Annotated in this window: 40 protein-coding genes; 17 read left to right on the forward strand and 23 right to left on the reverse strand. The window is 64.3% G+C overall.

Annotation, left to right across the window (positions count from 1 at the left end):
* Positions 1-115 precede the first annotated feature (115 nt).
* Positions 116-1312 carry a bifunctional 2-C-methyl-D-erythritol 4-phosphate cytidylyltransferase/2-C-methyl-D-erythritol 2,4-cyclodiphosphate synthase gene (locus A3840_RS14335; protein WP_067458173.1) on the forward strand — a complete coding sequence of 399 codons (1197 nt, stop codon included), beginning with the start codon at positions 116-118 and terminating at the stop codon, positions 1310-1312.
* Entirely contained in the window at positions 1313-1816 is a 504-nt protein-coding gene (locus A3840_RS14340; RefSeq protein WP_067458177.1) for a CinA family protein, read from the forward strand. It begins immediately after the preceding gene.
* On the opposite strand, the gene A3840_RS14345 is transcribed toward A3840_RS14340, so the two are convergent.
* The 14 genes from A3840_RS14345 to aspS all read right to left on the reverse strand — a co-directional run bounded on the left by A3840_RS14345 (position 1794) and on the right by aspS (position 17807).
* The gene (locus A3840_RS14345; protein WP_067458180.1) at positions 1794-2084 is read right to left on the reverse strand and encodes a putative quinol monooxygenase; all 291 of its coding nucleotides are present in this window, start codon (positions 2082-2084) and stop codon (positions 1794-1796) included. The genes A3840_RS14340 and A3840_RS14345 overlap by 23 nt on opposite strands.
* Before the next feature lie 2 nt (positions 2085-2086).
* Positions 2087-2530: a type II toxin-antitoxin system RatA family toxin gene (locus tag A3840_RS14350; RefSeq protein WP_067458182.1), complete on the reverse strand. Its 444-nt coding sequence runs from the start codon at positions 2528-2530 to the stop codon at positions 2087-2089.
* Entirely contained in the window at positions 2531-3481 is a 951-nt protein-coding gene (gene lipA / locus A3840_RS14355) for a lipoyl synthase (RefSeq protein ID WP_067458186.1), read from the reverse strand.
* A 96-nt stretch (positions 3482-3577) separates the two neighbouring features.
* On the reverse strand, positions 3578-4618 hold the full coding sequence (locus tag A3840_RS14360; RefSeq protein WP_067458189.1) for a Gfo/Idh/MocA family protein: 1041 nt from the start codon (positions 4616-4618) through the stop codon (positions 3578-3580).
* A 168-nt stretch (positions 4619-4786) separates the two neighbouring features.
* Positions 4787-6226, reverse strand: a complete 1440-nt coding sequence (gene lpdA, locus A3840_RS14365) for a dihydrolipoyl dehydrogenase (RefSeq protein ID WP_067458192.1) — start codon at positions 6224-6226, stop codon at positions 4787-4789.
* A gap of 23 nt (positions 6227-6249) precedes the next feature.
* On the reverse strand, positions 6250-6897 hold the full coding sequence (locus A3840_RS14370) for an SGNH/GDSL hydrolase family protein (RefSeq protein ID WP_067458195.1): 648 nt from the start codon (positions 6895-6897) through the stop codon (positions 6250-6252).
* 11 nt (positions 6898-6908) lie between these two features.
* On the reverse strand, positions 6909-8258 hold the full coding sequence (locus A3840_RS14375; protein WP_067458200.1) for a pyruvate dehydrogenase complex dihydrolipoamide acetyltransferase: 1350 nt from the start codon (positions 8256-8258) through the stop codon (positions 6909-6911).
* A gap of 11 nt (positions 8259-8269) precedes the next feature.
* On the reverse strand, positions 8270-9661 hold the full coding sequence (locus tag A3840_RS14380; RefSeq protein WP_067458203.1) for a pyruvate dehydrogenase complex E1 component subunit beta: 1392 nt from the start codon (positions 9659-9661) through the stop codon (positions 8270-8272).
* A gap of 91 nt (positions 9662-9752) precedes the next feature.
* Positions 9753-10772, reverse strand: coding sequence for a pyruvate dehydrogenase (acetyl-transferring) E1 component subunit alpha (gene pdhA / locus A3840_RS14385; protein WP_067458206.1), 1020 nt, complete (start codon positions 10770-10772; stop codon positions 9753-9755).
* Positions 10773-10885: 113 nt separating this feature from the next.
* On the reverse strand, positions 10886-11284 hold the full coding sequence (locus A3840_RS14390; protein WP_067458209.1) for an FtsB family cell division protein: 399 nt from the start codon (positions 11282-11284) through the stop codon (positions 10886-10888).
* Between the two features lie 315 nt (positions 11285-11599).
* Positions 11600-11890, reverse strand: a complete 291-nt coding sequence (locus A3840_RS14395) for a Dabb family protein (protein WP_067458212.1) — start codon at positions 11888-11890, stop codon at positions 11600-11602.
* Positions 11887-14172: an NADP-dependent malic enzyme gene (locus A3840_RS14400; RefSeq protein ID WP_067458215.1), complete on the reverse strand. Its 2286-nt coding sequence runs from the start codon at positions 14170-14172 to the stop codon at positions 11887-11889. Before A3840_RS14400 ends, A3840_RS14395 begins: the two co-directional genes overlap by 4 nt.
* A gap of 103 nt (positions 14173-14275) precedes the next feature.
* Entirely contained in the window at positions 14276-15877 is a 1602-nt protein-coding gene (locus A3840_RS14405; protein ID WP_067458218.1) for an EAL domain-containing protein, read from the reverse strand.
* Positions 15878-16016: 139 nt separating this feature from the next.
* Positions 16017-17807, reverse strand: coding sequence for an aspartate--tRNA ligase (gene aspS, locus A3840_RS14410; RefSeq protein ID WP_067458279.1), 1791 nt, complete (start codon positions 17805-17807; stop codon positions 16017-16019).
* 185 nt (positions 17808-17992) lie between these two features.
* Here aspS and rnd point away from each other — a divergent pair, with 185 nt between their 5' ends.
* Positions 17993-19162 carry a ribonuclease D gene (gene rnd / locus A3840_RS14415; protein ID WP_067458221.1) on the forward strand — a complete coding sequence of 390 codons (1170 nt, stop codon included), beginning with the start codon at positions 17993-17995 and terminating at the stop codon, positions 19160-19162.
* Positions 19163-19341: 179 nt separating this feature from the next.
* Here the strand turns inward: rnd and A3840_RS14420 are convergent, their stop codons facing one another.
* The 4 genes from A3840_RS14420 to A3840_RS14435 are packed head-to-tail and all read right to left on the reverse strand — an operon-like array spanning position 19342 to position 24844.
* Positions 19342-20877: a Ppx/GppA phosphatase family protein gene (locus A3840_RS14420; RefSeq protein ID WP_067458282.1), complete on the reverse strand. Its 1536-nt coding sequence runs from the start codon at positions 20875-20877 to the stop codon at positions 19342-19344.
* Positions 20878-20879: 2 nt separating this feature from the next.
* Positions 20880-23045, reverse strand: a complete 2166-nt coding sequence (locus A3840_RS14425; RefSeq protein WP_067458224.1) for an RNA degradosome polyphosphate kinase — start codon at positions 23043-23045, stop codon at positions 20880-20882.
* Positions 23038-23769 carry a P-loop NTPase family protein gene (locus A3840_RS14430; RefSeq protein WP_067458227.1) on the reverse strand — a complete coding sequence of 244 codons (732 nt, stop codon included), beginning with the start codon at positions 23767-23769 and terminating at the stop codon, positions 23038-23040. Before A3840_RS14430 ends, A3840_RS14425 begins: the two co-directional genes overlap by 8 nt.
* The gene (locus A3840_RS14435) at positions 23753-24844 is read right to left on the reverse strand and encodes an AI-2E family transporter (RefSeq protein WP_067458230.1); all 1092 of its coding nucleotides are present in this window, start codon (positions 24842-24844) and stop codon (positions 23753-23755) included. The genes A3840_RS14430 and A3840_RS14435 overlap by 17 nt, the downstream gene beginning before the upstream one ends.
* Before the next feature lie 135 nt (positions 24845-24979).
* Between A3840_RS14435 and purM the strand changes: the two genes are divergently transcribed.
* Both purM and purN read left to right on the forward strand, forming a co-directional pair.
* Positions 24980-26056, forward strand: coding sequence for a phosphoribosylformylglycinamidine cyclo-ligase (purM, locus tag A3840_RS14440; protein WP_067458232.1), 1077 nt, complete (start codon positions 24980-24982; stop codon positions 26054-26056).
* Positions 26053-26643: a phosphoribosylglycinamide formyltransferase gene (gene purN / locus A3840_RS14445; protein WP_082903915.1), complete on the forward strand. Its 591-nt coding sequence runs from the start codon at positions 26053-26055 to the stop codon at positions 26641-26643. The genes purM and purN overlap by 4 nt, the downstream gene beginning before the upstream one ends.
* Positions 26644-26898: 255 nt before the next feature.
* Here the strand turns inward: purN and A3840_RS14450 are convergent, their stop codons facing one another.
* A complete protein-coding gene (locus A3840_RS14450; protein WP_109442334.1) occupies positions 26899-27507 on the reverse strand; it encodes a nucleotidyltransferase family protein in 609 nt (202 codons plus the stop codon).
* Positions 27508-27682: 175 nt separating this feature from the next.
* Between A3840_RS14450 and A3840_RS14455 the strand changes: the two genes are divergently transcribed.
* The 3 genes from A3840_RS14455 to A3840_RS14465 are packed head-to-tail and all read left to right on the forward strand — an operon-like array spanning position 27683 to position 29024.
* Complete coding sequence (locus A3840_RS14455) at positions 27683-28573, forward strand: DMT family transporter (RefSeq protein ID WP_067458234.1); 891 nt, start codon at positions 27683-27685, stop codon at positions 28571-28573.
* Between the two features lie 51 nt (positions 28574-28624).
* Positions 28625-28834, forward strand: coding sequence for a hypothetical protein (locus tag A3840_RS14460; RefSeq protein WP_067458237.1), 210 nt, complete (start codon positions 28625-28627; stop codon positions 28832-28834).
* A gap of 1 nt (position 28835) precedes the next feature.
* The gene (locus A3840_RS14465) at positions 28836-29024 is read left to right on the forward strand and encodes a hypothetical protein (protein WP_067458240.1); all 189 of its coding nucleotides are present in this window, start codon (positions 28836-28838) and stop codon (positions 29022-29024) included.
* A 26-nt stretch (positions 29025-29050) separates the two neighbouring features.
* Here A3840_RS14465 and gatB read toward each other — a convergent pair whose 3' ends face one another.
* The 4 genes from gatB to tpiA all read right to left on the reverse strand — a co-directional run bounded on the left by gatB (position 29051) and on the right by tpiA (position 33942).
* A complete protein-coding gene (gene gatB, locus A3840_RS14470) occupies positions 29051-30550 on the reverse strand; it encodes an Asp-tRNA(Asn)/Glu-tRNA(Gln) amidotransferase subunit GatB (RefSeq protein WP_067458243.1) in 1500 nt (499 codons plus the stop codon).
* Positions 30551-30795: 245 nt separating this feature from the next.
* Positions 30796-32424: a CTP synthase gene (locus tag A3840_RS14475; protein ID WP_067458246.1), complete on the reverse strand. Its 1629-nt coding sequence runs from the start codon at positions 32422-32424 to the stop codon at positions 30796-30798.
* 112 nt (positions 32425-32536) lie between these two features.
* Positions 32537-33040 carry a preprotein translocase subunit SecG gene (gene secG / locus A3840_RS14480; RefSeq protein WP_067458249.1) on the reverse strand — a complete coding sequence of 168 codons (504 nt, stop codon included), beginning with the start codon at positions 33038-33040 and terminating at the stop codon, positions 32537-32539.
* Positions 33041-33186: 146 nt separating this feature from the next.
* Positions 33187-33942, reverse strand: coding sequence for a triose-phosphate isomerase (gene tpiA / locus A3840_RS14485; protein WP_082903916.1), 756 nt, complete (start codon positions 33940-33942; stop codon positions 33187-33189).
* A 122-nt stretch (positions 33943-34064) separates the two neighbouring features.
* Here tpiA and A3840_RS14490 point away from each other — a divergent pair, with 122 nt between their 5' ends.
* The 9 genes from A3840_RS14490 to A3840_RS14530 all read left to right on the forward strand — a co-directional run bounded on the left by A3840_RS14490 (position 34065) and on the right by A3840_RS14530 (position 42999).
* The gene (locus A3840_RS14490; RefSeq protein WP_067458255.1) at positions 34065-35939 is read left to right on the forward strand and encodes a peptidylprolyl isomerase; all 1875 of its coding nucleotides are present in this window, start codon (positions 34065-34067) and stop codon (positions 35937-35939) included.
* A gap of 29 nt (positions 35940-35968) precedes the next feature.
* On the forward strand, positions 35969-37477 hold the full coding sequence (gene trpE, locus A3840_RS14495) for an anthranilate synthase component I (protein ID WP_067458258.1): 1509 nt from the start codon (positions 35969-35971) through the stop codon (positions 37475-37477).
* Between the two features lie 175 nt (positions 37478-37652).
* Positions 37653-38252 (forward strand): anthranilate synthase component II, encoded by a 600-nt coding sequence (locus tag A3840_RS14500; protein ID WP_067458261.1) that lies wholly within the window; start codon positions 37653-37655, stop codon positions 38250-38252.
* On the forward strand, positions 38249-39271 hold the full coding sequence (gene trpD, locus A3840_RS14505; RefSeq protein WP_067458264.1) for an anthranilate phosphoribosyltransferase: 1023 nt from the start codon (positions 38249-38251) through the stop codon (positions 39269-39271). Before A3840_RS14500 ends, trpD begins: the two co-directional genes overlap by 4 nt.
* A complete protein-coding gene (gene trpC, locus A3840_RS14510; RefSeq protein WP_067458267.1) occupies positions 39268-40080 on the forward strand; it encodes an indole-3-glycerol phosphate synthase TrpC in 813 nt (270 codons plus the stop codon). The genes trpD and trpC overlap by 4 nt, the downstream gene beginning before the upstream one ends.
* Positions 40080-40559 (forward strand): cyclic pyranopterin monophosphate synthase MoaC, encoded by a 480-nt coding sequence (gene moaC, locus A3840_RS14515; protein ID WP_067458270.1) that lies wholly within the window; start codon positions 40080-40082, stop codon positions 40557-40559. The genes trpC and moaC overlap by 1 nt, the downstream gene beginning before the upstream one ends.
* A complete protein-coding gene (locus A3840_RS14520; protein WP_067458273.1) occupies positions 40556-41758 on the forward strand; it encodes a molybdopterin molybdotransferase MoeA in 1203 nt (400 codons plus the stop codon). The genes moaC and A3840_RS14520 overlap by 4 nt, the downstream gene beginning before the upstream one ends.
* A 142-nt stretch (positions 41759-41900) precedes the next feature.
* Complete coding sequence (lexA, locus tag A3840_RS14525; RefSeq protein ID WP_067458276.1) at positions 41901-42620, forward strand: transcriptional repressor LexA; 720 nt, start codon at positions 41901-41903, stop codon at positions 42618-42620.
* A gap of 1 nt (position 42621) precedes the next feature.
* Positions 42622-42999 carry a YybH family protein gene (locus A3840_RS14530; protein ID WP_245676630.1) on the forward strand — a complete coding sequence of 126 codons (378 nt, stop codon included), beginning with the start codon at positions 42622-42624 and terminating at the stop codon, positions 42997-42999.
* The last annotated feature ends 469 nt before the right edge of the window (positions 43000-43468 follow it).

The following is a 43468-nucleotide window of genomic DNA, read 5'->3' on the forward strand; positions in this document are numbered from 1 at the left end:
GGGGCGCAACCGCCTCTGCCGCTTGCAGGCATGGAAAGCAGCCCTGCTCTTGCCGCATGGCGGGGCGGAGGCTAGACCGGTAGGCCAGTGACGGTTCCGGTGTCGAAGTGCCTATATGTCCATGCCTGCAAAATCCATAGCCGTCATCATCGTTGCCGCGGGAAAGGGCGAGCGGGCCGGGCTGGACGGCGATGCGGCGCCCAAGCAATACCGGCTGCTGGCGGGCATTCCGGTGCTCTCGCGGACCATCGCGGCCTTTCTTGACCATCCACAGATCAGCCATGTGCTGCCGGTGATCAATGCCGGGCATGGTGAGCGCTATGCGGCGCTTGGCCTCGCCGATCCGCGCCTGCTTGCGCCGGTCGCGGGGGGAGCCAGCCGGCAGGCATCGGTGCTGGAAGGGCTCAAGGCGCTGGCGCCGTTGCGGCCCGACCTGGTGCTGATCCAGGATGCGGCGCGGCCCTTCGCCACGCCCGAACTGATCGGCGACGTCATCGCGGCGTTGCAGCACCATGACGGCGCCCTGCCTGCCTTGCCGCTGACCGACACGATCAAGCGCTCGCTGGACGGGCGGGAAGTGTCGGGCACCGAGGACCGGCGGCAGCTTTCGGCCGCGCAGACGCCGCAGGGCTTCCGGTTCGGGCAAATCTTCTCGGCGCATATGCGCGCGGGCAATGTCCGGCGGGATTTCACAGACGATGCGGAAATCGCCGAATGGGCGGGCTTGCGCGTGGCCATGGTCATGGGCGATGCGGCCAATATCAAGATCACGCATCCGGACGACTTCACCCGCGCCGAACACATTCTTCTGGGAGACGAGCGCATGGAAACCCGTATCGGCACCGGCTATGACGTGCATTCCTTCGAGCCGGGCGACGCGGTCTGGCTGGGCGGGGTCAAAATCCCGCACCATGCCAGGCTCAACGGGCATTCCGACGCCGACGTGGCGCTGCATGCCTTGACCGACGCCATTCTGGGGGCCATCGGCGAGGGCGATATCGGGGTGCATTTTCCGCCCAGCGACATGCAGTGGAAAGGCGCGGCTTCCACCATCTTCCTGCGCCATGCGGGGGACCTCGTGGCAAAGCGGGGTGGCCGCATCGTCAATTGCGACGTGACAATCGTCGCCGAAGCGCCGAGGATCGCCACGCACGCCCCCGCCATGTGCGCGGTCATCGCCGAAACACTGGGGATTTCGGCGAGCCGGGTGGCGGTCAAGGCGACAACCAATGAGAAGCTCGGATTCATCGGGCGGGAGGAAGGGATCGTGGCCATGGCAAGTGCAAGCGTGGAAGTGCCGAGGGGGGACTGAATGGCGGCCAAGGCAAAGCCCGATATCGGCAAGCAGATCATCGACATTCTCGCGGAACGCAAACAGACCATCGTGACGGCGGAGAGCTGCACGGGCGGGCTGATCGCGGCGGCGCTCACCGACATTCCGGGGGCCTCGGCGGCGCTTTACGGTGGCTATGTCACCTATGCCAATGAAGCCAAGTCGAAGATGATCCACGTGCAGGCGCGGCTGATCCGCGATTATGGCGCGGTCAGCAACCAGGTGGCCCGGGCCATGGCGGATGGGGCGCGCAACACGGCCCATGTCGATTATGCCGTGGCGGTGACCGGCATTGCCGGCCCCGATGGCGGCAGCGAGAAGAAGCCGGTGGGGCTGGTCTATGTGGCCGTGTCCTCGGACCTGGCCACTGTGGTCATCGAGCATCGCTTCGGCGATCTCGGCCGCGACGCGATCCGCAAGGCGACGGTGGATGCCGCGCTCGATCTGGTGCTGCAGGTGCTTACGAGCGATCCGCCGCAATGATCCGGTAGTCGCGCCGGATCATTGCCGTCTCTCTTGCCCATGCGGAGTCCTTGGTGCGCGCTTGATGCGCGTCGAAGGCCGGTTGGTCGACGAAGCGCTCTTCGACGCTCCAGATGAGCGGATTCTCGGTCTCTATGACCTCGAACGAGATGCAGCCGGGTTCGGCGCGGGTCAGCCGGATATGCTCGGGCAGATATTGGCGAACGATGGCGCATTCCGCGTCGGTGGCGCAGATCAGGCGACCGGTCAGCCTGACGTTACCGGCCATGCCTATTCCCCGAACCGGCGGTCGGCCTCGTCGCAGAAGGCGCGCATGATTTCTTCCTGCTTGGCGGCGAAGGCCGGTTCGGCCACGGCGGCGATCAGCGGGTTGGAAATCTTGAAGTCGATCTCGAAGCGCACGCGGGTGCCCTGCCCTTCGGGCTCGAAACTCCAGACGCTGTCGAGAAAGGCGAAGGGACCGTCGACGGCCTTGGCGCGGATGGTCTTCGCCACCCGATCGAGGGTCACCCGGCTGGTATAGGATTGGGTGATCGGGCCGAAGGCGATGGTCATTTTCGCCAGCCGGACATTGCCGTCCTTCGTCCCGGGATCGGGCCGGACCTGCATGGCGCTGCAATTGGGAATGAAGCGCGGATAATCCTCGAGATCGGCCACGATGTCGAACATCCGCTCCGGCAGGTGCGGGACGTGCCGTTCATAGAAGCGCTTCATTCAGTGGCCGAGCCTTGCCATGCGGTTGGCCTTGAGACGGGCGAAATCCTCGCCGGCATGGTGCGAAGAGCGGGTCAGCGGGCTGGACGAGACCAGGAGGAACCCCTTGGACGTGGCCACAGTGGCATAGGACTTGAACTCTTCGGGCGTGACGAAGCGCTGCAAGGGATAATGCTTCTTGGTGGGCTGGAGGTATTGCCCGATGGTGAGGAAATCGACCTCGGCCGAGCGCAGATCGTCCATGAGCTGGAGCACTTCGTTCCGCTCCTCGCCGAGCCCCACCATGATGCCGGACTTGGTGAAGATGGTGGGGTCCAGTTCCTTGACCCGCTGCAAGAGCCGGATGGAATGGAAATAGCGCGCGCCGGGCCGGACCTTGAGATATTTCGACGGCACGGTTTCCAGATTGTGGTTGAAGACGTCGGGCCGGGCGGCGACGACGATTTCCAGGGCCCCTTCCTTGCGCAGGAAATCGGGGGTGAGGATTTCGATCGTGGTCTTCGGATTGCGGGCGCGGATGGCCAGGATGACATCGGCGAAATGCTGCGCGCCGCCATCGGCCAGGTCGTCGCGGTCCACCGAGGTGATGACGACGTGTTCGAGGCCGAGCTTTTCGACCGCGATGGCGACGTTTTCCGGCTCGTTGGGATCGAGCGGGCCCGGCAGGCCGGTGCGCACGTTGCAGAAGGCGCAGGCGCGGGTGCAAATCTCGCCCATGATCATCATGGTCGCATGCTTCTTGCTCCAGCACTCCCCGATATTGGGGCAGCCGGCCTCCTCGCAGACGGTGACGAGATTGTTCTCGCGCACGATCTGCTGGGTTTCCTTGTAGACCGGGGAGCCGGGCGCCTTGACGCGGATCCAGTCCGGCTTGCGCAGCACGATGCTGTCGGGCCGATTGGCCTTTTCGGGGTGACGCGGGCGGGCCGCATTATCGATGAGCGTGACCATGTCAGTCCTGACTGGGCGAGATGCCCGTTATATCGCTCCCTTGGGCGGCCGGTTCAACCCGGCCTTGTGAATGGGTGGCAGCCATGCATTGCCGCCTTAGCCCATGACCTCGGCGATCTTGACCCAATCGCCGCCGCGCGAGGCCGATAGGATAGCCGCCTGCACCAGCGCGAGCGAACCCAGATTGTCTTCGCCCGAGCTGAAACCGCGTGGCGTTACCCCGCTTTCGATAGTGCCGGCAATGGCCGCCAGGGTGCCGGTGCGGTCCGGAAAGGCGATGGCGCCGAGCTTGACCGGCTCGGGCTTGCCGTCGAGCTGGCTCAGGGTCAGCACGTCGGGGCCGGCCTTGCCACGGAAATGATCGCGGGAGGACCAGGCGATCTGCCCTTCGGCGCCGTCCATGACCCATTCGCCCGCCCAGGGAGTGACGGGCCCCGAATTCATCCAGCTGGCGCGATAGGACACGATGGTGCCCTTGGAAAATTCGATGATGGCGACGCCGCTGGGATCGTAGCGGAATGGACTGCCGGGCGGATTCCAGGTGCGGCAGGAGAGTCGGACCGGCTCATCGCCGAGCACGAAGCGCATCAGATCGAAATGATGGATCGACATATCGGCCAGGAGCGGATCGGGCATGTCCCAATAGCGATAATCCTGGCTGGGGCCGTGGCGGCGGAAATCGATGGAGACCATGTTGAGGGCACCGAACTTGCCCTCGGCGATCAGGTCGGCAACCGCGATGGGCGCCGGTTGGTGGCGATAGTTCTGGCTGACCATCAGCAGCTTGCCCTGCGCCTTGGCCAGGGCCACCAATTCCTTGCCCTGGGCAATGGTGGTGGTGAAGGGCTTTTCCACGATCACGTGGTAGCCGAGCTCCAGGCAGCGCTTGACCACAGGATAATGGGCCTCGGTGCGCAGGGTGCAGATGGCCAGGACCGCATCGGTGCGGTGGGCGGCATCTTCCAGGCTGGAGAAGCAGAGCTTGGGATCGATGCCCAGCTCCTGCTGCACGCGCTGCGTCGCCTCGGGATTGGTGTCCACATAGCCCACCATGTCGATAGTGGGAACTTTGGGGATAACGTCGCGCGACCAGCTGAAACCCCAATGCCCCAGACCGATCTGGATTGCCTTGACCATGTGGATAAGTCCTCCTGGTTGTACGTTCCTGAGCGCCGGGCGGCACCTTTATTGTGTTGGTGTCATTGCCGGGCTTGTCCCGGCAATCCATTCGGCGGAGGCATAGACCACCGGGACAAATCCGGCGGTGACGACCTGGGTTAGATTTCAGAGAAATCGAACCCCTAACTAGATATTCAGCGCGCGCCCATAGGCGTCGAGCACACTTTCCTTCATCGTCTCGCTGAGGGTGGGGTGCGGGAAGATGGTGTGGATCAGCTCTTCTTCGGTGGTTTCGAGATTCATGGCGACGACGAAGCCCTGGATGAGCTCGGTCACCTCGGCACCAATCATGTGCGCCCCGAGAAGTTCCCCGGTCCTGGCGTCGAAAATGGTCTTCACCAGCCCGTCCGGCTCGCCCAGCGCGATGGCCTTGCCATTGCCGACAAAGGGGAAACGGCCGACCTTGATCTCGCGGCTCTGCTCCTTGGCCTTGGCCTCGGTGAGGCCCACGGAGGCCACCTGCGGCTCGCAATAGGTGCAGCCCGGCACCTTGGCCTTGTCGAGGCCATGGACCTTGAGGCCGGCGATCTTTTCCACGGTGATGACGGCTTCATGCTCGGCCTTGTGGGCCAGCATGGGCGGGCCGGCAACGTCGCCGATGGCCCAGATTCCGTCTACATTGGTCTTGCCATAGGCGTCGATGACGATGGCGCCGCGCTCGGTCTTGACGCCGACGGTTTCGAGGCCGAGGCCCTCGATATTGCATTGCACTCCGACCGCCGAGATCAGCTTGTCGCCGGCGACCTGCTGGGTCTTGCCATCCTTGGTCTCGACATGGGCAACCACGCCGTTACCGGTCTTCTCGACCTTGGTGACCTTGGCTTCGGTGATGATCTTGATGCCGCGCTTTTCGAAGCGCTTGCGGGCGAGGGCCGAAATCTCGGCATCCTCCACCGGCAGGATTTGCGGCAAGAGCTCGATGACCGTCACTTCGGCGCCCAGCGAGCGGTAGAAGGAAGCGAATTCGATGCCGATGGCACCCGAGCCCATGACCACGAGGCTCTTGGGCATTTCGGCGGGCTTGAGGGCCTCGAAATAGGTCCAAATCTTGTCGCCATCAGGCTCGATGCCGGGCAGGACGCGCGGACGGGCGCCGGTGGCGATGATGATGTTCCTGGCCTTGTAGGTGCCCTCGCCCAGGGCGTTCTTGGGCACCGGGCCCTGGGGCTGGACGATGGGCTTCTTGGACGCGGCGACCTTGATCTCACCCGGCTTGGTGATCGTGGCTTCGCCCCAGATGATGTCGATCTTGTTCTTCTTCATCAGGAACTGCACGCCATTGTTCATCTGCGCCGCAATGGCACGCGAACGCTTGACGATGCCGTCGAGATCGAAGCCGAATTTTTCCGCCGTGAGGCCGTAATCCTTGGCATGGCCCATATGGCCGTAAATCTCGGCCGAGCGCAGCAAAGCCTTGGTCGGGATACAGCCCCAATTGGAGCAGATGCCTGCCATGTGCTCGCGCTCGACAATGGCCACTTTCATGCCCAGTTGTGCACCGCGAATGGCGGCGACATAGCCGCCAGGGCCGGCGCCGATGACGAGAAGATCGTATTGGTCAGCCATAAGGGCCTCCAGAGATGTTCGGGTCAGAGACCCAGAATTTTGCTGACGAGCGGCACGAGGCCCTCGCCGATAGCGCTTGTATTGGCCGGGTCGAGATGGACGCCATCGCGCGGATCGGCCTTGGCGATTGTCGCCGCATCGAAGAAGTGAACGCCGGCCTCCTCGGCATGGCGGCGATAATGGCGGGCGAAATCCCGCGATTCGCGCAGCAGGTGCTCGAGGCCGCCAAAATTGCTCAGCATGTTCTCGTTGGTGGTTTCCACCACATGGGGCGGGGAGACGAGAAGGATCTGCGGCACCGGCTCGCCGACAGCGGCGAAATGGCCGCGGGTGACCTCGATGAGCCGCCGGGCGCCGCGGGCGGCATAGGCGGCCGAACCGGCGACGAAGGGCTTGAGGTCATTGGTGCCGAGGAAGATGATGACCAGGTCCAGCGGCGCATGGCTGGCGAGCAGGGTCGGCAGGATGCGGGCGCCATTGCGGTCGGCGGCAGCGGTCCAGTCGTCATAGGCCGTGGCGCGGCCGCCGAGACCTTCGGCGATCACGCGGGCCTGCCCGCCCAGCCCCTTTTCCAGCACGCTGGGCCAGCGATGCTCATAGGCATGGCGGGGGCCGCCGCCGGGATCGGCGCCATAGGTGAGGCTGTCGCCATAGGCGAGGATGGTTTTCATCGCCCTGCCCCTTAAGCCAGCATCATCACCGGGTTTTCGATCAGGCCCTTGAAGACGCCCAGCACCTCGGCCCCGAGCGCGCCATCGACTGAGCGGTGGTCGCAGGACAGGGTGCAGGTCATGAACTGGCCGATCTTGATCTCGCCCTTGTCGGGATAGACCCGCTCCTCGCCGACGCCGACCGCCAGGATCGTGCCGTGCGGCGGGTTGATGACGGCAGCAAAGTCCTTGATGCCGAACATGCCCAGATTGGACACTGAAGAGGAGCCGCCCTGATATTCATGCGGCGCCAGCTTCTTGTTGCGGGCGCGGGTGGCGAGATCCTTCACGTCCTCGGAAATCTGGCGCAGGCTCTTGGTATCGCAGCTCTTGACCACCGGGGTGAAGAGACCGCCCGGGATGGCCACGGCCACGGCGACGTCGCTGCGCTTGTGGTAGAGGATCGAATCCCCGGCCCAGGTGGCGTTGGCCGCCGGGACGCGCTGCAGCGCGATGGCCCAGGCCTTCATGACGAAGTCGTTGACCGAAAGCTTGAACTCGGGCTTGCCGTCCTTGGACTTGGGGGCAGCAGCGTTGATCTGCTCGCGTGCGGCCAGCAACGCGTCGATGCGGCAATCCACCGTCAGGTAGAAATGCGGCACGGTCTGCTTGGATTCGGTGAGGCGCGCGGCGATGGTCTTGCGCATGCCGTCATTGGGGACGACCTCGTAGGTGCCTTCCTCATACAGCGCCATGACCTGGTTCTTGCTCATGCCGGTCGCGGGGGCGGCAGCGGCAGGAGCCGAGGCGGCAGCCTTTAGCGGGGCCTTGCCCGACTTGGCCGCTTCCACGTCCGCCTTGATCACGCGGCCTTTGGGGCCGGTGCCGGAAATGGCGGCGATCTCGATGCCGGCTTCCTTGGCAAGGCGCTTGGCCAGCGGCGAAGCGAAGACGCGCCCGCCTTCGGCCCTGGCCGGGGCGCTGGTGCCCTTGTTGCTATTGGCGACAGGTGCGGGCGCGGCGGCCGGCGCCTCGGCCTTTGCCGGCGGAGCCTCGGTCGCGGGCGTCGCCTTGGGCGCCTCGGCCTTCGGTGCCTCGGCGGGCTTGCCGGCCCCTGCCCCGATGGCGCTGGCGTCTTCACCTTCCTGCAAGAGCACGGCAATGACGGCGTTGACCTTCACATTGTCGGTGCCTTCGGCGACCATGATCTTGCCGATCTTGCCCTCGTCCACGGCCTCGACTTCCATCGTGGCCTTGTCGGTTTCGATCTCGGCGATCACGTCACCGGAGGAGACGCTGTCGCCTTCCTTGACGTGCCATTTGGCGAGCTTGCCCTCTTCCATCGTCGGAGAGAGCGCCGGCATGGTGATATCGATTGGCATCCCGGTTCTCCTTACGAGCGATAGGTCACGGCGTTGACCGCCGCGATCACTTCATCAACGTTGGGCAAAGCCAGTTTTTCGAGATTGGCGGCATAGGGCATGGGCACGTCCTTGCCGGTGACGCGCAGGACCGGCGCGTCGAGATAGTCGAAGGCCTGCTCCATGACGCGGGCCGAGAGTTCGGCGCCGATGCCGCCCTGCGGCCAGCCTTCCTCGACGGTCACCAGGCGGCCGGTCTTCTTGACCGATTCGATGACCGTGTCGCTATCGAGCGGGCGCAGCGTGCGCAGGTCGATCAGTTCGACATCGACGCCGGCAGCGACCAGCTTTTCGGTGGCCTGGGTCGCGTAGCGCATGCCCATCGAGAAGGAGACGATGGTGACATCGGCGCCCTTGCGGGCAATGCGGGCCTTGCCGATCGGCAGCACGAAATCGTCGACCTTGGGGACCAGGCCGGTGGAGCCGTAGAGGATTTCGTTTTCGAGGAAGACCACCGGATTGGGCGAGCGAATGGCGGCCTTGAGCAGGCCCTTGGCGTCGGCCGCGCTATAGGGCGCGATGACGGTGAGGCCGGGAACGTGGCTGTACCAAGCCGAATAATCCTGGCTGTGCTGCGCGGCGACGCGGGCGGCGACGCCGTTGGGACCACGGAACACCATGGGCGCCTTGACCTGGCCGCCGGACATGTAGAGCTGCTTGGCGGCCGAATTGATGATCTGGTCGATGGCCTGCATGGCAAAGTTCCAGGTCATGAATTCCACGACCGGCTTCAGCCCCGCAAAGGCCGCGCCCACGGCGAGGCCGGCGAAGCCATGCTCGGTGATGGGCGTATCGATAACGCGCTCGGGGCCGAATTCCTGGAGCAGGCCCTGGGTCACCTTATAGGCGCCCTGATATTCGGCGACTTCCTCACCCATGATGAAGACGTCCTTGTCGCGGCGCAGCTCTTCGGCCATGGCCTCGTTGAGCGCCTGGCGGACGGTCATCTCCACCATTTCGACATCGGCCGGCAGGTCCGGATCGGCCTGGGGTTCGAATTTCGGCGCGGCAGCAACAGGGGCAGCGGCGGCCGGCGCGGGCGCCGGCGTTTCGGCCTGGACCATGCTCGGCGCGGGCTCTTCGGCAGCGGCAGGCGCCGCAGGGGGCGCTTCGCCGGCCTGTTCGCCTTCGGCCAGAACCAGGGCAATCGGTGTATTCACCTTCACGCCCTCGGTACCCTCGGCCACGAGAATTTCGCTGACCGTGCCTTCATCCACCGATTCGACTTCCATGGTCGCCTTGTCGGTTTCGATCTCGGCCAGAACGTCGCCGGACTTTACAACGTCGCCGACCTTGACCAGCCACTTGGCGAGCTTGCCCTCTTCCATGGTGGGCGACAGAGCAGGCATCAGGATTTGGGGCATATCAGCTCTCCAGCAATTCGGCGCCGGGCTCAGCGGCCGCACGGCGAAACTCAACAGAACGGGTCGGGCAGCGGCCTTTGGCCGGCACGCCTCAGGCCTCGATGGTGATGTCGGTCCAGAGTTCGGACGGATCGGGCTCGGGATCGTTGGTGGCGAAATCGGCGGCCTCGGTGACGATGGCGCGGATATCGGTCTCGATCTTCTTGAGATCTTCTTCCGTCACTGTGCCTGCTTCCAGGAGGCGGGCGCGGACCTGCTCGATCGGGTCGCGCTCCTGGCGATACTTGGTCACCTCGTCCTTGGTGCGATACTTGGCCGGGTCCGACATGGAATGGCCGCGATAGCGATAGGTGAGCATTTCGAGAATGTAGGGCCCCTTGCCGGAGCGGGCATGTTCGATGGCGCGCTTGGCGGCGTCGAACACCATGCGGACATCCATACCGTCGACCTGCTCGCCCGGGATGTTGAACGAGGCGCCGCGCATGGAGAAATCGGTGGTGGCCGCGGCACGCTCGATCGAGGTGCCCATGGCATATTTGTTGTTCTCGATGATGTAGACGACCGGCAGGTTCCAGAGCTTGGCCATGTTGAAGCTCTCGTAGACCTGGCCCTGATTGGCCGCGCCGTCACCGAAATAGGTGATCGAGACGGAGCCGTCGCCGGTATATTTGCTGGCAAAGGCCAGGCCCGTGCCGAGCGAAGCCTGGGCGCCGACAATGCCGTTGCCACCATAGAAGCGATGTTCGTTGGAGAACATGTGCATCGAGCCGCCCTTGCCTTTCGACAGGCCGCCCTGGCGCCCGGTGAGCTCAGCCATCACACCCTTGGGGTCGAGGCCCATGACCAGCATGTGGCCGTGATCGCGATAGCCGGTGATCTGGGCGTCCTTGCCCTTTTCCGACGCCATGGTGATGCCGGTGACCACGGCTTCCTGGCCGATATAGAGGTGACAGAAACCACCGATCAGACCCATGCCGTACATCTGGCCGGCCTTTTCCTCGAAGCGCCGGATCAGCAGCATTTCGCGGAAGGCTTCGAGCTCCTGCTCATTGGTGAACTGGGGGACGTTGGCTTGAGTCTTGGCCTTGGTGGCCGTCGCCTTGCGCGCCATGCTACACTCCGCTTGGGTCGGGGGTTTGCCGCTGGGCCGATGTGGCCACGGCGCGCACTATATCGCAAGGCCTCAAGCAATAACATTGCCCGACCAGCATTACATTTCGATAGTTAGAGCGTTGAATCCGCTTGGATAATCGAGATTAACTCATCATCGATTAATTCTACGAATTGACCGGAAATCGGTTTACCGTTTTCCGGATTGATCATGATGAGAATATCGTCCGCATTGGCCATGTTCAGCAGCGCGCGGGCCCGTTCGGTGATCAGGTCCGGGTCAAGATGGCGCGGATTCATCAAGGAAATCCGATGCTTGTACGCATCCAGCTCGGCCTGCAGGGCGGCGCTGCGATCTTCGAGAATCTCGATCTCGGCCTTGATCTGCTCGCGGCTCTCGATCCCGAACTGGCCGGAAATCGCCGAATAGCCCAGATAGAACTGAAAGGCGAGCAGACTCGCCGTGAAGCCGAGCGGGCGCCAGAATGGAGGACGTTTGAGGCGGGTGGGCATGAGCGGACCGATCTAGACGCCCGATTATGCCCAACGAGGGATTAATGCGGGGTTTAGAGTTGATTGGTCCGGTGACGGAACCGCGACGTTCCCCACCCTCGGAGTCATCCCGGCGCAGGCCGGGATCCATCTCCAAATCTCACGATGGACCCCGGCCTTCGCCGGGGTGACAATCGCGTGTTGGGGGCAATTCCGGTTGCTGAAAGCGGCTTTGCGCGAAAGGAACAGAGGTTCCCGCTTTCGCGGGAATGACACCGCGGGCGCTTTACCGCAGTAGACCTCACCATGAGGTCTCCACGGAGGCCCCTGCCCGGCTCACAGCGCCACGTAGTCGATTTCCTGGAAGCGCGCGACTTCAGGCACCCAGCGGTCGCGTACGAAGGCGGTGTGATCGGGGTGCTCGTTATAGAGGTCATAGGCCGCCTGGTCGGCGAATTCCATGGAGAAGCCGAAGGCGTAATCGGCCTTGGGGCTCACCTGGCGCAGCCGCTCGAAGCGGCTGACGCCTGGGATTTTCTCGAGGACCAGCGCCGCATCGAGGAACGGCTTTTCCTCCACCGAACCCATTGCATGGTTGAGCGAAAAGACGACGGTATGCCGGATCATGCCTCCATCCCCACGGCCTCGTTTGCGGCGATGGCGGCCATGTTGACGATGCCGCGGCTGGTGACCGAGGGGGCGAGAATGTGCGCGGGCGATTTCGTTCCCATCAGGATCGGTCCGACCGCCAGGGCATTGTTCATTTCCTTGAGCAGGGTCATGGACAAATTGGCCGCATCGAGATCGGGGAAGATCAGCAGATTGGCTTCACCGCGCAGGGCAGCCCCGGGAATGTAGCGGTCGCGCAGCGCTTCGTTGAGCGCCAGATCGCCCTGCATTTCGCCCTCGACGATGAAATCGGGGGCGATGGCCTGCAGCTTGGCATAGGCCTCGCGCATCTTGTAGGCGCTGTCACCATCGCGCGAGCCGAAATTGGAATAGCTGAGCAGGGCCGCCCGCGCCTCGATGTTGAAGCGCTTGAGATGGGCGCGCGCCTGCAGCGCGATGGCGACGATCTCGTCGGCGCTGGGGTTCTGGTTCACATAGGTGTCGGTGAGGAAGAAGGCGCCGCGCGGCATGATCAGCATGGAGAGCGCGGAAACGTCGCTCACCCCGTCCTGCAGGCCGATGATCGAGCGGATGTCGCGCACGTGCTTGATATAGCGGCCCTGGAGACCGCAGAGCAGCGCATCGGCCTCACCACGCTTTACCGCCAGGGCGGCGATGACCGTGGTATTGGTGCGCACGATGGTGCGCGCGGTATCCGGGGTCACGCCGCTGCGGCCGGTCAGGGAATGGAACAGCGTCACGTAGTCGCGATAGCGCGGATCGTCCTCGGGATTGATGACTTCGAAATCCACGCCCGGCTTGATGCTGAGGCCGAAGCGCTCGATGCGCGCTTCCAGCACGGCAGGGCGGCCGATCAGGATCGGGCGGGCGATGCGCTCCTCCAGCAGCACCTGGGCGGCGCGCAGCACGCGCTCGTCCTCGCCATCGGCAAAGGCGATGCGCTTGCCCTGCCCCTGCGCCCGATCGATGATCGGCTTCATGACGAGGCCCGAGCGGAAGACGAAACGATTGAGGCTGTCGAGATAGGCGTCCCAATTCTCGATGGGCTTCTTGGCCACGCCCGATTCCATGGCGGCCCGCGCCACGGCCGGCGCAATGCGCAGCATCAGCCGCTGGTCGAAGGGATTGGGAATGATGTGCTCGGGGCCATAGACGGCCGGCGCGCCCGAGGGCGACACTTCCAGCCCCGGTTCATGAGCCAGCCGCGCGATGGCGCGAACCGCCGCCAGCTTCATTTCCTCGTTGATCGTGGTCGCGTGCACGTCGAGCGCCCCGCGGAAAATGAAGGGGAAGCAGAGGACGTTATTGACCTGGTTGGGATAGTCCGAGCGCCCGGTGCAGACCATGGCGTCGGGCCGGGTCTCTTTGGCCAGTTCCGGCATGATTTCCGGATTGGGATTGGCCAAGGCCAGGATCAGCGGCTTGGGCGCCATCTTCGCCAGCATTTCCGGCTTCAATGCGCCGGCGGCCGAAAGGCCCAGGAACACGTCGGCGCCCTCGATCACCTCGGACAGGCTGGTGGCGTCGCTGGTGCGGCGGAATTGGCCGCGCCACTTGTCGTTGACGTCATTGCGCTTGTGGGTGACCAGGCCATCCTTGTCGGCGACCCAGATATTTTCGTATTTGGCGCCGAGCGCCACCAGCACGTTGAGGCAGGCAATGGCCGCCGCCCCTGCCCCGGACGTGCAAATCTTGACGTCCTCGATCTTCTTGCCGGCCAGTTCCAGCCCGTTGAGCACGGCGGCGCCGACGATGATCGCGGTGCCGTGCTGGTCGTCGTGAAAGACCGGAATCGGCATGCGCTCGCGCAGCGTCTCCTCGATCTCGAAGCAATCGGGGGCGCGGATATCCTCGAGATTGATGCCGCCGAAGGTGGGCCAGAGCGGGGCCACAGCGTCGATGAATTTTTTGGGGTCGATCTCGTCGATCTCGAGGTCGAAGACGTCGATGCCGGCGAATTTCTTGAACAGGACGGCCTTGCCTTCCATTACCGGCTTGGAGGCCAGGGCGCCGATATTGCCCAGGCCGAGCACGGCGGTGCCATTGGAGATGACGGCGACCAGATTTTGCCGGGAGGTATAGCGGGCGACCGCTTCGGGCTCCTGGGCGATCTCCTCGCAGGGGGCGGCCACGCCGGGCGAATAGGCCAGCGCCAGATCGCGCTGGTTTCCGAGCGGCTTGAGCGGCTGGATTTCGAGCTTTCCCGGCTTGGGAAATTCATGAAAATGCAGCGCCGCGTCCCGAAGTGCCTTGCGCTGTTCGTTGATGTCGGTCGACACGTAAAAATCTCCCCACCGGCTTGCGCCGCGTTGGTGCCATCAATCGCCCGGATTGAAAAGAGGCGAAACGCCCATGCTTGCGCTTGCGGGCAAAATTGCGGCGTCAGGCTGCCGAGGCAATGGCGCCGGCATTGCCGGCCGGCATCGGCGCCGGCCTGCCCAATGCCGTTGCCAGTTCGCGAAACGCGCCGATCTTGAGCGCCGGCGCGAAGATATAGCCCTGGGCATGCAATACCCCCCGAGCCCGCAGATACAGCGCCTGCTCCTCGGTTTCCACGCCCTCGGCGACGATTTCGCAATCGAGATCCTTGGCCATGGCGATCAAACCGTCAAGCACCGGAACCTGGCTGATTCCCGGCTTGATCATGTCCACGAAAATCCGGTCGATCTTGATGACGTCCACGCCCAGCGTGGCCAGATAGGCCAGGTTGGAATGGCCGGTGCCCGCGTCGTCCATGGCCAGACGGCAGCCCAGGGCGTGCAGGCCAGCGATGACGCTGGTGGTGGCGATGGAATTGTTCAGCGGCCGCCGCTCGGTGATCTCGAACACCAATTGACGGAAACTGATGGGCGATTGCCCGAAAATGGCCTGAACGTCCTCCACGATGCCGACATCGCGGAAATGGCCCTCGAAGAGATTGATCGAAATCTTCATCTCCGGCAGCGACCGGCACAGATCGCCCAGATCATTGCGCACCTGCTGCATCAGCGAGAGGGTCATGGGTATGGCCAGGCCCGTCACCTCGGCATAATCGATGAAGGCGCCGGGCATGATCACCTGGCCATTGCGCTTTTCCCAACGGCACAGGACCTCGCAACCCACAAGCTCGCCCGTCCGCAGGTTGATGACCGGCTGGTAATAGGGCTTGATTTCATTGCGCTCGATGGCGCGCTCCAGATCGAAGGCCGGAACCCTGGAGCGACGGACATAGCTGAGGCTGAATAGCAGGAAAATGGCGCTGGCAATGCAGGCCAGCACCGTGAAGACCGCGTCGAGATCGCCGTAATTGGCGCGCACCATGGCGAAGGGCACGGCCAGCTCCACCTTGATGGGAAATTGGCCGGCAAAGAAATGGGCGCTGATATATTCGGTATTCGCGCGGCGCCGGTCGAAGCCCGACGGGTCGCCGATGGTGACGATGGGCAGGCCATTGGTCAGCGTCACGCGCAGCATGGCCGCGTCCCACAGCGTCGCGGACAGGGCCGCCTCGGACTGGCCCAGCAGCGGCACGAAGACGGAGACCTGCCTTGTCTCCCCGAAATTCTGGCTGATCTTGAGCGCCGGCATTGCCATGTCGGCGAATTTCACCACGGTGACGGTTTCCGTCAGCCCCGGCACCGGCAGGGCCTGGGACAGCGGCGAATAGGCCACCTCGCGCCCATAGGCGTCGCAATATTGAACGCCATCGCGGTTTTCGACGAGGAATTGCTTGATGTTGAGGCTGGCTTCGATGGCGGCCTGTACATTGGAGACAAAGGTGGGCGTGCACAGGGACGGGCTTTCCGCGATCACCTTGCGCAGGGCCGCGACGCCATCCATCACTCCTGCATTGATGTGCGAACTCGTCGCTTCAACATATTCCTGCGCAAGGCTTTTCTCCTTGTACCGGACATAGGTGTCGAGCAGGTAATCCACGGCCATGATCGGCACGAACGCCAGAATGGCGCCGGTCAGCATCAGCACATGGGAAAAATTCGACTTCACGCCGCGAATCCGCTCCGGGGAGAATGTGGCCCAGCGGTAGCAATGAAGGCTTTAACGCATCATTAACGCTGATTAACCAGCGCTAACCAGAAAAAGGGCGGCCTTGGCGGCCGCCCCCCTATTCCGCTTTGCGAAGCGATCAGCTCTGCACGTTGAGGCGAATGCTCAGCTCGCGCAATTGCTTATTGTCGGCGGGACTCGGCGCGCCCATCAGCAGGTCTTCGGCCTGCTGGTTCATCGGGAAGGCCGTGATCTCGCGCAGGTTCTGCACGCCGCAGAGCAGCATGACGATGCGGTCGATGCCGAAGGCGGCGCCGCCATGCGGCGGAGCGCCGTATTGGAAAGCCCGGTAGAGGCCACCGAACTGCGCCTCGACCTCTTCACGCGACTTGCCGGTCAATTCGAAGGCCTTGACCATGGTTTCCGGCTCCTGGTTACGGATCGACCCGGAGGCGATTTCGTAGCCGTTGCAGACGGCGTCGTATTGGTAGGCCTTGAGCGAGAGCGGATCGGGTCCGTTCAGCCCCTCGATGCCGCCCTGCGGCATGGAGAAAGGGTTATGCGCGAAGTCGATGCGCTTTTCTTCCTCGCTCCATTCGTAGAACGGGAAATCGACGATCCAGCACAGCGCGAATTGTTCGGTATCGACCACGCCCAGATCGGTACCCACCTTGGTGCGGGCTTCGCCGGCGAACTTGTAGAATTTCTCCGGGCGGCCGGCGACGAAGAACACGGCATCGCCGTCCTCGAGGCCGAACTGCGCCTTGATCGCGGCGGTGCGTTCCTCGCCGATATTCTTGGCGATCGGACCCGAGCCCTGGCCTTCCTTGAAGAAGATATAGCCGAGGCCCGGCTGACCCTCGCCCTGGGCCCAGGCATTCATACGGTCGCAGAAGGCGCGGCCGATCGGCTCGGCGCCGGCCTTGTTCTTGGCCGGAATGGCCCAGACTTCCACCTTCGGATCGGCCTCGATCTGGTTGGCAAAGACCTTGAAGCCGGAGCCGGCGAAATGTTCGGTGACGGCCTCGATTTCGATGGGGTTGCGCAGGTCGGGCTTGTCCGAGCCATATTTGCGGATCGCCGTGTCATAGGGAATGCGCGGCCAATTCTTGGTGACCCGCTTGCCGTCGGCGAACTTCTCGAACACGTCCGTCATCACCGGCTCGACCGTGTTCCAGACGTCTTCCTGGGTGACGAAGCTCATCTCCAGGTCGAGCTGGTAGAATTCGCCCGGCAGGCGGTCGGCACGCGGGTCTTCGTCGCGGAAGCAGGGCGCGACCTGGAAATAACGGTCGAAGCCGGCCACCATCAGGAGCTGCTTATATTGCTGGGGCGCCTGCGGCAGCGCAAAAAACTTTCCGGGATGGATGCGACTGGGCACCAGGAAGTCGCGCGCGCCTTCCGGGGAGGACGCGGTGAGGATCGGGGTCGAGAATTCGGTGAACCCTGCCCCGCCCATGCCAGCGCGCATCGACGCAATGATCTGGGTGCGCTTGACGATATTGGCGTGCAGCTTTTCCCGGCGCAGGTCGAGGAAGCGATAGCGCAGGCGGATGTCCTCGGGATATTCGGCATCGCCGAATACCGGCAAGGGCAATTCCTTAGCCGCGGACAGCACCTCGATTTCGCGGATGAAGATTTCGATGGCACCGGTCGGGATATTGGGGTTCACGGCGGCATCGTCGCGCCGCTTCACTTCGCCGTCGATGCGCAGCACCCATTCGGAGCGCACCTTTTCCGCCTGCGCGAAGGCGGCGGAATCGGGATCGATGACGCATTGGGTGATTCCGTAATGGTCGCGCAGGTCGATGAACAACAAACCGCCGTGATCGCGGACGCGATGCACCCAACCGCTCAGGCGGACATTATTGCCAGCATCACCGGCCGTCAGAGCGCCACAGGTGTGGGTGCGGTAGCGATGTATGGTCATGTCGAAGCTCGGATTTGCTAAGGAAAAGGCCGGAATCTCGGGCGGGAAAAGCGCATGGCAGCCCACCCTTGTCAAGCTGCGGGGCATAGCGGGATTTCCGCCTTTACCGCAAGGGAAATCGACGGTGGAGCTAACGGGCGACACCTGCTAGGAAGAATAATGACTTTTTTAGGACGGTTCCCGGGATGGACTTGATCGTTTCCACAGATGCGCTTGCCTCATTCTGCGAGCGCGCTGCACAATTCGAATTCGTTACGGTCGATACCGAATTTCTGCGCGAAACCACCTATTGGCCCCGGCTCTGCCTCATCCAGGTGGCGACGGACGACGAAGCGGTGCTGATCGATCCGCTGGCGCCCGATATCAGGCTCACGCCGTTCTTCGCCCTGCTCGCCAATCCCAGTGTCACCAAGGTCTTCCATGCCGCCCGGCAGGATATCGAAATCTTCGTGAAGCTGACCGGCGCGGTGCCACACAATATTTTCGATACGCAGGTCGCCGCCAGCGTCTGCGGCTTCGGCGACAGCGCCTCCTATGACAGCCTGGTGCGCGCCATCTGCAAGGTGGAGCTGGATAAATCGTCCCGCTTCACTGACTGGTCGGCCCGGCCGCTGTCGGAAAAGCAGCTGTCCTATGCCCTGGCCGATGTGACCTGGCTGCGTGACATCTACCGCGAATTGCGCCAGCAGGTGGAGGCCACGCGGCGCTGGGACTGGGTCGAGGACGAATTGGCCACCCTGCGCAGCATCGACACCTATGTGGTCAAGCCCGAGCAGGCCTGGGAACGGCTGAAGATGAAATTCAACCGACCCCGCGACCTGGCGGCGCTCAAGGTGCTGGCGCAATGGCGCGAGCGTCGGGCGCAAGAGACCGACCAGCCCCGCAGCCGCGTGCTCAAGGACGACGTGATCGCCGAGCTCGCCACCCAGCGCCCGCTGACCGCCGAAGCGTTCGAAAAGCTGCGGGCCGTGCCGCGCGGCTTCGGACGCAGCAGCGCCGCCGCCGAAATCATCGCCCTGCTGAAGGATGTCGAAGCGCTGCCCAAGGCCGCCCTGCCCGCCCTGCCGGAGCGCTATCGCGGCCCGTCGCCCAAGGGCGCGGTGGGCGATCTCGTCCGCGTGCTGCTCAAGGCCGTGGCCGAGCAGCACGGCGTCGCCGCCCGCATCATCGCCACCTCGGACGATATCGACGCATTGGTGCTGGACGACGAGGCTGACGTGCCCGCGCTCAAGGGCTGGCGGCGCAAGCTGTTCGGCGAAAAGGCGCTGGCCATCAAACACGGCCGGATCGGCCTGGCGGCGACACGCAAAGGCGTGATCGAATTCCCGGTCAATCGGGCCGAGGCAGCCGAATAGGCTTTCTGGGCGCGCTTTACGTCGAGGCGGCACCAGTGGACCTCATCCTGAGGAAGCGCGTGGCGCCGTCTCGGAGGGCGTGGTCGTCGCACGCCAGCCCTAGCCTGCCCGACCTTGTGGTTCGACAGGCTCACCATGAGCTCTTCCGGAAACCTTATCCGCACCGAAACCGGTAGTCCTTATCCCACCACGATCCGCGACTCCGCATGGCCGGCGATGTCGGCGAATTGGCGCAGGCGGTTGCGCAGGTGATCGCCGTTGAGAAAGGCGAAATCGGCCGGCAGGTGCAGGATCAGCGTCTCGCCGTCGATGGAAAAGCGCGTGCGCGGCAGGATGCCGGGCATGGCCGCGGTCATCGGATAGGCGACGCGGAACAGTGCCCCGATCAGCCGTGCCCGGGCCGTCATATCCGGCGTACCCAGCGGCAGGAGGCTCTGCGCCGCCTTGCTCTTGAGCCCGTCATAGCGGATCGCCACGGTCTGGGCCAGGAAGGAGCGGCCGGGGTGATCGACGCCGGTCAGCGAACCATAGGCAACCGCATCGACGCTTTGCGGGCCGCGATAATCGGGATGCGAGCGCCAGCCGATATCGGCCAGCAGGCATACGACATGCCGCAGGCGCAGTTCCGAGGGCGTCTCCAATATCCCGGCAATGCCCAGATATTGCCCGGTGAATTCGATCAGGTCGTTGGCATGGGCCGGCGAGCGCGAGCGCAGGACCGACAATTCCTCCGCGCCCTGGATCAGCGGATCGATGGCGCGTTCGCGCTGGTCCAGCTTGCCGTAGAGATAGCCTTCGCGCACGCCCAGCGCCGAAAACACCACGCTGTCGAACTGCCCGGCGCGCAAGACTTCGGCCAGGACGGCGGCGCCGATGGGCACCAGATCGCGGCGCGAGGAGCTGACACTGCCCGAGCCGGGGTAATTCTTGATCGAATCGGCGGCGACGATCTCGTCGCAGAAAGCGATCATGTCGGCGGCCGGCACCACATAGTCCTGCACCATGTGCAGCGCGTAATCGGTGCGGGATTGATGCAGCTTGGCCAGCGAACGCCAGGTGCCGCCGATGGCGGCGAAACGCCCGCCGGCACAGGCGCTGCCGAGCAGGCTTTCGGCCAGGCGGGCACGGACGATTTCGGCTGCCTTCACGGGCGAGCCATCGGCATCGTCCTGCAGGCGGATGACGCCGAGTTCGAAGCTCTGACCGTTGGTGTCGGCGCCATTGGCGATGGCGGAAAGTTCCAGACTCCCCCCGCCCAGGTCGCCGACAATGCCGGCAAAGCCGGGTATGCCGGCCACGACGCCCAGGGCGGCGTAGTGCGCTTCTTCCTCGCCGCTCAGCACGCGCACCGGATTGTCCATCACCGCCTCGACCGCCGCGACGAATTCGGCGCGGTTGGCCGCTTCGCGCACGGCCGAGGTCGCCAGGACATGCACCTTGCCGACCCGCATCATCCGCGCCACCAGCGCGAAGCGCCGGATGGCGTCGATGGCCGTGGCCATGCTGGCGTCGGACAGGCGCCCGCTCCTGGCGATGCCCCGCCCCAGGGCGCAGGCGGACTTCTCGTTATAGAGCGGCGTCAGCGCGCGCGCATGACGCTCGTAGACGACCAGGCGCACCGAGTTGGAGCCGATATCCAGAACCGCCACCGGACGGGCGCCCTTGATGCGCCCCTGCGCGGTCGGATCGGCATCGACGCCCCAGAATTGAGTCACGTTCAACCTTCGTCGGTCTCCACCATGCCGGCACTGCCGCGACCCGACAGCGAGGGATTGGTCATGAAATAATTGTGGGCGTTGAAGGGCTCCTCGCCCTCCGCCATGCGGATCCTGTGCGAGCTTCCGTCGGGCAGCACTTCCCAACTTTGCTGGTTGTCCTTGAGATAGGCAACCATGATCTGGTCGAGAATCTGCTTGTGCACGGTCTTGTTGAGGATCGGCACCATGACTTCGACGCGCCCGTCGAGATTGCGGCCCATGAGGTCGGCGGAGGAAATGTAGACCTTGGCGCGGGCCGAGGGCATGGATTCGCCATTGCCGAAACAATAGATGCGGCTGTGTTCGAGGAAGCGCCCCACGACTGATTTCACGCGGATATTGTCCGAGAAACCGGGAATGCCGGGCCGGAGGCAGCAGATGCCGCGCACGATCAGCTCCACCTTCACCCCGGCCTGGCTCGCATCGTAGAGTGCGTCGATGACCTGGGGGTCCACCAGCGCATTCATCTTGAGCAGGACATGGGCCGGCTGGCCATTCTGGGCCAGTTCGATTTCCCGCGCGATATTGTCGAGCAAGGTCTGGCGCAGGTTGACCGGCGAGACGGCGAGCGTTTCCAGCTCGGTCGGCCGCGCATAGCCGGTGATGAAATTGAAGACGCGGGCCACGTCCCGGGTAATGGCCGGATCGATGGTGAAATAGCTCAGGTCGGTATAAATCTTGGCGGTGATGGGGTGATAATTGCCGGTGCCGATATGGCAATAGCTCACCAGCTTGCCCTTTTCGCGCCGCACCACCTGGCTCAGCTTGGCGTGGGTCTTGAGCTCGATGAAGCCGAACACGACCTGCGCGCCGGCCCGTTCGAGGTCGCGGGCCCAGCGGATATTGGCCTCTTCGTCGAACCGCGCCTTGAGCTCGACCAGGCAGGTCACCGACTTGCCGGCCTCGGCCGCCATGACCAGCGCCTTGACGATGGGGCTGTCCGAGGAGGTCCGATAGAGCGTCTGCTTGATGGCGACCACGTCCGGATCGCGGGCCGCCTGCATCAGGAATTGCGCCACCACGTCGAAACTCTCGAAGGGGTGGTGGACGAGAATATCCTTGGCGCGGATGGCGGCGAAGCTGTCGCCGTTATAATCGCGGATGCGCTCGGGGAAGCGCGCAAGATAGGGCGTGAACTTGAGATCGGGGCGGTCGATGTCGCAAATCTTGCGGGCATCGGCGAGGCCAAGGAAGCCCTGGACCTCGAAGACATCGGCTTCCTTGACGCCCAATTGTTCGCCGATCTGGCGCTTGAGGGCGCGCGGCATGGAGCGCTCGATTTCCAGCCGGATCACCTGGCCGCGCCGGCGCTGGCGCAGGGCGGATTCGAATTCCACCACCAGGTCCGCCGCCTCGTCATCGATTTCGATTTCGCTGTCGCGGATGATGCGGAAGGCGCCCGAGCCGACCACTTCGTGGCCAGGAAACATCTTGTGGAAGAAGAGTTTGACCAAGGTATCGATGGTCACAACCTCGCTGCGCCCATCGGCGGCCAGCCCGGAAGGCAGGTTGATGAAGCGATCCAGATTGCCGGGAATGCGCACCAGGGCGGTCAGGTTCTGGTCGCTATTGGGGCGCTTCAGTTCGAAGGCCAGTGCCAGGCCCAGATTGGGAATGAACGGGAAAGGATGCGCCGGATCGACCGCGATGGGGGTAAGGACCGGGAAGATTTCCTCGCGGAACAGCTTTTGCAGGTAATTGACCTGTTCGGTGGTCAGGTCATCGGCCTCGTGGATCACCACGTTCTGCGCGAACAATTCCTCGCGCAATTCCTTCCAGTGATCCTGCTGCTCCAATTGCAGGTGCTGGGCGAGCGTGGCGATCTCTTCCAATTGCTCGCTCGGGGTCAGCCCGTCGGCGCTCTGCTTGGACATGCCGGCGCGGATCTGACCCTTCAGGCCGGCGACGCGGACCATGTAGAATTCATCGAGATTATTGGCCGAAATCGACACGAAGCGCAGCCGCTCCAGCAGCGGGTGCGAAACATTGCCGGCTTCCTCGAGCACGCGCATGTTGAATTGCAGCCAGCTCACCTCGCGGTTGACGAAGCGTGCCGGGCTTTTGCGCAGGGCTTCCGCATCGGGACCGGCCGAACCGGATTCGGCGATTTCGCTCATCTCATTCATCACTATCGGCGTCCCAGTGCTGTTCCCGCGTGGCGTCGCGCATATCCTGCCGATGCGCCAATGCCTCCGCGGCCAAATTGCGGGTGATGGCCGTCCCCTTTGCCAGGGCCAGCCGGTCCATCAGATCGACAAGGGCGGCGGCCTCCTCCGGGCTGCGCTCCATGCGCGGCACGATATAGCCAATCACCCTGGGGTCGACCCTGATTTGCCGATCCCCGAACAATTTCACGAACATCTGTGACAGTTCGATGTCGTCACTGACCTCCAGGCGAAAAACCGGGGCCCGCCGCGCTCGCGAGCGCGCATCGTCGGTTCTGAGCGGCCAGGACGGCACCTCCTCGCGTGCGGTCATCAACAGGCCACGCTCGCCGCGCATGGCCTGGTTGAGCAGGTGGAACAGGGCATGCTCGTCATAGCCATTGCGGTCCACGTCCTCAATCACCAGCGGCTCGGTGCCGCCCGCCGCGGCGATCTGCGCGATCGTGCCGGGGGTGGCGAGACGCGCCTGGCTGCGCTCGACGAATATCCGGGCCAGATGCGACTTGCCCGAAGCGGCCGGTCCGATCAGCAGCGTCATGCCATCGGGCCAATGCGGCCAGGCGGTGATGCGGGCATGGGCCAAGGCATTGCCCTCCCCGACCAGGAAATCGTCCTCGGCGAGCGAGGGCTCGTGCCCCAGATCGAGCGGCAATTGCCGTATTCCGTTTTCAGGCAGCGGCGTCATCGCTGGACTTGCCGTCATCGGAACCGAGATAGAGTGAGCTCTCCTTGTATTTGCGCACGCCATAGCGCACCAGCACCGAGGCGATGGCCGCCATGGGCACGGCCAGCAAGAGGCCGACAAAACCGAAAACGGCGCCCAGGGCCAGCAAGGCGAACATCATCCAGACCGGATTGATGTTGATCGAGGAGCCCACCAGCTTGGGATAGAGCACATTGCCCTCGATGAATTGCCAGAACAGGAAAATGCTGGCCACGCCCGCCACCATCCACCAATTGGGCGCGAATTGCACGATGGCGATGCCCACCGACAGCCCCAGCCCGAGCGTGAAGCCGGCGAACGGAATGAAGCTCATCAGACCCGCGATCAGTCCGACGGCGAGGCCATAATTGAGCCCGATCAGGCTCAGCGCCGTCGCATAATAGGCGGCATCGATCAGCAGCACGCCGCCCTGCCCCCGGATCACGCCGGCCATGGAGCGATCGATATCGCGCAATATGCCCTTGATCTCGGCCTTGTGCGTCTGCGGCAGCAGGCCGTCGATGCCGCGCACCATGCCTTCCCAATCGAGCAGCAGATAGAAGGCGACCACCGGCGAAAGGATGGTGAAGCCGACCACGGCCGCGCCGGTAAGGCCGATATTGACCAGTTCGGCCGGCAGCGTGGCGATGAAGCCCAGGGCATTGCGGGTCAGGTCGTTGATGCTGACCTGTACCTGCGCGGCGCGCTCGGGGCCGAGCCATTCGTTGAGCTCGGGCGAATAGCGGGTGGCCAATTGCTGCAGATCGCTGAAATAGGCCGGCAGGCGCTGGATCAGCCCGATGATCTGCTGGCCGATCAGCGGCACGAAGATGGAGAACAGGGTGACCACGATGGCCATCATGCACAGCAGAACCACCACGGTGGCCCAGACGCGGTTGAAGCGCCATTTCTGCAATTGGTTGACCAGGGGGTTGAGCAGGTAGGCCAGGGCCGCGCCGACCACGAAGGGCAGCAGGATGCCGCGGAACACCCACAGGACCAGGATCAGCGCCAATAACAGGCCGATCCAGATGAGCACTTGATTTCTGAGCATCATGGTGCCGGGCGGCCCTTGCGTCTGAGTAACCGAAAAGCTATCAGGCCGTCTAACGGCCAGCACCGAAAAATTCAACCAACCCGGATCGCGCGCATCCTGTTGCGCCCGCAATCCCCAGCATTGGCATTGAGGCTCATGTCCGACGCGCGAAACCTGCCATCAAACGGACTTTCGTACAAGCAGGCAGGCGTCGACATCGACGCGGGCAATGCCCTGGTGGAGGCGATCAAGCCCGCCGTCCGCTCGACACGGCGCCCCGGCGCCGACGGCGAGATCGGCGGCTTCGGCGGCCTCTTCGATCTCAAGGCCGCCGGCTTCAAGGATCCGGTGCTCGTCGCGGCCAATGACGGGGTCGGCACCAAGCTCAAGATCGCCATCGATACCGGCAAGCATGACACGATCGGCCAGGACCTGGTGGCCATGTGCGTCAACGACCTCGTGGTCCAGGGCGCCGAACCGCTGTTCTTCCTCGATTATTTCGCCACCGGTAAGCTGGACGTTACCCAGGGCACGGCCATTGTCGAGGGCATCGCCCATGGCTGCCGGCTGGCGGGCTGCGCGCTGATCGGCGGGGAAACCGCTGAAATGCCGGGCATGTATCAGGGCAATGATTACGACCTGGCCGGCTTCGCCGTCGGTGCGGCCGAGCGTGGCGCCCTCCTGCCCCGCCCCGATATCGGCGCCGGCGACGTGCTGGTGGCCATCGCCTCCTCGGGCGTGCATTCCAACGGCTATTCGCTGGTGCGCAAGATCGTCGATCTCTCCGGCCTCGCCTGGAACGCCCCTGCCCCCTTCGCCACCGGCCGGACATTGGCCGACGCCCTGCTCGAGCCGACCCGCATCTATGTCAAATCGCTGCTGACCGCCCTGCGTACCGGCCTCGACATCAAGGCTCTCGCGCACATTACCGGCGGCGGCTTCATCGACAATATTCCCCGCGTCCTGCCCGATCACCTCGCCGCCGATATCGATCTCGGGGCCATCACGGTGCCGGGTGTGTTCGGTTGGCTGGCCAAGACCGGCGGCATGAACGAGCGCGAAATGCTGCGCACCTTCAATTGCGGCGTCGGCATGCTGGTGGCCGTGGCGCCGGCGGATGCGGACAAGCTGGTGGACAGCCTCGCCGCTTCAGGCGAAACCGCTGCCATTGTCGGCCGGCTCACCGAGCGGTCCGGCGAGCCTGTCACCTTCCGGGGCAAGCTGGCGCTGTGACCCGCAAGAAGGTCGCCATCCTGATTTCCGGGCGCGGCTCCAACATGGCCACGCTGATCGATGCCGCCAAGGCGCCGGATTATCCCGCCGAAATCGTGGGCGTGCTCTCCAACAGGGCCGCCGCGCCGGGCCTGGCGGTCGCCGCCGCCCATGGCATCGCCACGGCCTCGCTGGCGCAGAGCAAGTTCCCCAGCCGGGACATGTTCGAAGACACCATGACCCAGGTGCTCGAAAGCTGGGAGACCGACCTGATCTGCCTCGCCGGCTTCATGCGCATCCTGGGCGAGGACTTCGTCCATCGCTGGCAGGGTCGGATGATCAACATCCATCCCTCCCTGCTGCCGGCCTATAGAGGCCTCGACACCCACGAGCGCGCCCTGGCCGACCGTGCCACCGAACATGGTTGCACCGTGCATTTCGTCACGCCCGGCCTCGACGAAGGCCCCGCCATCCTCCAGGCCCGCGTGCCCGTCCTGCCCGGCGACACGCCGGACACGCTCGCTGCCCGCGTCCTTGTCGAGGAACACCGCATCTACCCCGAGGCGCTGCGCATGCTGGCGAGGGGGGAAGTGGGATTAGGGCTGTAGCCCTAATCCCACTTCCCCCCTCTTCCGTCACCACCCGACTTGTTCGGGTGGTCCATGCGCTATCGCGGCGGCCAGTGGATTGCCCGGACAAGCCGGGCAATGACGCCGGATGGGATGCTTCCGTGACACCTCGGAATCGCCAGTAGACCTCATCCTGAGCTCGTCGAAGGGCGAGGTCGTGGCAACCAGCTTTCGGCGTGCCCGTCCTCGTGGTTCGGCAGGCTCACCATGAGGTCTTCGGGAGAGCGTCTTAGGCTATCCCGGCCATTCCTCCACCACCAGTTCCGGCCATATCGCCTTGGCGCGCGCCGCCTTGCGTTCATGAGTGGTCCTGTTGTCCAGAACCGGGTTCGGCGTCAGCCGGAACGAAAACAGGTCGTCCAGCCCGAAAGGCGCGTGGATGGCGATCTGCCCGTCTTGCAAGCGCGCCGCTACCGCATGCGTCTTGGTCGCGAAATAGATCAGCATTTCGGCGCTGCTTCTGAGTTGGGGATAGGCCAGCCCGAACTTCTCCGGAAACCAGAGATGAACGCGCGCCTGATTGCGCACTTCGACGGGAATCGGACTATTGGCGAAATAGGATCGGGCGCGGCGAATGACGCGGTCCTCGGCCTCATAGCTGCAATCGTTGGGATCGAAATAGACGATATCGGCATCCTTGATGCCCAGATGGCGCGAACGCCCGGTCAGCACGTTCCAAACCATGTTGTAGATTGCGCCGGAGCCCAGCAGCGGGTAGGGCAGATCGAGCGCCACCATGCCTTCAAGAAAAGCCATCAACACCGGGTCGTCGGCGATCAGGCCAGCCAGGACCTCATATTGGGTGCCGAAATCCGCGCCCGAGTATTTGAGATGATCGATCATGGAGGGTCGACGCTTCCTCTCGCGCTGGCAATCAAGCACATGATCGAAGCAAAACACTGACACCCCCTGTCAGCAGCATCAGCCCATCACAACTTTTGATGACCGCCATCGTCAAAAACGGTTCGACCTTTGTTCTTGCCGGGCGTAGCGTCTGCCGTCTTTTCAGGGGTATCGGATGAGTCTGCGCGACTGGGCTTTGATCGTTCTGCTGGGCGCCATCTGGGGCTGCTCTTTCGTTTTCAACGCCGTGCTGATCCGCGAGATCGGTCCCCTCTGGGTGACATCGCTGCGCGTGGCCATCGGCGCGCTGGGCTGCTGGGCCTTCCTGTGGGCCTTGCGCAAGCCGGTGCCGCGCGATCCGCGATTGTGGCTGCAACTCGGCGCGCTGGGCATTGTCGCCTATGCCATTCCCTTCGCGCTCTTTCCGCTGGCCCAGGCGCATCTGGCCAGCGGCATCGCCGCCATCATCAATGCGCTGACCCCGATGGTCACCGCCGTCATCTCGCATTTCTGGATCGGCGGGGAGAAGGCCAGCCCCACCAAGTTCACCGGTGTCGCCATCGGCTTTGCCGGCGCCGCCATTCTGGTATCTCCGGCCCTCAGCGCCGGCGGCAGCTCACAGGTCTGGGCGATTGCCGCCTGCCTGGGCGCGACGCTGTGCTATGCGCTCTCGCTCAACATCACACGCAGCTTCAAGCATGTCGAGCCGACGGCCTTTGCCGCCATCGCGCTGACCGGGGCCGCCGTGGTCGCCACGCCAATGGCTTTCCTTGCCGAGGGCCTGCCGGTGATGACGCGGCCGGAGACCTGGGGCGCGGCCCTGGCCATCGGCCTGCTCTCGACCGCCTTCACCTTCCAGATCATGTACCGGATCCTGCCGCGGGTCGGGGCGACCAATTTCGCCACCACCACCTTCATCGCCCCGATCTCTGCGCTGATCATCGGCGTTTCGGTGCTGGGCGAAACCATCCTGCCGATCCAGATCCTGGGCATGCTGGTGATTTTCTTCGGCCTCTTGTTCATCGATGGCCGGATCCGGCAAATCTGGCGGCGGGCAGAGGCCTGAGACGAACGGAACATTTCCTCCGCCCACCCGTTGGCCGGGTGGAGGTTTTCCATGCCCGAACCCAGACCCGATATCGATCCGCGCCCCATTCCCGAAATCGTGCCGCAGCCAGAGCCACCCCAGCCGCAGCCGCTCGATCCCTTCCCGCCCCGGCCACGGGAAGTGCCCAATCCTGACCAGCCGGTCGAGGACCCCATGCCCGCGCCGGCGCCGGAAATTCCACCCGATCCCGGCCACGATCCGCGCCCAAGGGAGGTTTAGAATGACCGACCCGCACAAGCACGAACCGGACGTGCCGCATAAAAAGCCGCAACCTGTGCCGCCCATGCCGGTGCATCTGCCGACCGAGGACGCCGAAAATCCCTACACGTCGCCCTTGCGGCATGACCAGGATACGGAAAAGCCCGACCCGGCGCTGCCGCCGGAGCCGGGCCACGATATCAATCCGTAACGGAAGCGTTTCCGCCCGAGGGCTCGTTATTCGATACCGAGCTTCTGCTTCATCAGCTCGTTGAGCGCCTGCGGATTGGCCTTGCCGCCCGAGGCCTTCATGGCCTGGCCGACGAACCAGCCGATCATGGTAGGCTTGGCTTTCACCTTCTCCACCTGATCGGGATTGGCGGCGATGATCTCGTCGACGATCTTTTCGATGGCGCCGAGATCGGTCACCTGCTTGAGGCCGCGCCGCTCCACGATATCGGCCGGGTCGCCCTCAGGCTCCTCGGCGATAAGGATTTGCAGCACGTCCTTGCCACCCTTGGACGAGATGGTGCCGCCGGCGATCAGATCGACCAGCCCGGCAATCTGGGCCGGCTTGAGATGGGTTTCCCACACGGCCATGCCCTGGCTATTGGCAAAGGCGGCCACGTCGCCATTGAGGATATTGGCCACGGCCTTGCCGTCGCGCTTGGCGCCGCCATGTCCGACACAGGCCTCGTAATAATCCGCAGTTTCCCGGTCCAGGGTCAGTACCATGGCGTCATAGGGCGTCACGCCGAATTCGGCGATGAAGCGGGCCTGTTTCTCGTCCGGCAATTCCGGCAGGTGCTCGGCCAGGCCGGCGATGAAGGCGTCGTCGAATTCCAGCGGCAGCAGGTCGGGATCGGGGAAATAGCGATAATCATGCGCTTCTTCCTTGGAGCGCATGGACCGCGTTTCGCCGTTCTTGGGATCGAACAGGCGCGTTTCCTGGTCGATCGTGCCGCCGTCTTCCAGGATGTCGATCTGGCGGCGGGCTTCATATTCGATGGCCTGGCCGGCAAAGCGGATGGAATTGACGTTCTTGATTTCGCAGCGCGTGCCGAATTCGCCACCCGGGCGGCGCACCGACACGTTGACGTCGGCGCGCATGGAGCCCTGCTCCATATTGCCGTCGCAGGTGCCCAGATAACGCAGGATGGTCCGCAGCTTGGCGAGGTAGGCCTTGGCTTCCTCGGACGAGCGCAGGTCCGGCTTGCTGACGATTTCCATCAGCGCCACGCCGGAACGGTTCAAATCCACGAAGCTCATGTTCGGATGCTGGTCATGGATCGACTTGCCGGCGTCCTGCTCCAGATGCAGGCGCTCGATACCGATCTCGATCTGTTCGCCGTCGACATCGAGCAGCACCTTGCCCTCGCCGACAATGGGGTCCTTGAACTGGGAAATCTGGTAGCCCTGCGGCAGGTCCGGATAGAAATAATTCTTCCGGTCGAACACCGAGCGCTTGTTGATCTGCGCCTTGAGCCCCAGCCCGGTGCGTACGGCCTGGCGCACGCATTCCTCGTTGATAGTCGGCAGCATGCCGGGCATGGCCGCGTCCACGAAGCTGACATTGGCATTGGGCGGATTGCCGAATTCGGTCGACGAGCCGGAGAACAGCTTGCTTTCGCTGGTCACCTGGGCGTGCACTTCCATGCCGATGATCACTTCCCAGTCGCCGGTCGAGCCGGAAATCAGGCGTTTCTTGTCGGGGGTGCGGGTATCGACGAGGGTCACTTGGCAGTCCTGGATAGTCGCAAATTCAGTTCGAGTGCTTAGCGGGCTTGCCGGGGTGTTGCAACAGGGCAGCTATCAGTTGCATTCCCCTGAACGATCCGGGAAGCGGCGGCTCTTTCGCCCCCTCGCCCCTCCAGGGGAGAGGGCTGGGGTGAGGGGCGAAGGCTTCTCGGAAAGAATGCGACGCTGAACCCCTCATCGGCCCTTCGGGCCACCTTCTCCCCTCAGGGGAGAAGGCAAGAGTGTTACACCAGCCGGCTCTGGTCCATGGCCGCGGCGATGAAGCTGGTGAACAGCGGGTGCGGCTCGAAGGGCTTGGACTTGAGTTCGGGGTGGAATTGCACGCCGATGAACCAGGGATGGTCGGTGCGCTCGACGATTTCGGGCAGCGTGCCGTCCGGCGAGACGCCGGAGAACAAGAGGCCGTTCTTTTCCAGCACCTTGCGGTAATCCATGTTCACCTCGTAGCGGTGACGATGGCGCTCGGAAATGCGCGTCGTGCCGTAGATGTCGGCCACGCGCGAACCGCGCGTCAACTGCGCCGGATAGGCGCCCAGGCGCAGCGTGCCGCCCAGATCGCCGTCGGAGGCGCGGCTTTCCTTCTCGTTGCCCTTCACCCATTCGGTCATCATGCCCACGATCGGCTCCTTGGTGGGGCCGAATTCGGTGGAAGAGGCATTCTTGATGCCGGCCGTGTTGCGGGCCGCTTCGATACAGGCCATCTGCATGCCGAAGCAGATGCCGAAATAGGGCACGTCCTTGGTGCGGGCAAAGCGCGCCGCCTCGATCTTGCCGGCCGAGCCGCGCTCGCCGAAGCCGCCGGGCACTAGGATGCCGTGGACATGTTCGAGATAGGGCGCCGGATCGTCGCGCTCGAAGACCTCGCTATCGATCCATTGCAAATTGACCTTGACCTTGTTGGCGATGCCACCATGGGTCAGCGCTTCGGACAGCGACTTATAGGCGTCCTTGAGGCCGGTATATTTGCCCACGATGGCGATGTTCACTTCGCCTTCGGGATTGTGATGGCGCCGGGAAACCTCGTCCCAGGCCGTCATGTCCGGCTCGGGCGCGTCGGTGATGCCGAAGGCGGCCAGGATTTCGCGGTCGAGGCCTTCCCTGTGATAGGCCATGGGCACGTCATAGATGGAGGAAACGTCCAGGCCCTGGATCACGGCGCTCTCGCGCACGTTGCAGAACAGGGAGAGCTTCTTCTTCTCCCCTTCCGGAATCGGGCGGTCGCAGCGCACCAGCAGCACGTCCGGCGCGATACCGATGGAGCGCAGCTCCTTGACCGAGTGCTGGGTGGGCTTGGTCTTCAATTCCCCGGCCGAGGGGATATAGGGCATCAGCGTCAGGTGCAGATAGGCGGCATGGCCCCGCGGCAGGTCGTTGCCGAGCTGGCGGATGGCCTCGAAGAACGGCAGGCCCTCGATGTCGCCCACCGTGCCGCCGATCTCGACCAGAACGAAGTCGAAATCCTCGTTCCCCTCCACCACGAAATTCTTGATGGCGTCAGTGACGTGCGGAATGACCTGCACCGTGGCGCCCAGGAATTCGCCCTTGCGCTCCTTGGCCAGGAGGTCGGAATAGATGCGGCCCGTGGTGATGTTGTCGCGCTTGTTGGCCGAGCGGCCGGTGAAGCGTTCGTAATGGCCCAGGTCCAGGTCGGTTTCGGCACCGTCATCGGTGACGAAGACCTCGCCGTGCTGGGTCGGCGACATCGTGCCGGGATCCACGTTGAGATAGGGGTCGAGCTTGCGCAGGCGGACCTTGTAGCCGCGCGCCTGCAGCACGGCGCCCAGAGCCGCCGATGCTAGACCTTTGCCAAGGGAGGAAACCACGCCTCCGGTGATAAAAACGTACCGAGCCATGGGCGATCACCATAAGCACATCATGAACGATTCGCAGAGTGGGAAGCCCGCTCTACACAAAAAGAAGAAGGGGATGTCGCCATCCCCTTTTTCGGTAACGCCTTGCGGCGGATCAGTTGCCCGCCGGCGCGAGCTGCGTTTCGGACGGCGTCGCGCCGCCGGCAGCGGGCGCCTCGGGGACCGGGGCCAGCATCGAATCCGCGGCCGGCGCGGGGGCCGTTTCGGCGGGAGCCGCGGGCACGGGCAGGTCCGTGCCGGTCGTATTGGCGGGCGTCTGCGCTTCCGCCGGCAGCGGCAGATCGCCCTGGAGGGCGTTGAGCGCATCGAGAACCGTGCTCGGCTGCTGGCCTTCCGGAGTCGAGACGGCGCTGTCGAGAATGCTCGACGTGGTGCGATCCAGCTCGCTCAGGATGGTCAGGCCAATGGCCGAGGCGAAGAACAGGACCGCCAGGATTGCCGTCGTGCGTGTCAGCAGATTTGCCGATCCGCGGGCGGTCATCATGCCGTTATTGCCACCACCGATGCCCAGTGCGCCGCCTTCGGAGCGCTGCAGGAGGATGACGACAATCAGCGCAATGACGATCAGCAGATAGGCGACGAGCAGTACGTTGGCCATGAATGTCTTGTCTTCGCGTCAGTCCGGGGCCGAGGCAGGCGCCATCGCCCCCGGGTTGTAAAGGATGCGGGGTCATACACCCCTCGAACGGCAAATACCAGCCGGTCGCAGCGATTTTCGCTCCAACCGGACGGCGTCCCGCTCAGCTATACGGCGGAGATAATCGTATAGAAGTCCTTTGCCAAGAGGCTGGCGCCGCCAACCAGGCCGCCATTGACGTTTTCGACAGACAGAATCTCGCGCGCATTCTGCGGTTTCATCGACCCGCCATAGAGAATCCGGATGGATTCGCCGCGCTCGGCGCCGAAGCGCTCGATCAATCCCGCGCGAATGGAGGCATGCATGGCCTCGATGTCCTCCAGGGTGGGCGTGCGGCCGGTACCGATGGCCCAGACCGGTTCGTAGGCCACGACCACCTCGTGCTGTCCGGCCGCCTCGGGAATGGAGGCTGCGAGCTGGGCGCTCACCACGGTCTCGGCCTCGCCGGCATCGCGCTGGGCCTCGGTCTCGCCCACGCAGATGATGGGCTTGAGGCCAGCGCCGATGGCCGCCTCAGCCTTGGTGCGCACCACATCGTCGGTTTCGCCGTGATCGGCGCGGCGCTCGGAATGGCCGACAATGACGAACTGCGCGCCGGCATCGGCCAGCATGCTGGCGGAAATGTCCCCGGTATGGGCCCCGGCCGCCTCGGAATGGCAATCCTGGCCACCGGCGAGAATGCCGCTCGAAGCGCCCTGGGCGGCGACGGCGGCCAATAGCGTTGCGGGCGGGCAGACGACGACGACGGCCCGCGGCGCGGCGCCGGTGGTCAGCAGCCGCGCCAGCTCGGCCAGCTCATCCAGCGAATGGGTGAGGCCGTTCATCTTCCAGTTTCCGGCGATCAGCGGTGAGATGGTCGTCAATCTAGCTACTCCTGCCTCTTGCGCCGGAGAGGGCTTTGCCCTAACCCCGGCAGTCGAATTGTCTTACTAGTCCGGCGCGCGCCCTCGGGTAAAGGCTTGGACCCCAAACTGGAACGTTCGAAATGCTCGATGGTTTGCGTGACTTTGCAAAATCCTGGCCGGGAAAGATCCTTGGCGCATTTCTGCTTGTGGGGGTCGCCGGGTTCGGCATCAACAATGTGATCGTCGATCTGGGCAGCAATACTGTCGCCCGCGTCGGCAATGAAGAAATCAATGCGCGGGAATTCCTGCGGGCCTATCAGAGCCAGATCAACGCCATGTCCAGCCAGCTCGGCACGGTGCCCACCACCAGCCAGGCCGAGGCCATGGGCATTCCCAGCGCCGTGCTGCTGCGGCTTTCGGAAGGCGCCGCGCTGGACGGGCTGGCTGATCAGTTCGGCCTCGGCGTCTCGGATGCCCGGCTCGGCCAGATGCTGCGCGAGGATCCCACCTTCCATGGCACATTGGGCACGTTCGAGCCCGCCATCTTCAGCCAGACGCTGCAGCGCGCCGGCTGGACGGAGGCGGAATATTTCGAGGCCCGGGCCAGCGAGGCCCGCCGCGGCCAGCTGATCGACACGCTCTTTGCCGGTGTTGCCCTGCCTGCGGTCGCCGGCGATCTCATCAACGATTACGCCGCGGCCACGCGCACCATCGACTATATCACGCTGACCGATGCCAATGTGGAGACGCCGGCCGAGCCCACCGAGGAAGAGCTCGCCGCCTATCTGGCCGAGCACCAGGCCGAATATCGCACCGTCGAGACCCGGCAGGTGGAGATGCTCGATCTGTCGCTGGCCTCGCTCGCGGCGACCAAGACCTTCGAAGATGCCGAAATCGCCGCCGAATACGAGCGCGTCAAGGACACTCTGACCACGCCGGAGCGGCGCACGATCGAGCAGGTTGCCCTCAATACGCCGGAGCGGCAGGCCTTGTTCGAGCAGGGCCTGGCGGCCGGCACCGATTTCGCGACCCTGGCCAGCGAAGCCGGCGTGACGCCATCCAGCCTGGGCACGCTGGCGCGCAGCCAGGTGACGGACAGCCGCCTCGCGGAAGCCGCATTCGGCCTGCCCGAGGGCGGCTTCGCCATTATCGGGGGCATTGGCGGCCAACGCGCCGTGCATGTTGCGGCTATCGAATCCCAGGGCGAACCGACGCTGGAAGAGGCCCGCGCCGACATCATCACCCGCCTGGGCACCAATGCCGCCCGCGAGGAGATCAGCGACATTCTCGACCAGATCGAGGAATTGCGCGCCGCCTTCCAGCCGCTCGACGAGATCGGCGAGCGCTTCGGCCTGCCGGTTTACGAGGCTAACGTGACCGCATCGGGCGCCGAATTGTCGGTCCTGCCCAACCTGCCGGCCAGTGAATATTCCCGCGTGGCGCAGGCGATCTTCCGCGCCCAGGACGGCCAGCTCATTCCCAGCGTGCCGCTGGGCGGCAATGCGCATCTCTGGTTCGACCTGAAAAACATTGAGCCGGCCCGCGACCAGACCCTCGATGAAGTGCGAGACCAGATCAGTGCCGCCATTAGCGAGCAGCGCAATAACGAGGCGCTGATGGCGCTCGGCGAGACGATCGTTACCCGCTTGCAGAATGGCGAAGCGCTGGCCGATATCGCCATGGAATTGAACACCTTCCCCCAGATCAGCTCACCCTTCGAGCGCTTCGGCTCCGCCGACGGCTTTATCGACGGCACGCTCGCCTCGGCGGTCTTTGCCGGCGGGCCGGATCACAAGGGCTCGGTGGTCACCGAAAGCGGCGAATTCATCGTCTTCGAGGTGGTGGATGCCGCGGCGCCAGCCGATCCCCTCGAGGCCCAGGTACAGGCAAGTCTCGACAGCGAAGCGCGCAATGCCGTTTATGGCGAGTTCGTCTCGGCCCTGCGGGACGATGCCGGGCTGCGGGTGAACCAGCAGGCGCTGCGCCAGCTCCTTATCCAGAATTTCGGCGAATAGGCCGGAAGCAACAACGGAACCAGACCAAAATGGCTGACGACTTTTCCAAGCACTTTACCGCGCAATACGATGCCGGAAAGTCTGGAATCGTCTGGCGTCGCGTCGTGGCGGATCTGGAAACGCCGATCGGCACCTATCTCAAGCTGGCGGCCGGCCGCACGCATAGCTTCCTGCTGGAAAGCGTGCAGGACGGCACCACGCGGGGCCGCTACTCGATCATCGGCCTGCTGCCCGACCTGATCCTCAAGGTCGAGGACGGCAAGGCGCTGATCAACCGTTCGACCCAGCTCGATCCGGATGCCTTCGCGCCGCTGTCCGCCATGCCGCTCGATGCCCTGCGCGGGCTGGTGGACGAAAGCCGCATCGAGGTGCCGGCCGGCCTGCCGCCGCAATCGGCGGGGATTTACGGCTATCTCGGCTACGAAATGGTCCGGTACATGGAGCACCTGCCCACCGACAAGGCCGATGAGCTGGACACGCCCGAAGCCATCCTGATGCGCCCCTCGCTCCTGGCGATCTTCGATACGCTCAAGGACGAGCTGTACCTGACCGCGCCGGTCTATGTGCGCGAGGGCGTCACGGCGCAGCAGGCGCTCTCGGCCGCCGAGGGCCGGATCGACGACGCCATAGCGCGCCTGGCCCGGACCATGCCCGCCGCCCCTACCCTGCCCGATCTCGAATCCATCGCCGTCACCAGCAATACGTCGCGCGAGGATTATTTCGGCATGGTTGCCCGCGCCAAGGACTACATCACCGCGGGCGACATCTTCCAGGTGGTGCTGAGCCAGCGGTTCTCGGCCGATTTCACACTGCCGCCGACCGCGCTCTACCGGGCGCTGCGGCGCACCAATCCCAGCCCCTATATGTATTTCCTCGATTTCGGGACCTTTGCCGTGGCCGGCAGCAGCCCGGAAATCCTGGTGCGGGTGCAGGATGGGGAGGTGACGATCCGCCCCATCGCCGGCACGCGCAAGCGCGGCGCCACCCCGACACGGGACCAGGAGCTTGCCGCCGAACTGCTTTCGGACCCCAAGGAGCTGGCAGAACACCTGATGCTGCTCGACCTGGGCCGCAACGATGTGGGCCGGGTTGCGAAAACCGGGACGGTGAAGGTCACCGACAAGTTCTTCCTCGAATATTATTCCCACGTCATGCACATCGTTTCCAACGTGGTCGGCGTGCTGGATCCCAAATACGACTTCGTCGATGCCTTGTCGGCGGGCTTCCCGGCGGGCACCGTCTCGGGCGCGCCGAAAGTGCGGGCCATGGAGATCATCGACGAGCTCGAGGCCTCGCGGCGCGGCATTTATGGCGGCTGCGTGGGCTATTTCGGCGCCGACGGCACCATGGATACCTGCATCGTGCTGCGCACCGGCATCGTCAAGGACGGCAAGCTTTTCGTGCAATCGGGAGCCGGCATCGTGGCCGACAGCAAGCCCGAGCTCGAACAATTGGAATGCGAAAACAAGGCCCGTGCCCTTTTCAGCGCCGCCGAGGAAGCATTACGCTATGCCGGCGAGGCCGGAGTGGGACAATGAGCAATTTCCTTGGAGACCTCATGGTGAGCCTGACGAACCATGAGGGTGCCTGCGCCGATGCTGCCACGACCTCGTCGTTCGACAAGCTCAGGATGAGGTCTACCGATATGTTCCGATGGCGGGGCTGGTTCTGAATATCTTCACCAGAACCATGTTTGCTTGAGGCAGGCCCAGAATGACCAAGACCCTCGTCATCGATAATTACGACAGCTTTACCTACAATCTCGTCCATTTCCTCGGGGAACTGGGCGCCGACATCACCGTGAGGCGTAACGACAAGATTACGCTTGAGGAAATCGCCGCCATGGCGCCGGCCGCCATCGTGCTGTCCCCCGGCCCCTGCACGCCCAACGAGGCCGGCATCTGCCTGGCGGTGATCGATCGCTTCAAATCGAGCATTCCCATGCTCGGCGTCTGTCTCGGCCACCAGGCCATGGGCCAGGCCCTGGGCGGTGACGTCATCCGCGCGCCGAGCCTGTTCCATGGCAAGACCAGCCGGATCAACCACAATGGCCGGGGCATTTTCCGCGGTCTCAATGCCGGGTTCGAAGCCACCCGCTATCATTCGCTGATCGTCAGCACCGAGACCCTGCCCGATGCGCTCGAAATCACCGCCACCACCGATGACGGGCTGATCATGGGCATGCAGCACAAGACGCTGCCGCTGCACGGCGTGCAGTTCCATCCGGAAAGCATCGCCTCCGAGAACGGCCATGCGCTCCTGCAGAACTTCCTCAATATCGCCAACGACTTCAACGGCCGGAGGGCTGCATGATGGATATCAAGACAGCGCTCAACAAGATCGCCGACGGCAAGGACCTGACCGGTGAGGAAATGCGCTCCGCCATGCGCATCATCATGGCCGGCGAAGCCACCCAGGCTCAGATCGGCGCCTTCCTCATGGGCATGCGCCTCAAGGGCGAGACTGTGGGTGAAATCGCCGCCGCCGTCTCCATCCTGCGCGAACAGATGGTGCCGGTGACGGCGCCCGAAGGCGCCATCGACATCGTCGGCACAGGTGGCGACGGGCTGGGCAGCCTCAATATCTCCACCGCAACCGCCCTGGTCGTGGCAGCGGCCGGCGTACCGGTGGCCAAGCATGGCAACAAGGCGCTGTCGTCGCGTTCGGGCGCCTCGCAGGTGCTCGAAGCCCTCGGCGTCAAGCTGGACCTGATGCCGGAGGAGATCGGGTCGACCATTGCCCGCGCCGGTATCGGCTTCATGTTCGCGCCGCACCATCATCCGGCCATGCGCCATGTCGGGCCCGCCCGCGCCGAAATGGGCGTGCGCACGCTCTTCAACCTGCTCGGACCGCAAGCCAATCCGGCCGGCGTCCGCCGTTACCTGCTCGGCGTCTATTCCCAGCAATGGGTCGAGCCGGTAGCCGCCGCGCTGCTCGCCAATCGCGCCATCAAGGCCTGGGTCGTGCATTCGAGCGAGGGGCTGGACGAACTCTCCACCTCGGGCCCCAATTTCGTGGCCCAGATCGCCGATGGCGACCTGCGCAGCTTCGAGCTGCATCCCGAACAGGTTGGCCTGTCCCTGACCGACCCCAAGGACCTGCTCGGCGGCGAGCCGGCCGACAATGCCGCCGCCATGCTTGCCCTGTTGGAGGGCGCGCCCGGCGCCTATCGCGACACGGTGCTGCTCAATGCTGGCGCCGCGCTGCTGGTGGCCGACAAGGTGGCCAGCATCGAAGACGGCATTGCCCTGGCCCGTGAAACGGTCGACAGCGGCAAGGCCAAGCAGACACTCGCCCGCCTCGTGGCCATTTCGAACGGACGCGTTTCATGACCGATATTCTCCAGCAGATCGAAGCCTATAAGCGCGAGGAGATCGCCGCGGCCAAAAGCATGCGCCCCTGGGCCGAAGTGGTGGCGGAGGCCCATGACCAGCCGGCGCCGCGCGGCTTCCTCAAGGCGCTCAAGGCCAAGCGCGCCAATGGCGATTACGCCCTGATCGCCGAGGTGAAGAAGGCCAGCCCCTCCAAGGGCCTGATCCGCGCCGATTTCAACCCGGCCGAAATCGCCCGCGCCTATGAAAGCGCGGGGGCCGCGTGCCTTTCCGTGCTGACCGACCGCCCGAGCTTTCAGGGCTCGCCGGCCTATCTGGTCGAGGCGCGCGCCGCCACCGGCCTGCCTGCGCTGCGCAAGGATTTCCTGTTCGAAACCTATCAGGTGGCCGAGGCGCGCTCCTGGGGCGCCGATTGCATCCTCATCATCCTCGCCGCCGTGGGCGACGACGTCGCGCGCTACCTGCTCGATGCCGCCGAGGAATGGGGCATGGACGCGCTGGTGGAAGTCCATGACCAGATCGAACTGGACCGGGCACTGGCGCTGAACTCGAAATTCATCGGCATCAACAACCGCAATCTGCGCACCTTCGAGACGACGCTGGACACCACCATCAGCCTCGCCGCGGGTGTTCCGTCCGACGTACTGCTGGTCAGCGAAAGCGGTATCCTCACCCATGAGCACGTCACCATGCTCGACGAACGCTGCGGGGTCGGCACGTTCCTGGTCGGGGAGAGCCTGATGCGCCAGCAGGACGTCGCCGCCGCCACCCGCGCGCTGCTGATGGGCGCGCCCGAGCAGGTACGCTGATGGCTGGCGGCCTCACCCATCTCAACGACAAGGGCGAAGCCCATATCGTCGATATCGGTGACAAGGCGGTTACACATCGGCGCGCCGTGGCGCAGGCGCGGCTGAGCGGGCGGAAGGAAACCATTGCCACCATCCTAGCCGGCGGGCTCAAGAAGGGCGACGCCCTGGCCGTCGCCCGGATCGCCGGCATCATGGCCGCCAAGAAGACGTCCGAGTTGATCCCCCTTTGCCATCCGCTGCCGCTGACCAAGGTGAGCGTCGATATTGAAGGCGATGGGGAAAGCGCCATCCTGGTCCGCGTCACCGCCGAGACCAATGGCCAGACCGGGGTGGAGATGGAAGCCCTGGTGGCCGCCTCCACCACGGCCCTCACCCTCTACGACATGGCCAAGGCCATCGACCGCGCCATGGTCATCTCCGATATCTGCCTCCTGGAAAAATCCGGCGGCAAATCGGGCGACTTCGTACGGTCACCATGAGCCTCCTGCCGGTCGAACAGGCTTTAGCGGCCATTCTCGCGCGGGTGCCGCCGGTCGGCACGGAGCGGGTGGCGCTCTCGGCCGCCGCCGGCCGGGTTCTCGCCGCCCCGCTCGTCGCCACGCATGACCAGCCCCCCTTTCACGCCAGCGCCATGGATGGCTATGCGCTGCGCGCTGCCGACGTGTCGGAGGGCACGGCGCTCAAGATCATCGGCATGTCCCAGGCCGGTTCCGGCTTTGCCGGCGCCCTCGGACCCGGCGAAGCCGTCCGTATCTTCACCGGGGCCCCCCTGCCGCCGGGCGCCGACACCGTGATCATGCAGGAACAGGCCGTGCGCGAGGGCGACATGGTGCGGTTCACCGCCCCTGCCCGGCTCGGCCACAGCGTGCGGCCGAAGGGGAACGATTTTGCCAAAGGTGACGTGCTCATCGAAGCCGGCGCGCGCCTGACCCCGATGCAGATCTCCGTGGCTGCGGCCGCCAATCAAGCCGAACTCGCGGTGGCGCGCCGGCCGCGCATCGGCCTCCTGGCCACTGGTGACGAACTGGTCCTGCCCGGCAGCGCGCTCGGCCCCGACCAGATCGTCGCGTCCAACTCTTTCGGCCTCGCCGCCCTGCTGGCGCCCTATGCGGACGACATCGAGGACCATGGCATCGTGGGCGACGAGGACGCTTTGCTCCGCGCTCGCCTCGACCAGGCCTTCGCGGCCGCACCCGACATTCTCGTCACCACCGGCGGCGCCTCGGTGGGCGAACATGACCTCGTGCAGGACGCGCTCAAGGATCTCGGCGTGTCGCTCGATTTCTGGCGCATCAATATGCGCCCCGGCAAGCCGCTCATGTTCGGCACCCGTGGCCAGACGCTGGTTTTCGGGCTTCCCGGCAATCCGGTTTCCGCCATGGTCACGGCGATCATGTTCATCAAGCCCGCCCTGCGCGCCTGGCTCGGTCATCCCGAACCCGACCATTGGCGCCTGCCGCTGGCCGCCCCGACGCCGCCGAACAGCGCCCGCCGCCATTATATGCGCGCTCGCCTGGTCCACACGCCGGACGGGCCGCAGGTCCTGCCCATTTCCCAGACCGATAGCGGCCACACCTCGTCCCTGGCCCATGCCGACCTGCTGATCGTCCAGCCCGAGAATGATCCCGGCCAATCCGCCGGCACAAATGTCGAAGTGCTCCCCATCGACGCCTTCTAGAGACCACCGGGCTTGGCCCGCTGGCCCACCTCTCCTCGGGCCCAATTGACCTACGGCGAATACTTTGCCGCCCGTATTGCAGAACATAACTGGAACACGTATAGTCGTTCCGTCTATGTTCCGATTCTGGGGTTTGGGGCCGATGCTGACACGCAAACAACACGAGCTGCTGATGTTCATCCATGAACGGATGAAGGAAAGCGGCATCCCGCCCTCCTTCGACGAGATGAAGGACGCGCTCGATCTCGCATCGAAGTCGGGCATTCACCGGCTGATCACCGCGCTGGAAGAGCGCGGCTTCATCCGGCGCCTGCCCAATCGGGCCCGGGCGCTGGAAGTGGTGAAGCTTCCCGATTCGATGAACCCCTCGCTGGGCGGCCGCAAGGCGCGCTTCGAGCCCGCGGTCATCGAGGGCAATCTGGGCAAGGTCGCCATGCCCCCGGCGCGCGGCAATGCCGTTGGCGCGGATGATTATGCCCGTCCGGTGTCCATCCCGGTCATGGGCCGCATCGCCGCCGGTACGCCGATCGAAGCCATCCAGACCCACTCCCATACCATTGCCGTGCCGCCCGAAATGCTGGGCGCGGGCGAGCATTACGCGCTCGAAGTGCGCGGTGATTCCATGATCGAGGCCGGCATTTTCGATGGCGATACGGTGCTGATCAAGAAGCAGGAAAGCGCCTCGACCGGCGAAATCATCGTCGCCCTGGTGGATGACGAGGAGGCGACGCTCAAGCGCCTGCGCCGCAAGGGCAATACCGTGGCGCTGGAAGCGGCCAATCCCGCCTACGAAACCCGCATCTTCCCGCCCGACCGCGTCAAGGTGCAGGGTCGCCTGGTGGGCCTGCTGCGGAAATATTGAAATGGGCTTCGCCTCGCCGCAGGAGGCCATGGCCTTTTATGGCGAGGTCATCAACCAGCACCGCTTCGATGCCCTGCTGCCGGTGCTGGCGGAGGATGTGAGCTTCTGGTTCAGTTCGGGCTCCCATTCCGGGCTGGCCGCGTCCCGGCAGGCATTCGAGAAAACCTGGGCCCGGATCGTGGACGAGCGCTATTGGCTCGAGGATCTGTACTGGCTGGCGATCGGCGATGACAGCGCCGCCTGCTCCTATCATTTCCACTGGACCGGACGGATGAACAACGTCCCAGCCGCCGGCGGCGGCCGCGGCACGACCGTATTGCGCCGAGACCCCGCCGGCTGGGTCATCGTGCACGAACACTTGAGCGCGGAGCCGACCTAACGCCGGCGCAGCCGATTCCGTGAGTTTGCGAAAGCACCTTCCCCCACGGCTCGTCACCCTCGGGCTGACGCGAGGGCTTGCACCACATCGGCTCCAAACCGCAAGCACCATACCGCCTTCCCACGCACCGAACCCACACCTCCCCCTTGACGGGGGAGGTAGCGCAGCTTGGCCGATAGGCCTAGCGGAGCTGGGAGGGGGTGCCGGCACACTGGGGCCTAATCGTGCCACCCGTCCCCTCACCCGTCTCGGGCTACGCCCGATCCACCCTCTCCCCGAGGGGGAGAGGAATAAGAGGCGCCCACCGACCCGTTCTTCTCCCCCTCGGGGAGAAGGTGCCCGAAGGGCGGATGAGGGGGATGCCCCTACGGGCACAGAACCGGCAAAACCAAAAAACTTATCCCCGCCCCCTCACCCCTCCTACATACTGCCCTCGCTTCCCACGGGCTGCGCGGTCGCGACGAACAAT

Source organism: Devosia elaeis, assembly GCF_001650025.1.
GTDB classification, from domain to species: Bacteria; Pseudomonadota; Alphaproteobacteria; order Rhizobiales; family Devosiaceae; genus Devosia; species Devosia elaeis.

Coding starts and splice junctions, on each gene's coding strand:
- A3840_RS14335 (WP_067458173.1), top strand. CDS start 116: ATGTCCATGCCTGCAAAATCCATAGCCGTCATCATCGTTGCCGCGGGA.
- A3840_RS14340 (WP_067458177.1), top strand. CDS start 1,313: ATGGCGGCCAAGGCAAAGCCCGATATCGGCAAGCAGATCATCGACATT.
- A3840_RS14345 (WP_067458180.1), bottom strand. CDS start 2,084: ATGGCCGGTAACGTCAGGCTGACCGGTCGCCTGATCTGCGCCACCGAC.
- A3840_RS14350 (WP_067458182.1), bottom strand. CDS start 2,530: ATGAAGCGCTTCTATGAACGGCACGTCCCGCACCTGCCGGAGCGGATG.
- lipA (WP_067458186.1), bottom strand. CDS start 3,481: ATGGTCACGCTCATCGATAATGCGGCCCGCCCGCGTCACCCCGAAAAG.
- A3840_RS14360 (WP_067458189.1), bottom strand. CDS start 4,618: ATGGTCAAGGCAATCCAGATCGGTCTGGGGCATTGGGGTTTCAGCTGG.
- lpdA (WP_067458192.1), bottom strand. CDS start 6,226: ATGGCTGACCAATACGATCTTCTCGTCATCGGCGCCGGCCCTGGCGGC.
- A3840_RS14370 (WP_067458195.1), bottom strand. CDS start 6,897: ATGAAAACCATCCTCGCCTATGGCGACAGCCTCACCTATGGCGCCGAT.
- A3840_RS14375 (WP_067458200.1), bottom strand. CDS start 8,258: ATGCCAATCGATATCACCATGCCGGCGCTCTCTCCGACGATGGAAGAG.
- A3840_RS14380 (WP_067458203.1), bottom strand. CDS start 9,661: ATGCCCCAAATCCTGATGCCTGCTCTGTCGCCCACCATGGAAGAGGGC.
- pdhA (WP_067458206.1), bottom strand. CDS start 10,772: ATGGCGCGCAAGGCGACGGCCACCAAGGCCAAGACTCAAGCCAACGTC.
- A3840_RS14390 (WP_067458209.1), bottom strand. CDS start 11,284: ATGCCCACCCGCCTCAAACGTCCTCCATTCTGGCGCCCGCTCGGCTTC.
- A3840_RS14395 (WP_067458212.1), bottom strand. CDS start 11,890: ATGATCCGGCATACCGTCGTCTTTTCGCTCAACCATGCAATGGGTTCG.
- aspS (WP_067458279.1), bottom strand. CDS start 17,807: ATGACCATACATCGCTACCGCACCCACACCTGTGGCGCTCTGACGGCC.
- rnd (WP_067458221.1), top strand. CDS start 17,993: ATGGACTTGATCGTTTCCACAGATGCGCTTGCCTCATTCTGCGAGCGC.
- A3840_RS14425 (WP_067458224.1), bottom strand. CDS start 23,045: ATGAATGAGATGAGCGAAATCGCCGAATCCGGTTCGGCCGGTCCCGAT.
- A3840_RS14430 (WP_067458227.1), bottom strand. CDS start 23,769: ATGACGCCGCTGCCTGAAAACGGAATACGGCAATTGCCGCTCGATCTG.
- A3840_RS14435 (WP_067458230.1), bottom strand. CDS start 24,844: ATGATGCTCAGAAATCAAGTGCTCATCTGGATCGGCCTGTTATTGGCG.
- purM (WP_067458232.1), top strand. CDS start 24,980: ATGTCCGACGCGCGAAACCTGCCATCAAACGGACTTTCGTACAAGCAG.
- A3840_RS14450 (WP_109442334.1), bottom strand. CDS start 27,507: ATGATCGATCATCTCAAATACTCGGGCGCGGATTTCGGCACCCAATAT.
- A3840_RS14455 (WP_067458234.1), top strand. CDS start 27,683: ATGAGTCTGCGCGACTGGGCTTTGATCGTTCTGCTGGGCGCCATCTGG.
- A3840_RS14460 (WP_067458237.1), top strand. CDS start 28,625: ATGCCCGAACCCAGACCCGATATCGATCCGCGCCCCATTCCCGAAATC.
- A3840_RS14465 (WP_067458240.1), top strand. CDS start 28,836: ATGACCGACCCGCACAAGCACGAACCGGACGTGCCGCATAAAAAGCCG.
- A3840_RS14475 (WP_067458246.1), bottom strand. CDS start 32,424: ATGGCTCGGTACGTTTTTATCACCGGAGGCGTGGTTTCCTCCCTTGGC.
- secG (WP_067458249.1), bottom strand. CDS start 33,040: ATGGCCAACGTACTGCTCGTCGCCTATCTGCTGATCGTCATTGCGCTG.
- A3840_RS14490 (WP_067458255.1), top strand. CDS start 34,065: ATGCTCGATGGTTTGCGTGACTTTGCAAAATCCTGGCCGGGAAAGATC.
- trpE (WP_067458258.1), top strand. CDS start 35,969: ATGGCTGACGACTTTTCCAAGCACTTTACCGCGCAATACGATGCCGGA.
- A3840_RS14500 (WP_067458261.1), top strand. CDS start 37,653: ATGACCAAGACCCTCGTCATCGATAATTACGACAGCTTTACCTACAAT.
- trpD (WP_067458264.1), top strand. CDS start 38,249: ATGATGGATATCAAGACAGCGCTCAACAAGATCGCCGACGGCAAGGAC.
- trpC (WP_067458267.1), top strand. CDS start 39,268: ATGACCGATATTCTCCAGCAGATCGAAGCCTATAAGCGCGAGGAGATC.
- moaC (WP_067458270.1), top strand. CDS start 40,080: ATGGCTGGCGGCCTCACCCATCTCAACGACAAGGGCGAAGCCCATATC.
- A3840_RS14520 (WP_067458273.1), top strand. CDS start 40,556: ATGAGCCTCCTGCCGGTCGAACAGGCTTTAGCGGCCATTCTCGCGCGG.
- lexA (WP_067458276.1), top strand. CDS start 41,901: ATGCTGACACGCAAACAACACGAGCTGCTGATGTTCATCCATGAACGG.
- A3840_RS14530 (WP_245676630.1), top strand. CDS start 42,622: ATGGGCTTCGCCTCGCCGCAGGAGGCCATGGCCTTTTATGGCGAGGTC.